At 59.6% G+C, this 40,418-nt stretch carries 38 protein-coding genes; 14 read left to right on the top strand and 24 right to left on the bottom strand.

What is annotated here, in order from left to right:
- The 19 genes from glmS to erpA form a co-directional block, all read right to left on the bottom strand.
- Positions 1-1,763 (bottom strand): glutamine--fructose-6-phosphate transaminase (isomerizing) (gene glmS / locus F568_RS0113625; RefSeq protein ID WP_019019296.1); only part of this gene is annotated, 1,763 nt, incomplete at its 3' end.
- Positions 1,764-1,768: 5 nt separating this feature from the next.
- Positions 1,769-3,148 (bottom strand): bifunctional UDP-N-acetylglucosamine diphosphorylase/glucosamine-1-phosphate N-acetyltransferase GlmU, encoded by a 1,380-nt coding sequence (glmU, locus tag F568_RS0113620; protein WP_026300544.1) that lies wholly within the window; start codon positions 3,146-3,148, stop codon positions 1,769-1,771.
- A 143-nt stretch (positions 3,149-3,291) separates the two neighbouring features.
- Positions 3,292-3,720 carry a F0F1 ATP synthase subunit epsilon gene (locus F568_RS0113615; RefSeq protein WP_019019294.1) on the bottom strand — a complete coding sequence of 143 codons (429 nt, stop codon included), beginning with the start codon at positions 3,718-3,720 and terminating at the stop codon, positions 3,292-3,294.
- Between the two features lie 26 nt (positions 3,721-3,746).
- Complete coding sequence (gene atpD, locus F568_RS0113610) at positions 3,747-5,123, bottom strand: F0F1 ATP synthase subunit beta (RefSeq protein ID WP_019019293.1); 1,377 nt, start codon at positions 5,121-5,123, stop codon at positions 3,747-3,749.
- A gap of 49 nt (positions 5,124-5,172) precedes the next feature.
- A complete protein-coding gene (gene atpG, locus F568_RS0113605) occupies positions 5,173-6,048 on the bottom strand; it encodes a F0F1 ATP synthase subunit gamma (protein WP_019019292.1) in 876 nt (291 codons plus the stop codon).
- Positions 6,049-6,112: 64 nt separating this feature from the next.
- Positions 6,113-7,657 (bottom strand): F0F1 ATP synthase subunit alpha, encoded by a 1,545-nt coding sequence (atpA, locus tag F568_RS0113600; protein ID WP_019019291.1) that lies wholly within the window; start codon positions 7,655-7,657, stop codon positions 6,113-6,115.
- A gap of 16 nt (positions 7,658-7,673) precedes the next feature.
- Complete coding sequence (locus tag F568_RS0113595) at positions 7,674-8,213, bottom strand: F0F1 ATP synthase subunit delta (RefSeq protein WP_019019290.1); 540 nt, start codon at positions 8,211-8,213, stop codon at positions 7,674-7,676.
- An 11-nt stretch (positions 8,214-8,224) separates the two neighbouring features.
- Positions 8,225-8,695, bottom strand: a complete 471-nt coding sequence (locus F568_RS0113590; protein WP_019019289.1) for a F0F1 ATP synthase subunit B — start codon at positions 8,693-8,695, stop codon at positions 8,225-8,227.
- A 66-nt stretch (positions 8,696-8,761) separates the two neighbouring features.
- Complete coding sequence (atpE, locus tag F568_RS0113585) at positions 8,762-9,010, bottom strand: F0F1 ATP synthase subunit C (RefSeq protein ID WP_011508579.1); 249 nt, start codon at positions 9,008-9,010, stop codon at positions 8,762-8,764.
- Positions 9,011-9,070: 60 nt separating this feature from the next.
- Positions 9,071-9,937 (bottom strand): F0F1 ATP synthase subunit A, encoded by an 867-nt coding sequence (gene atpB, locus F568_RS0113580; RefSeq protein ID WP_019019288.1) that lies wholly within the window; start codon positions 9,935-9,937, stop codon positions 9,071-9,073.
- A 15-nt stretch (positions 9,938-9,952) separates the two neighbouring features.
- Entirely contained in the window at positions 9,953-10,351 is a 399-nt protein-coding gene (locus tag F568_RS0113575; RefSeq protein ID WP_019019287.1) for a F0F1 ATP synthase subunit I, read from the bottom strand.
- 205 nt (positions 10,352-10,556) lie between these two features.
- Positions 10,557-11,471, bottom strand: a complete 915-nt coding sequence (locus tag F568_RS0113570) for a ParB/RepB/Spo0J family partition protein (RefSeq protein WP_019019286.1) — start codon at positions 11,469-11,471, stop codon at positions 10,557-10,559.
- A 27-nt stretch (positions 11,472-11,498) separates the two neighbouring features.
- Positions 11,499-12,266 (bottom strand): ParA family protein, encoded by a 768-nt coding sequence (locus F568_RS0113565; RefSeq protein WP_019019285.1) that lies wholly within the window; start codon positions 12,264-12,266, stop codon positions 11,499-11,501.
- Between the two features lie 25 nt (positions 12,267-12,291).
- Entirely contained in the window at positions 12,292-12,933 is a 642-nt protein-coding gene (gene rsmG, locus F568_RS0113560; RefSeq protein ID WP_019019284.1) for a 16S rRNA (guanine(527)-N(7))-methyltransferase RsmG, read from the bottom strand.
- Positions 12,930-14,825 (bottom strand): tRNA uridine-5-carboxymethylaminomethyl(34) synthesis enzyme MnmG, encoded by a 1,896-nt coding sequence (gene mnmG, locus F568_RS0113555; protein ID WP_019019283.1) that lies wholly within the window; start codon positions 14,823-14,825, stop codon positions 12,930-12,932. Before mnmG ends, rsmG begins: the two co-directional genes overlap by 4 nt.
- A gap of 573 nt (positions 14,826-15,398) precedes the next feature.
- The gene (locus F568_RS0113550) at positions 15,399-16,184 is read right to left on the bottom strand and encodes an amino acid ABC transporter ATP-binding protein (protein WP_019019282.1); all 786 of its coding nucleotides are present in this window, start codon (positions 16,182-16,184) and stop codon (positions 15,399-15,401) included.
- Positions 16,185-16,195: 11 nt separating this feature from the next.
- A complete protein-coding gene (locus tag F568_RS0113545) occupies positions 16,196-16,867 on the bottom strand; it encodes an amino acid ABC transporter permease (RefSeq protein ID WP_019019281.1) in 672 nt (223 codons plus the stop codon).
- A 109-nt stretch (positions 16,868-16,976) separates the two neighbouring features.
- Positions 16,977-17,759 (bottom strand): transporter substrate-binding domain-containing protein, encoded by a 783-nt coding sequence (locus tag F568_RS0113540; protein ID WP_026300542.1) that lies wholly within the window; start codon positions 17,757-17,759, stop codon positions 16,977-16,979.
- 123 nt (positions 17,760-17,882) lie between these two features.
- The gene (erpA, locus tag F568_RS0113535; protein ID WP_019019279.1) at positions 17,883-18,236 is read right to left on the bottom strand and encodes an iron-sulfur cluster insertion protein ErpA; all 354 of its coding nucleotides are present in this window, start codon (positions 18,234-18,236) and stop codon (positions 17,883-17,885) included.
- 209 nt (positions 18,237-18,445) lie between these two features.
- Here erpA and F568_RS0113530 point away from each other — a divergent pair, with 209 nt between their 5' ends.
- The 6 genes from F568_RS0113530 (at position 18,446) to F568_RS0113505 (ending at position 25,095) form a co-directional block, all read left to right on the top strand.
- A complete protein-coding gene (locus tag F568_RS0113530; protein ID WP_019019278.1) occupies positions 18,446-20,194 on the top strand; it encodes a chloride channel protein in 1,749 nt (582 codons plus the stop codon).
- A gap of 40 nt (positions 20,195-20,234) precedes the next feature.
- Positions 20,235-20,666: a protoporphyrinogen oxidase HemJ gene (gene hemJ, locus F568_RS0113525; protein ID WP_019019277.1), complete on the top strand. Its 432-nt coding sequence runs from the start codon at positions 20,235-20,237 to the stop codon at positions 20,664-20,666.
- A complete protein-coding gene (thiD, locus tag F568_RS0113520) occupies positions 20,666-21,463 on the top strand; it encodes a bifunctional hydroxymethylpyrimidine kinase/phosphomethylpyrimidine kinase (protein ID WP_019019276.1) in 798 nt (265 codons plus the stop codon). The genes hemJ and thiD overlap by 1 nt, the downstream gene beginning before the upstream one ends.
- Positions 21,460-22,119, top strand: coding sequence for a thiamine phosphate synthase (gene thiE / locus F568_RS0113515; RefSeq protein WP_019019275.1), 660 nt, complete (start codon positions 21,460-21,462; stop codon positions 22,117-22,119). Before thiD ends, thiE begins: the two co-directional genes overlap by 4 nt.
- A gap of 78 nt (positions 22,120-22,197) precedes the next feature.
- The gene (gene hemL, locus F568_RS0113510; protein WP_019019274.1) at positions 22,198-23,487 is read left to right on the top strand and encodes a glutamate-1-semialdehyde 2,1-aminomutase; all 1,290 of its coding nucleotides are present in this window, start codon (positions 22,198-22,200) and stop codon (positions 23,485-23,487) included.
- Between the two features lie 30 nt (positions 23,488-23,517).
- The gene (locus F568_RS0113505; RefSeq protein WP_019019273.1) at positions 23,518-25,095 is read left to right on the top strand and encodes a bifunctional aminoglycoside phosphotransferase/ATP-binding protein; all 1,578 of its coding nucleotides are present in this window, start codon (positions 23,518-23,520) and stop codon (positions 25,093-25,095) included.
- 134 nt (positions 25,096-25,229) lie between these two features.
- On the opposite strand, the gene F568_RS0113500 is transcribed toward F568_RS0113505, so the two are convergent.
- Complete coding sequence (locus F568_RS0113500) at positions 25,230-25,910, bottom strand: LuxR C-terminal-related transcriptional regulator (protein WP_019019272.1); 681 nt, start codon at positions 25,908-25,910, stop codon at positions 25,230-25,232.
- 378 nt (positions 25,911-26,288) lie between these two features.
- On the opposite strand from F568_RS0113500, the gene F568_RS0113495 reads away from it, so the two are divergent.
- The 4 genes from F568_RS0113495 (at position 26,289) to F568_RS0113480 (ending at position 29,718) form a co-directional block, all read left to right on the top strand.
- Positions 26,289-26,885, top strand: a complete 597-nt coding sequence (locus F568_RS0113495; RefSeq protein WP_019019271.1) for an XTP/dITP diphosphatase — start codon at positions 26,289-26,291, stop codon at positions 26,883-26,885.
- Complete coding sequence (gene hemW / locus F568_RS0113490; RefSeq protein WP_019019270.1) at positions 26,885-28,060, top strand: radical SAM family heme chaperone HemW; 1,176 nt, start codon at positions 26,885-26,887, stop codon at positions 28,058-28,060. The genes F568_RS0113495 and hemW overlap by 1 nt, the downstream gene beginning before the upstream one ends.
- Before the next feature lie 35 nt (positions 28,061-28,095).
- Positions 28,096-28,785 carry a YiaD family glycine zipper/OmpA-like lipoprotein gene (locus F568_RS0113485; RefSeq protein WP_019019269.1) on the top strand — a complete coding sequence of 230 codons (690 nt, stop codon included), beginning with the start codon at positions 28,096-28,098 and terminating at the stop codon, positions 28,783-28,785.
- A gap of 78 nt (positions 28,786-28,863) precedes the next feature.
- Positions 28,864-29,718, top strand: a complete 855-nt coding sequence (locus tag F568_RS0113480; RefSeq protein ID WP_019019268.1) for a 23S rRNA (adenine(2030)-N(6))-methyltransferase RlmJ — start codon at positions 28,864-28,866, stop codon at positions 29,716-29,718.
- 8 nt (positions 29,719-29,726) lie between these two features.
- On the opposite strand, the gene mnmE is transcribed toward F568_RS0113480, so the two are convergent.
- The 4 genes from mnmE to rpmH all read right to left on the bottom strand — a co-directional run bounded on the left by mnmE (position 29,727) and on the right by rpmH (position 33,505).
- A complete protein-coding gene (mnmE, locus tag F568_RS0113475; RefSeq protein ID WP_019019267.1) occupies positions 29,727-31,103 on the bottom strand; it encodes a tRNA uridine-5-carboxymethylaminomethyl(34) synthesis GTPase MnmE in 1,377 nt (458 codons plus the stop codon).
- Positions 31,104-31,195: 92 nt separating this feature from the next.
- Positions 31,196-32,878 carry a membrane protein insertase YidC gene (yidC, locus tag F568_RS0113470; RefSeq protein WP_019019266.1) on the bottom strand — a complete coding sequence of 561 codons (1,683 nt, stop codon included), beginning with the start codon at positions 32,876-32,878 and terminating at the stop codon, positions 31,196-31,198.
- A gap of 96 nt (positions 32,879-32,974) precedes the next feature.
- Positions 32,975-33,358: a ribonuclease P protein component gene (gene rnpA / locus F568_RS0113465; RefSeq protein WP_019019265.1), complete on the bottom strand. Its 384-nt coding sequence runs from the start codon at positions 33,356-33,358 to the stop codon at positions 32,975-32,977.
- A gap of 12 nt (positions 33,359-33,370) precedes the next feature.
- Positions 33,371-33,505 (bottom strand): 50S ribosomal protein L34, encoded by a 135-nt coding sequence (rpmH, locus tag F568_RS0113460; protein ID WP_019019264.1) that lies wholly within the window; start codon positions 33,503-33,505, stop codon positions 33,371-33,373.
- Between the two features lie 570 nt (positions 33,506-34,075).
- On the opposite strand from rpmH, the gene dnaA reads away from it, so the two are divergent.
- From dnaA to gyrB, 4 genes are all read left to right on the top strand, one after another.
- The gene (dnaA, locus tag F568_RS0113450; protein WP_019019262.1) at positions 34,076-35,545 is read left to right on the top strand and encodes a chromosomal replication initiator protein DnaA; all 1,470 of its coding nucleotides are present in this window, start codon (positions 34,076-34,078) and stop codon (positions 35,543-35,545) included.
- Positions 35,546-35,612: 67 nt separating this feature from the next.
- Entirely contained in the window at positions 35,613-36,716 is a 1,104-nt protein-coding gene (gene dnaN, locus F568_RS0113445) for a DNA polymerase III subunit beta (protein ID WP_019019261.1), read from the top strand.
- A gap of 47 nt (positions 36,717-36,763) precedes the next feature.
- Positions 36,764-37,873 carry a DNA replication/repair protein RecF gene (gene recF / locus F568_RS0113440; RefSeq protein WP_019019260.1) on the top strand — a complete coding sequence of 370 codons (1,110 nt, stop codon included), beginning with the start codon at positions 36,764-36,766 and terminating at the stop codon, positions 37,871-37,873.
- Positions 37,874-37,876: 3 nt separating this feature from the next.
- Positions 37,877-40,297: a DNA topoisomerase (ATP-hydrolyzing) subunit B gene (gene gyrB / locus F568_RS0113435; RefSeq protein ID WP_019019259.1), complete on the top strand. Its 2,421-nt coding sequence runs from the start codon at positions 37,877-37,879 to the stop codon at positions 40,295-40,297.
- Positions 40,298-40,418: the final 121 nt, after the last annotated feature.

Here is a 40,418-nt window from a genome sequence, read left to right as displayed (position 1 = left end):
TAGGACAGCAGCTGCAGGGGCAAGGTGTAGAGAATCGGGGCCAGCGCCTCGTCGACATGCGGCAGGCGCAGCACGCGGATGCCCTCGGCCTGGGCCAGCGTCACGTGCTCGTCGGCGAACACGAACAGCTCGCCCCCGCGGGCACGCACTTCCTGCAGGTTGGACTTGAGCTTTTCGAGCAACTCGTCGTTGGGCGCCACCGAAATCACCGGCATCTCGCTGTCGACCAGCGCCAGCGGCCCGTGCTTGAGCTCCCCGGCAGGGTAGGCCTCGGCATGGATGTAGGAGATTTCCTTGAGCTTGAGCGCGCCTTCCAGGGCGATCGGGAAATGCGCCCCGCGGCCCAGAAACAGCGCATGGTGCTTTTCCGCAAAGGCCGTCGACAGGGCCTCGATGTCGCCGTCGAGGCCGAGTACCTGCCCCATGAGCCGCGGCAGTTCCCGCAGGGCCTGGACGATCCGGGCCTCAAGCACCTCGTCCATCCCGCGCATCCGGCCGAGGCTCAGGGTGAGCAGCATCAACGCGACCAGCTGGGTGGTGAAGGCCTTGGTCGAGGCCACGCCGATCTCGGGCCCGGCCTGGGTCAGCAGGGTCAGGTCGGACTCGCGCACCAGCGAACTGCCGGGCACGTTGCAGATCGCCAGGCTGCCGACATAGCCGCGGTCCCTGGCGAAGCGCAGCGCCGCCAGGGTATCGGCGGTCTCGCCGGACTGTGACAGGGTCACGAACAGCGTGCCCTCGGGGACCACCACCTGACGGTAGCGATACTCGGAGGCCACCTCGACCTGGGTGGGGATGCCGGCGTAGCGTTCCAGCCAGTAGCGCGCCACCATGCCGGCGTGGTAGCTGGTCCCGCAGGCGACGATGTGAATCTGGCGCACCTGGGCGAACAGCGACTCGGCCTCCAGGCCGAAGCTGCGCACCAGGACGTGGCGCTCGGTCAGGCGACCTTCCAGCGTGGCGGCAATGACCTGGGGCTGCTCATGGATCTCCTTGAGCATGAAGTGCCGGTAGCCGTCCTTCGAGGCGACTCCGTCGCCGTGCTCGTAGGTCTGCACGGGACGGGCCTGGGCCTGGCCCGAGGCGTCGTGGACGGCGATGTCGCCGCCCTTGGCGAGGCGCACCACGTCGCCTTCCTGCAGGTAGATGAAGCGGTCGGTGACCTGCAGCAGGGCCAGCGGGTCCGAGGCCAGGAAGGCCTCCTCGATCCCCACCCCGACGACCAGCGGGCTGCCCTTGCGGGCGCCGACGATCACGTCCGGCTGCTGCTTGTGCACCACGCCCAGGGCATAGGCGCCCTCGAGCGTGGCCACGGCGCTCTGCACTGCCGCCAGCAGGTCATGGCTTCGATTGAATTCGCGGGCCAGCAGGTGCGCGACGACCTCGGTGTCGGTCTCGGAGGTGAAGACATAGCCCTGCCCCTCCAGCTCGGCCTTGAGGCGCTCGTGGTTCTCGATGATGCCGTTGTGCACCACCGCCAGGCTGTCGCCGGACTGGTGGGGGTGGGCATTCTGCTCATTGGGGCGCCCGTGGGTCGCCCAGCGCGTGTGAGCAATACCCACCGTACCGATCAACGGCGACTCGTCCAGACGCTCCTCCAGTGCAGCCACCTTGCCAACGGCCCGTTGGCGGTTGAGGCGTGCATCGTTCGAGAGCACGGCCATGCCGGCCGAGTCATAGCCCCGGTATTCGAGGCGCCTGAGCCCCTCGAGCAGAATGTTCTGAACGTTGCGTTCGGCCACCGCCCCCACGATTCCACACATCGTCTTTACTCCTTGGGTTCCGACTTGGGCTGTTTCCGCGGGCGCGGCCAGTCCGCCTTGGTGATCTGCCGGCCGCGGGCCACGCCCAGCGCCCCGGCCTCGACATCCCGGCTGATCGTGGAGCCGGCACCGATGGTGGCCCTCTCTCCGACCCGGACCGGCGCGACCAGCGCCGTATTGGAGCCGATGAACGCCGCGTCGCCGATCTCGGTGTGGTGCTTGTTCGCGCCGTCGTAGTTGCAGGTGATGGTACCGGCCCCGACGTTGACGTCGCGTCCCAGCCGGGCATCGCCGACATAGCTGAGATGGTTGATCTTGCTGCCCTCGCCGATCCGGGCATTCTTGGTCTCGACGAAGTTGCCGACCTTGGCCTGGCGGGCCAGGTGCGTGCCGGGGCGCAGGCGGGCGAAGGGACCGACCTGGCACTCGCCGTCGAGGATCGCGCCATCGAGCAGGCTGTGCGCCTCGATGACACAGCCAGGCCCGATGCGGCTGTCACGGATAATGCTGTAGGGCCCGACGCGCACCCCCTCGGCCAGTTCGACCTCGCCTTCGAAGACGCAGCCGACATCGATCTCGACATCCTGCCCGCAGCGCAGGCGACCGCGCACGTCGAGCCGCGCCGGATCGGCCAGCGTCACGCCCCCGGTCATCAGCCGCTCGGCCTCGGCCAGCTGATGGGCGCGCTCCAGGCGGGCCAGCTGCAGGCGGTTGTTGACGCCCTCGACCTCGGTGGCGGAGGCCGGCTGGGCGGTGGCAATGGCAGTACCTTCTTCGGCGGCCATGGCGATGACATCGGTCAGGTAGTACTCGCCTTGGGCATTGTCCGAAGAGAGGCGCGGCAGCCAACGGCGCAACTGGTCGGCGGTCATGGCCATGATCCCGGTATTGCACTCGGTGATGGCCCGCTCGGCCTCGGAGGCATCCTTGTGCTCGACGATCGCCGCCGCCTCGCCCCGGGCGTTGCGCTTGATGCGCCCGTAGCCCGTCGGATCGGCCAAGGTCACGGTCAGCAGCGCCATGTGTCGTTCATCGACCGCGTCGAGCAGGGCGCTCAGCGTGTCGTGCCGGATCAGCGGCACATCGCCGTACAGCACCAGCACCTTGCCATCGCCGAGCCCGTCCAGGGCCTGGGCCACGGCGTGGCCGGTGCCTTTCTGCTCGGCCTGCACGACGAACCGCAACGGGCACCCGGCAAGGCGCTCGCGCACCCGCTCGGCGCCGTGTCCGATCACCACATGCAAACGATCTGCCCCCAACCCCATGGCAGTATCGATTACATGGCGCACCATCGGTTTTCCGGCCACCGGGTGCAGCACCTTCGGCGTGGCCGAACGCATGCGGGTTCCCTGCCCCGCGGCGAGAATCACTACGTCGAGCGTCATGCCCTACCCTTATACAATCGTCAATGACAGGCCATTCTAAAGCCCGCCACTGCAGCATACCAATGCTGCAGTAATGCCGAAAAAGAAATACCCCGTGGATCTTAATCCACGGGGTATCCATTCATACCGCAAGGGAGCCAGATCTAGCGTCGGCCTCCTTTTTTCCGCAATTGTTCCAGCGTGCGCAATTGAGCCACCGCCTCAGCGAGTTCCGCCGTCGCCCGGGAATAATCCAGGTCCGACTTCTGCTCGTTGAGCTGACGCAAGGCCTCCTTGCGTGCCTCCTCGGCCGCAACCTCATCGAGGTCGTGCGCGCGGATGGCGGTATCGGCCAGTACCGAAACCACGTGCGGCTGTACCTCGAGGAAACCTCCCGTCACGTAGAAGAGTTCCTCTTCGGCACCTTCACGCATCACTCGCAGCGGACCCGGTTGCAGCTCGGTCAACAGCGGTGCGTGTCCGGGCATGATCCCCAGGTCGCCGATCACACCAGCGGCGACGAGTTGATTGACCTCGCCGGAGAAGATCGACTGCTCGGCGCTGACGATCTCGCATTGGAAGCTGTTCGCCATACCTTAGTCCTCTAACGTGAGCGGCCTCACTTCATGTTGTTGGCTTTCTCGACAGCCTCGTCGATGGTGCCAACCATGTAGAAAGCCTGTTCCGGCAGCTCGTCGTATTCGCCGTTCAGGATACCCTGGAAACCACGAATGGTGTCCTTCAGCGACACGTACTTGCCGGGTGAACCGGTGAAGACTTCGGCGACGAAGAACGGCTGAGACAGGAAACGCTGAATCTTACGCGCCCGGTTGACGGCCTGCTTGTCCTCGTCGGACAGCTCGTCCATCCCTAGGATGGCGATGATGTCCTTGAGATCCTTGTAGCGCTGCAGCACGTTCTGAACACCGCGTGCGGTGTTGTAGTGCTCTTCACCGACAACCAGCGGGTCGAGCTGGCGAGACGTGGAGTCCAGCGGATCGATGGCCGGATAGATACCCAGCTCGGCAATCGAACGCGCCAGTACCACGGTGGCGTCCAGGTGGGCGAAGGTGGTCGCCGGTGACGGGTCGGTCAAGTCGTCCGCCGGCACGTAGACGGCCTGGACAGAAGTGATAGAGCCAGTCTTGGTCGAGGTGATGCGCTCCTGCAGGACGCCCATTTCCTCGGCCAGTGTCGGCTGATAGCCCACTGCGGACGGCATGCGGCCCAATAGCGCCGATACCTCAGTACCCGCCAGGGTGTAACGGTAGATGTTGTCGACGAACAACAGAACGTCACGACCTTCGTCACGGAACTTCTCGGCGATGGTCAGGCCGGTCAGTGCCACACGCAGGCGGTTACCCGGCGGCTCGTTCATCTGGCCGTAGACCAGCGACACCTTGTCGAGAACGTTGGACTCCTGCATTTCGTAGTAGAAGTCGTTACCCTCACGGGTACGTTCACCGACACCGGCGAATACCGAGTAGCCGCTGTGCTCGGTAGCAATGTTGCGGATCAGCTCCATCATGTTGACGGTCTTGCCGACCCCAGCGCCGCCGAACAGGCCGACCTTGCCGCCCTTGGCAAACGGGCAAACCAGGTCGATGACCTTGATGCCGGTTTCCAACAGTTCGTTGGAAGCTGCCTGTTCCGCATAGGTCGGTGCCTTGCGGTGGATAGGCATGCGCTCTTGCTCGCCGATATCACCCGCTTCGTCGATCGGTTCGCCGAGTACGTTCATGATGCGACCCAGAGTTTCCTTGCCGACAGGCACGGAAATCGGAGCACCACTATTTTCGACCTCGAAGCCACGCTTGAGGCCTTCGGTGGAGCCCATGGCGATGGCTCGCACCACGCCGTCGCCCAGCTGCTGCTGGACTTCGAGAATGGTCCCGGATTCCGTGACCTTCAGCGCTTCGTAGACCTTGGGCACTTCGTCCCGCGGAAACTCTACGTCAATCACCGCGCCGATGATTTGTACGATACGTCCGCTCATCTTGGTTCCTCTTAACCTGCAAATGAAACCTGCTTAGCCTCACCGGCGCTTATACTGCGGCGGCACCACTGACGATCTCGGAGATTTCCTGGGTGATACTGGCCTGACGGGCCTTGTTATACACCAGTTGCAATTCGTCGATCAGGTTGCCGGCGTTATCGGTCGCGTTCTTCATCGCGATCATGCGCGCCGCCTGCTCGCAGGCTGCATTCTCCACCACCGCCTGGTAGACCTGAGATTCGACATAGCGCTTGAGTAGCTTGTCGAGCAGGGCCTTGGCGTCCGGCTCATACAGGTAGTCCCAGCTCGTGGGACGGGCTTGTTCGTCTTGATCGTCGGCCTGCTGGGCGACCAGCGGCACCAGTTGGCGAAGGGTCGGGCGCTGAGTCATGGTGTTGATGAACTCGTTATACACCACGTAGAGCCGATCCAGTTCCCCATCGTCAAAGGCATCCAGCATCACCTTGACACTACCGATCAGGTCCTTGGCTTCGGGGGCTTCACCCAGACCGCTCTTGGCGGCCATCAGGTTACCACCGTACTTGCGGAAGAAGCCGCCGGCCTTGCTGCCGATAGCGACGAAGTTGACCTCGACGCCCTTGTCCCGCCATTGCTTGACGTCCTTGACCACGGCCTTGAACAGATTAACGTTCAAGCCACCGGCCAGGCCGCGGTCGCTGGAAACAACGATATAACCGACGCGCTTGACCTCACGGTCGATCATATAGTCGTGACGGTATTCCGGGTTCGCCTTGGCGATATGGCCCACGACATTGCGGATCTGCTTGGCATAGGGCTGGCTAGCCGCCATCCGCTCCTGTGCCTTACGCATCTTCGATGCAGCAACCATTTCCATGGCGCTGGTAATCTTCTGCGTATTCTTGATGCTCCCGATCTGGGTGCGAATCTCTTTTGCAGCTGCCATAGCGATCTACCTTATTCGTGGCCCTCAGGGAAATCGTTGGCCCGGCAACGCCGGGCCAGCGGGATTACCAGGTCTGAGTGGCCTTGAATTGCTCGACGCCCGACTTGAGACCATTCTTGATCTCGTCGTTGTAGTCGCCGGACTGGTTGATCTTGTCGAGCAGCTCTCCATGCTCAGCTTTCATGTAATCGTGCAGCGCCGCTTCGAAATCCAGAACCTTGCTAACGTCGACGTCATCCAGGAAACCTTCGTTGGCTGCGAACAGCGACAACGCCATTTCAGCCACAGACATCGGCGAGTATTGCTTCTGCTTCATCAGTTCGGTGACGCGCTGGCCATGCTCGAGCTGCTTGCGAGTTGCTTCGTCCAGATCGGAGGCGAACTGCGAGAACGCCGCCAGCTCGCGATACTGAGCCAGTGCCAGACGCACACCGCCACCCAGCTTCTTGATGATCTTGGTCTGCGCCGAACCACCCACACGGGACACCGACAGGCCAGCGTTGATAGCCGGACGAATCCCCGAGTTGAACAGGCCGGTCTCGAGGAAGATCTGACCGTCCGTGATCGAGATTACGTTGGTGGGAACGAACGCGGACACGTCGCCACCCTGAGTCTCGATCATCGGCAGTGCGGTTAGTGAGCCGGTCTTACCGGTAACTTCGCCGTTAGTAAACTTCTCGACGTAGTCGGGATTGACGCGCGAGGCACGCTCGAGCAGACGCGAGTGTAGATAGAAGACGTCACCCGGGTAGGCTTCGCGGCCCGGCGGGCGACGCAGCAGCAGGGAAATCTGGCGATAGGCCCAGGCCTGCTTGGTCAGATCGTCATAGACGATCAGAGCGTCCTGACCACGATCGCGGAAGTACTCCCCCATGGTGCAACCGGAATACGGCGCCAGGAACTGCATGGCAGCCGGGTCAGCGGCACCGGCGGCAACGACGATGGTGTGGTCCATCGCGCCATGTTCCTCGAGCTTGCGTACTACACCGGCAATGGTCGACTGCTTCTGACCAACGGCGACGTAGATACAAGTGACGCCCTTGCCTTTCTGGTTGATGATCGCGTCGATGGCGATCGCCGATTTACCGATCTGGCGGTCACCGATGATCAGCTCACGCTGGCCACGGCCAATCGGCACCATGGCATCGATGGACTTGAGACCGGTCTGGATCGGCTCGTCGACGGACTGTCGGGTGATGACACCCGGCGCAACCTTCTCGACGGCGTCAGTCAACTTTGCGTTGATCTCGCCCTTGCCATCGATGGGATTGCCCAGCGCATCGACGACACGGCCGACTAGTTCGGGGCCTACCGGCACCTCAAGGATGCGCCCGGTACACTGGGCGGTCATGCCTTCTTCGAGCACCTGGTAGTCGCCGAGCACTACGGCACCGACGCTGTCACGCTCGAGGTTAAGCACCATCCCGAAGATATTGCCGGGAAACTCGATCATTTCACCGAACATCGCATCCGCCAGGCCGTGAATCTGCACGATGCCGTCGGATACGCTGACGATGGTGCCCTGGTTACGGGCTTCGGTCGCGACATCCAGCTTCTCGATACGCTGCTTGATGATGTCGCTGATCTCGGAAGGATTCAGTTGCTGCATGCCATGTCCCTCAAACTCAGACAGAGAGCGCGTCGCGCAGACGGGCCAATCGACCGCGTACCGACCCGTCTATCACGGTGTCGCCGGCATGCAGGATGACGCCGCCCAGCAGGGCGCGGTCCACCTGAGTGGTAATGGAGATTTCGCGGTTCAGGCGCTTGGCCAGGGCACTCGCGAGCTTGTCTTCCTGCTTGGCGTCCAGCGGAAAGGCGGAGACGATAGTCACGTCCATACGCTTTTCCTGCTGAGCCTTGAACAGTTCAAATTGCTCGGAAATGGCCGGCAGCGCCGCCAGGCGGTTCTGTTGACCGAGGGTCCGGAGGAAGTTCTGCCCCTCCTTGCCCATCGCATCGCCGCAGACCTCGATGATCACGTCGGCCTTTTCGGCGCCAGACAACCGAGGGTTGTCCAGTACGCGGGCTCGCATGTCAGCATCGGCGGCGGCCTTCGCCGCCAATGCCAGCATGTCGGACCAGGCCTCTAGCGCCCCCTGGGCGTGCGCGAACTCGAACGCCGCTTTGGCGTAAGGTCGGGCAACGGTAGACGTTTCAGCCATGGGTCACCTCCTCAGAGCTCGGTGGCGAGCTTGTCGACGAGCTCGCGGTGTTTGGCCTCGTCGATGGAGGATTCCAGGATTCGCTCCGCACCTTCGATGGCGAGTCGTGCGACTTGCGCACGCAGCTCTTCCTTCGCGCGGTTGATTTCCTGATCGATCTCGGCACGGGCGTTGGCGATCATACGCTCGCCTTCCAGGCGGGCGTTCTCGCGCGCCTCCTCGATCATCTGGTTCGACCGCTTATGGGCCTGTTCAAGGATTTGCGCTGCCTGTTCCTTGCTTTCACGCAGTGTCTCGTTGGCCTGTTCTTGGGCCAGTTCGAGATCGCGGTTAGCACGGCTGGCAGCGTCCAGACCATCGGCAATCTTCTTCTGGCGCTCCTGCAGGGATTGCATGACCGGCGGCCATACATACCTCATGCAGAACCAGACGAAGACCGCAAAGGCAATGGCCTGGCCGATCAGGGTAAGGTTCAGATTCACGCCAGCACCTCTCGCTTCACAGGTTTGGGGTCAAAATCACGGTAGGTCGAGACGACCGACCGCGAGTTAACCGACAAACGGGTTGGCGAAGGTGAAGAACAGCGCAATACCTACACCGATCATGGTCACGGCGTCGAGAAGACCAGCGACGATGAACATCTTGACCTGCAGCTGCGGAATCATTTCCGGCTGGCGTGCGGCGCCTTCCAGGAACTTGCCACCGAGGATACCAAAGCCGATAGCGGTACCCAGTGCACCCAGACCGATCAGCAGGGATACGGCGATGGCGGTCATGCCCAGAACTTGTGCTTCCATGGTTTACTCCAGTTTCTGTTTAAGTGGTTTAGCGGGTTAGGGGTTAACGGGTGATTGCGATCAATGCTGCTCTTCAGTCGCCATGCTCAGATAGACGATCGTCAACATCATGAAGATGAACGCCTGCAGCACGATGATCAGGATGTGGAAGACCGCCCACGGGAAGTGCAGAGGTAGCTGCCACAAGCCCAGCAGGGCGATCAGGATAAAGATCAGCTCACCGGCATACAGGTTGCCGAACAGACGAAGCGCCAGTGAGATCGGACGCGCCAGCAGCGTGACGGTCTCGAGCAGGAAGTTGACCGGAATCAGCAGGGCCTGAGCGAACTTGTTGGGCGTGCTGAACGGATGCAGCGTGAGTTCGGCAATGAAGCCCGAGAAGCCCTTGGAGCGAATCGCATAGAAGATGATCAGCGCAAAGACCGACAGCGACATGCCCAACGTGGCATTGACGTCAGTGGTCGGCACGACCTTGAAGTAAACGTGTGACGGATCGGCCCCGAACATGGCACCGATCTTCTGCGCCAACATGGGCAGCACGTCGACCGGCACCAGGTCCATTAGGTTCATCAGGAAGATCCAGCAGAAGATCGTCAGCGACAGCGGTGCGATCAGCTTGCTCTTGCCGTGGAAGGTCTCTTTGACCGAGTTGTCGACGAATTCGACCATCATCTCGACGAAGTTCTGCAGGCCGGTAGGCACACCTGTGGTCGCTGCCTTGGCCGCCTTGCGGAATACCCATAGAAACAGGACACCCAAGGCGATCGACCAGCCCATGGTATCTAGGTGAATGGCCCAAAAGCCCATTTCCGCCGCTTCGTCCGCCGAATGGGCGATAGACCAGCCACGCTCCGGGTGCAGACCGAAGGTCAGGTTCTGCAGGTGGTGCTGGATATACTCCGTCGTCGTCGGATTGTTGCCTGCCATTGCACTGCCTCGATATCAGGTGTGCGACGGTTTACGCAGCAGCCAGGGTGCCAGCCACTGGGTAAACAATGTCGCCACGTAAGCGCCAAAGAAGAAAGCGGGGTTTGAGGGAGGCACTGCAATGAACACCAATGTGAACAATGCCGCCGTCAAACCGAACTTGCCGGCCTCGGCACGGTAAAAGCTCTTGACGATGTCCCTGGCAAATTGCGCTCCCTGATAACGGAAGGCACGCCAGGCAAAATAGGCATTGGGAAGCAGGCAGATCAGGCCACCTGTCAGCGCCGACATTGCAGCCGGTCCCCCAGAAAGAACCGCTCCCAGCAACACCATGACTATGACAGTGAGGAGCTGGGCGAACATTAGGCGCTTGAATTGCGGACGCTTGAGCTGGGCCGGTACCGGGTTATGCATGATGTCCTGTCTCTTGCGATGCCGACCGCGGGTTATTGTTTCGTCCAGAAAGCTCCCAGAGCCAAGCCTCGGCGGATTATAGGGAAGCCCTGTGTCGCCTTCAACCGAACTGCACCGAAATTGCGCTAACTTTAGCGACCTTACAACCAATGGGTAACGATCTGCGTGGAAAACTTATTACCACGCTAACAATTTCACAGGCTGTTTAGCGTATGTGTGCCAGGATTCCGTCGAGCTCGTCCAGGCTGCTGTAGCGGATGGTAACCCGCCCGTTTCCCCTGCTTCCATGCTGGATGCGCACCGGCGCGCCCAATAGTTCGCCCAGTTGGCTTTCCAGCCTAGCGACATCAGCCGAGGGTTTGTCGGCCGGTTTCTCGCTGGGCTTGCCCTGCTGAAGTTGCTTTACCAAGGCTTCGGTCTGACGCACGGTGAGATCCTTGGCCACCACGTCATGTGCCGCTCTGCGCTGTTTTGCCGCAGGCAGGGTCAGCAGGGCACGCGCGTGTCCCATATCGAGATCGCCACGCTCGAGCAGCGTCTGCACTTCGGGATCGAGCGCCAGCAAGCGCAACAGGTTGGCAACCTGGGCACGCGACTTGCCTACAGCGTCGGCGACCTGTTGCTGAGTCAGGTCGAACTCGTCGAGCAGGCGTTTCAGTGCCATAGCCTCCTCGACCGGATTGAGGTTCTCGCGCTGGATGTTTTCGATCAGCGCCAACGCCAGCGCCGTCTGATCGCTGACGTCACGGACCACTGCCGGAATATCATCGAGTTCGGCGAGTTGCGCGGCACGCCAGCGGCGTTCCCCGGCGATGATCTCGTAGCGATCTTCACCGATAGGCCTTACCACGATGGGCTGCATCACGCCCTGGGCACGGATCGAATCGGTGAGTTCCTCGAGCGCTTCAGGCTGGATCTCGCGCCGCGGCTGGTACTTGCCTCGAGTCAGTTGCCCCAATGGCAGGCGTACCAAGCGCTCATTGGTATCCTCGACGACGGAAGCGTCATCGGCGAGCTCGACGCTATCGAGCGTACCATCGGCATCGAGCAATTCACGGCGGCGGGCTCCGGCGCCGATCAAGGCATCCAGACCACGTCCCAGGGCACGTTTACGAGTCATTAGCGTTCCTACGAGGCGTTTCCCGAATCATAACGACAAGCGACGGATCAGTTCCTTGGCCAGCACCCGATGGGCCTGGCTGCCACGCGAGAAGCGAGCATACTTGGTGACGGGCAGACCATGGCTGGGTGCCTCGGCCACGCGTATGTTGCGCGGGATCGTGGTCTTGAGCAGAGTGTCGCCGAAGTAGTCACGCAACTGCTTGCTGACGTCGCGTGTCAGACTGTTGCGGTTGTCGTACATGGTCCTGACGATGCCGAAGACCTGCAGTGTCGGGTTCACGCTGGCCTGGATCTGCTCGACGGTGTCGAGCAGCGCCGACAGGCCTTCGAGGGCATAGAACTCGCACTGCAGCGGGATCAGCACGCCATGCGCTGCAGTCAGGCCGTTGAGTGTCAGCATGTTGAGCGACGGCGGACAGTCGATCAGCACCACGTCGTACTCATGAGCGATCTCGGCCAGCGCGTCGTTAAGGCAGCGTTCGCGACCGTCACGGTCGAGCAGGTCGACTTCCGCCGCGGTGAGGTCGGCATTGCCCGGCAGAAGCGCATAGCCTGCCGCGGGGCAATCGAGAATCACGTCGATGGCCCGCTTGTCGCCGAGCAGGACATCGAGCACGCTGCCATCCAGCTCGTGCTTATCGACTCCACTGCCCATGGTGGCATGCCCCTGGGGATCCAGGTCGACCAACAGTACGCGGCGATCGAGCGCAGCCAGGGAGGCGGCCAAGTTGACTGCCGTGGTGGTCTTGCCGACGCCGCCCTTCTGATTGGTCAAGGCGATGATCTTGGTCACGAACGACTCCCTTCCCGACTCCCCGTCAAAATATTTTTCCGGCCCGCCGCAAACGCAGCAGCTGGCGGTTTGCCTCGTCACCGGGTACGTGCAGCTCACGGCGCTCGATCAGCGCGATGCTGTCCGGCAGCGCCTGGCTTTCCTGCTCGGCGGCGCGACTTTTCATTGCCAGCCACTCGCCATCGGCTGCGAGTAGCGGTTCGGTAAGCGCAACGAAATCGGCCAAGCTGGCAAAGGCTCGAGAGATGATCTGCTCGAACGGTATCGACACGGTGTACTCCTCGACCCGTGACTGGACTGGAGTGACATTCTCCAGACCCAGTTCGAGCACTGCCTGGCGCTGGAAGCGGACCTTCTTGCCGTTGCTGTCCAACAATGTCACGGCCAGCTGCGGTTCGAGAATTGCCAGGACCAGACCAGGCAAGCCGGGGCCCGATCCGACGTCAAGCAGCCGCGGACCACGCACGAACGGCGCCACCGAGGCACTGTCGAGGAGATGACGGGTCACCATCTCCTCGGCTGAACGTACCGCGGTGAGGTTATAGGCGCGGTTCCACTTGTGCAACAGCGCCAACAGCGCCAACAACCGATCACGCGCCTGAGCATCGATCTCGATACCCAACTGGGTGAGTCCGCTATCGAGGCGGCGTTCGCACTCCGGCGTCATGCGTTCACCGCCCTGCGATCATCGATGAGGCGACGCTTCTTGAGATGAATCAGCAGAATCGATACCGCTGCAGGGGTTACGCCGGATATCCGACCGGCCTGAGCCAGTGTTTCGGGACGCGCCGCTGCGAGTTTCTGACGAATCTCGTTGGACAGGCCTTCGACCCGGTCATAATCGAGGTCCGCCGGCAACGGCGTTGCCTCGTGACGCTTGAGCTTGTCGATCTCATCCTGCTGGCGATCGATATACCCCTGATACTTGGCCTGGATCTGAACCTGCTCGGCCACTGCTCCGTCGCTCACCGGCTCACCCTTGAGAGCGGCGACATCGGCGTAGGCGAGTTCGGGGCGCTTGAGCAGCTCGAACAGACTGTATTCTCGGTTCAACGGCTTGGGGAGCTTGTCGTTCAGACGCTCGGCCTCGCTGGAGCGGGGCTGGATCCAAGCCGTTTGCAAGCGAGCAGTCTCTCGCTCTATGGCCTCGCGCTTGGTCTCGAAGGCCGCCCAGCGCATATCATCGATCAGACCGAGTCGTCGGCCGGTCTCGGTCAGGCGCAGATCGGCGTTGTCCTCGCGCAGCAGCAGCCGATATTCGGCCCGCGAGGTGAACATGCGATATGGCTCTTGAGTGCCCATCGTGATCAAGTCATCCACCAATACGCCGAGGTAGGCCTCGTCGCGACGCGGTGACCAGCTATCCTGGCCGAGCGCGCGTCGGGCGGCGTTCAGGCCAGCGAGCAGCCCTTGGGCCCCGGCTTCTTCGTAGCCTGTGGTGCCGTTGATCTGTCCGGCGAAGAACAGGTTGTGGATAAACTTGGTTTCCAGCGAATGCCTCAAATCACGCGGGTCGAAGAAATCATATTCGATGGCGTAACCGGGGCGCGTAATGTGCGCGTTTTCGAGTCCCTTGATCGAGCGAACCACCTGCAACTGCACGTCGAACGGCAGCGAGGTGGATATCCCGTTGGGGTAAAGCTCGTGGGTATCCAGGCCCTCGGGCTCGATGAATACCTGATGGCTGGACTTGTCGGCAAAGCGATGGACCTTGTCCTCGATCGAAGGACAGTAGCGCGGCCCGACGCCTTCGATGACCCCAGAATACATCGGCGAACGATCGAGGTTAGCGAAGATGATCTCGTGAGTGCGCTCGTTGGTGTGCGCAATATGGCAGCTGACCTGTCGTGGATGCATCTCGCTCGAGCCGAGGTAGGACATTACCGGCGTTGGTGTATCGCCAGGCTGCTCCTCGAGCTCGGAGAAATCGACGCTCTTGGCATCGATGCGCGGTGGTGTTCCGGTCTTGAGACGCGCAACACGAAAAGGCAACGCACGCAGCCGCTGAGCCAGCGCATTGGCCGGTGGATCACCGGCACGGCCACCGGCATGTTTGTCCAACCCGATGTGGATAACTCCACCCAGGAAGGTGCCGGTACACAGCACCACGGTTTCGGCATGAAAGCGGATTCCAGTCTGGGTGATTGCGCCACGCACAGTGTCGTTTTCGACGATCAGATCATCCACACCCTGTTGGAATAGGGTCAAGTTGGGCTGGTTTTCCAACATGCCGCGAATGGCTGCCTTGTAACGCACACGATCGGCTTGGGCACGGGTGGCTCGCACAGCAGGCCCCTTGCGTGCGTTGAGCACGCGGAACTGGATGCCGCCGCGGTCGGTGGCTAATGCCATGGCCCCGCCGAGGGCATCAATTTCCTTGACGAGGTGGCTCTTGCCGATCCCGCCGATCGCCGGGTTGCAGGACATCTGCCCCAGCGTCTCGATGTTGTGTGTCAGTAACAGGGTCTGACAGCCCATGCGGGCAGCGGCCAGTGCGGCTTCTGTTCCCGCATGGCCACCGCCGATGACGATGACGTCAAAGCGGTTGGGGTAATCCAAGATGCACCTCGACTTGCGCCTGTCGGCGCGGCGTTTCTGCTAGGTGAGGGTAAATAGCCGCCCAGTATAACGCCCCTGTGGGTAACCGTCAGGGGTTTTCCACATGAGGTTTATCAGTCACGTGTTGTTATCTATTAATAAAAATAGAATTAAAGAGAAGAAGTTCTGTTGTGGTTGTTACTACTAGTGTGGATAGTTTTTGTGGATAACCTAAAAAAGTAAAAACTTTTCATTAGGTTGCATTGTTAACCGAACGTGGGAAAAGCGGTAAGGTAGCTGCGGAAATCATGCCGTGAGGCTGTGGATGGAATGACTCTTTATCCACACATGTATTTATGCCCCGTTTATCCACCTGTGCCTACCGTAGCTGTCATCAGGGTGATTAACAAAGTGGGTCAGGAAGGAGAAAGTCGGTCGTGGCAGGGGGAGCAGGGCGATTAGCGGCCGATAATTCGAAAAATTATCCACAGGCCAGAAAAGTGGCTGTGCATAGCAAAAAAGCCAGTGAGGCGGGAAATAAAAAAAGAACGCCCGCTTCAAGAGCGGGCGTTCGGTAGTAACAAGAGGTGCAGCTCAGTGCTTGAGCACGCGGGACAGGAACGATTGAGTTCGCTCGTGGCGAGGGTGGTCGAAGACCTCGTGGGGCGGCCCCTGTTCGACGATGCGACCACCATGTACGAAGATCACCCGATCGGCGACCTCTCGGGCAAAGCCCATCTCATGGGTGACGATCATCATGGTCATGCCATCGTTGGCGAGCTCACGCATGGCGTCGAGTACCTCACCGATCATCTCCGGATCGAGCGCCGAGGTGGGCTCGTCGAAAAGCATCAGGCGGGGTTCCATGGCCAGGGCGCGTGCCAGCGCCACACGCTGCTGTTGGCCACCGGAGAGCTGACTGGGATACTTTTCAGCCTGATCCTCGATGCCGACCCGGGCCAGCAGCTTGTGTGCAGTGTCTAGTGCCTTGTCGCGGGGCCAATTGCGGACCTTCATCGGTGCCAGGGTGACATTGTCGAGTACCGACAGGTGCGGGAACAGGTTAAATTGCTGAAAGACCATGCCAACCTCGGTGCGGATGGTCTGCAGTGTCTTGCCGCTCTTGCCGTTGGGCAGCAGTTCGTTGCCGTCTACCACGATACGACCACCTTGGAACTCTTCAAGGCCGTTGACACACCGAATCAGAGTAGACTTGCCGGAGCCGCTGGCTCCGACGATGACGACCACTTCGCCGGGGGCCACCTCGAGGTCGATATCCTGCATAACGTGCAACTTGCCGAAGTGCTTGTTGACCTTGTCGAGGCGGACGATAGGCTCATGGTCACCGGTCTTCGGCGAGGTATGGGTTACTTCATTCATGCGCTTTCTCCTCACTGTCCGACCAGGCCGCGGCGTTCGATCTGACGCAGGGCAAAGGACAGGCTCAGCGTGATTGCCAAGTACATCATGGCGACCATGAAATAAACTTCGAGGGCAGTGAAGGTGGTGGCGATGTAGATTTGCCCTTGGCGAACCAGTTCGCCGACACCGATCACCGAGAACAGTGATGTGTCCTTGATGCTGACGATGCCCTGGTTGCCGAGCGCCGGGATCATGCGCCGGAAGGCCTGCGGCCAGATGATGTAGCGAAACGCCTGGGTGCGGGAAAGGCCCAGCGACAAGCCCGCCTCGCGCTGTCCCTTCTCGATGGACTGCACGCCGCCGCGTACGATTTCCGAGATGTAGGCCCCGGCGTTGAGCGCTATAGCGGCGATGCCGGCTGTGAGAGCGTTTATCGGCCCACCAATGATCTGAGGCAATCCATAAAAAATGAACAGGACCTGAACCAGTACCGGGGTACCGCGGAAGACTTCGATGTAGGCGATTGCCGGCCAGCGCAGGATGGCAATCGGGCTGATGCGCAGCAGGCCGAAGACGATACCGATGATGAAGCCGATAGCTAATCCACCAAAAGATATCAGTAAGGTCCAGGGGATCCCTTCCAGCAGGTAAGGAATGGAGTCGATGGCCGCCTGCCAATCGAACTGAAAAGTGACGTCCACGTCGGTTCTCCGTACGGGCCCATCCAGCGGGCCCATGTCTTTGAGGGATGAAAACGCAACGGGGCCGGGCGCTTGGCCACCCGGCCCCGTTCATCACGGCGAAGTGGGGTTACTGAGAAGCGCCGTCCTTGCTGGGCGCCTCGCCGAACCACTTCTTGTAGATCTCGTCGTAGGTGCCGTCTTCCTTCATGGCAGCGAGTGCTTTGTTGGCAGGTTCAAGCCACTTGCTGCCGGACGTGAAGGCGATGCCGTACTGCTGCCCTTCGTAGAGCGGTCCGACCACCTTGGCACGGCCTTTCCCCTGGGTCTGGGCGAAATAACCGACGTTGGGAGCATCATAGAAGACCGCATCGACACTTCCCCCCATCAACGCCATGTACATGTCGGCGCTGCCTGGGTAGGGCTTGATGTCTGCCGTGTCGCCGAGGCTTTCCTGTAGAAAGTCGTAGCTGGTGGAGCCGATCTTGGTACCGATACTCATGCCTTCCAGGTCGCTGATCTCGTCGACGCTGTCATTGTTGGCAGGTACCAGAATACGCAGGCCCGAATCGTAATACGGATCGCTGAAGTCGACGATCTTTTCGCGTTCGTCAGTGATGGTTATGCCGGCAATGGCCAGTTCGGCATTCCCAGTCTGTACAGCGGGAATGATGCCGTTGAAATCCATGGTGCGCAGGTCGAGTTCGAAGCCGGCCCGATCGGCGATTTCACGCAGGATGTCCATGTCGAAACCGACCATTTCACCGGTTTCCTTATCCATCATCTCGAAGGGAACGAAACTGGGATCAGTAACGGCGCTGACGGTTTCCTGGGCGGAGGCAGTGGTAGCGATACCAAGTCCCATAGCCATGGCGGCAGCCAGAGAGACTCGCTTCAATATAGTGTTTTTCATGGAGTTCCCCACTTAGAAATTTTATTCATGGAACACGCCTTTTACCTTGGCGAGTTCGGGGGAAACCGTCAAGTAACAGAAAGGATGACGCCGGACTGACCGGCGTAAAGAAAAATAAAGAAGTCAGACCATGAACGAGGAGCCGCAACCGCAGGTCGACGTGGCGTTGGGATTCTTGATCACAAAGCGGGCGCCGGCGAGGCCTTCCTCGAAATCGACGGTCGAGCCAACCAGGTATTGGTAGGACAGAGGGTCGACAACCATGCCGACATCATCGATAGCGATTACGGTGTCATCGGTAGCGGCCTGCTCGGCAAAGTCGAACCCGTACTGGAAACCCGAACAACCTCCGCCGGTCACGAACACGCGCAACTTGAGATCAGGATTGCCCTCTTCGGTAGCCAGGGCACGCAGGCGGCGAACAGCAGCCTCGGTGAGCAACAGGGGAGTGGGAGCGAAGGATTCGGCACCGCTCATGAATGGAGCCTCCGAAAGTCGACAAACAGAATAGGACCCGACATTATCCACAAAACCTAGCAAAAGGGTCAACTTTTACCAAGGGTACCGGACCACCACGAGTCGGATTGAGACGCTGCGCTACAAATATGATAGACAAGAAGAAGTAAGTGCGTCGGGAGGGACATCGCGACGTAGCTACCTGTCGAAGTGATCGTAAGGAACATGTCTTGCCTCGCCTGCCCTTGCCCGATCTTAGTCTTGAACGTTTCCGACGCCAATTGGCAAGCGTCGATGCCCTGCCGCAGCTTTGCGTGCTTGGGGTAGCCTCGGGGCTGCTGGCCGGTGGCGTGATGGTTATCTTTCGCTCGCTTCTCAGCTTGGGTGCCTGGCTGCTGATGCCGTATGGAAACATCGAATCCTTCGAGGCGCTATCGCCCTACCTGCGTTCGCTGTTGCCGATCGTGGCAGTCAGCCTGATCGGTCTCTGGCTGTGGCGTCAGCCGGCCCAGGCACGCAAGATCGGCATTGCTCATGTCATTGAGCGGCTCAGCTACCATCAGGGGCGTTTTCCGCTACGCAACTGGATCAACCAGTGGTGGATCGGGATAGTCTCCGTTGTGGGCGGGCTTTCGGCTGGTCGAGAGGGGCCGGCGATCCATCTGGCCGCGGCTGCATCCAGTGGGCTTGGGCAACGTCTACGCCTGCCCCACAACAGCTTGCGAGTATTGGTCGGATGTGGCACTGCGGCAGGCATCTCGGCTTCGTTCAATACACCTATCGCTGGTGTCATCTTCGCTATGGAAGTGGTGTTGATGGAGTACACCACGGCCGGTTTCTTGCCGGTGATCCTGGCATCGAGTACGGGGGCAGTGATCGCACAGCTGGTCTATGGCAGCGATCCGGCATTCCAGGTCCCCCCGGTGAGTCTGGGCTCACTGGTCGATCTGCCGTGGATCATTGTCACTGGATTGATCATTGGGCTTCTTGCTGGCCTATTCGTCCACATTGCCCGTAGCGGCACGCGGCTGGAGCCTCTACCTGGGTGGTTGCGCCTAGCTATGGTTGGTGTGTCCGTTAGCGCAGTAGCCTGGTGGTATCCCCAGGTCCAAGGCATGGGTTATGACACTTTGGGTGCCACACTGACCGGCAACGTGGCAACGGACGTTCTTGTTGTCGTCGCTATCGGCAAGTTGCTGCTGACTGCCGGCGCCGTCGCCTGTGGAGTTTCGGTCAGTATCATCGGCCCGGTGCTGGTGATTGGTGCGGCTGCGGGTGCTTTATGTGGGATGGTAGGCGGCTGGCTGTGGCCGCAGGTCGCCTCCGACGCTGCCCTTTATGCCATGCTGGGCATGGCGGCGATGATGGGCGCTGTACTACAGGCGCCGTTGGCGGCATTGATGGCGCTACTCGAGCTAACCCATAACCCCAATATCATCTTGCCTGGCATGCTCTCGGTCTCTGTGGCCGTGCTCACTTCGCGTCAACTTTGTGGATGCCAGGGATTCTTTATCACCCAGACGCAACACGGCCTGCATCGCCTACAGCAGCCATTGATGCAGGCGCTTTCCCGGGTCGCGGTGCCGGCGGTCATGGAACGCAGCTTGGCCCGCACTCAGCGCAAGATCAGTCGTGAGCAGGCCCAAGCCCTGCTCGAGGACAAGCCGACCTGGCTGGTGATCATCCGCTCCAACGAAGAGAAGACGCCGATTGCGCTGAAGGCGGCTGACCTGGCACGCGTGATGCTCGATGAGCATTGGGCTGATGAGGAATCCTTCGACCTGCTGGAGATTCCGGGTCAACGCCTGGACCTGGCCCCGATTCATCTGCAGGCTACCCTCAACGAGGCCTTCGAACGCCTCAATGAGTACGGCGTGGATGCTCTATATGTGCAGCACACTACTGCGCCAATGATCCAGAAAATTTCAGGTATCATCACCCGGGATGCTATCGAGAGTTACTACCGTTACAAACGCTGATCCGGAAGCACCGGGACTGCTGACTGCATAAGGAGCTGCAATGTACCTGTGGATAAAAGCGTTTCACCTGGTCGCCATGGTCACTTGGTTTGCCGCCCTGTTCTACCTGCCGCGATTGTTCGTCTATCACGCCATGGCTCGCGACAAGGGCGATACCCTGGCGATGGAATACTTTACCGTCATGGAGCGCAAACTGTTTCGCGGCATCATGACTCCTTCGATGATTGCCGTCATCGCGCTCGGCGCCTGGCTGCTGTTCATGGCACCGGGCTTTCTGAGCCAAGGCTGGTTACACACCAAACTGCTGTTAGTTCTGCTGCTGGTGGGTTATCACCATATGTGCCTGGCCCACATGAAACGTCTGGCTGCCGGCACCTGCACCAAAACGCATACCTATTTCCGCTGGTTCAACGAGGCCCCGGTCGTTGCGTTGATACTGATCGTTATCCTGGCCATGGTTAAACCTTATTGATGCACGATGCAAAACTTCCCGTGGTACTCGTGTTGGCGGGACACGATCCGACCGGGGGTGCCGGGCTTATTGCCGATGCCGAAGCCATCACTGCCTGTGGTGGCTGGCCGGTGACTATCCCGACCAGCTTGACGGTACAGAGTACGCAAGATGTGCTTCGAGTCATGCCCTGCGAGGCTGAAGATATACGCAACATGGCCTGGGCGTTGCTCGACGAGTTCGACATAGCGGCGATCAAGGTTGGCTTGATTGCAAATGAGGCGGGTCTGGATGCCATTGAGGATGTGGTGCGCGCCTGTCCCGGAATTCCTTTGGTGGTCGATCCGGTGCTGCGCGCCGGCGGCGGAGCCAACTTGTCCACAACGGCTCTCATCGATGACTTCCGTCATCGGCTGCTACCGCTTGTGGATATTTTGACGCCTAACCGCCATGAACTGGCAAGGTTGGCCGGGAACGAGGCAAGTAACGACGTCGAGCGGGTCGTCGCCCTGCTGTCCCTAGGTTGCCAGGCGGTCCTGGTTACCGGGACTGACGATCCACCTCTGGAAGCGCCGAACGACACCGTGATGCATACGTTGCACACCCCCGAGACCAGCCGACAGTGGCATTGGCCGCGACTCCCAGGCCAGTATCACGGCTCGGGTTGCACGCTGGCGTCAGCATTGGCGGCTCGCCTGGCTGTGGGAGAGCGATTGGTAACGGCTTGCGAGCAGGCCCAGCAGTTTACCTGGGAGAGCCTGCGACACGGCTGGCAGCCGGGAGAAGGGCAGGCCTTGCCCAGGCGGTGGATACCATGACCGACAAGCGACATGACTGGACCCGTGGAGTCTATGCCATCACCGATGCCCAACTGTTGCCTAGTGACAGGCAGTTGTTGGAGGCATGCCGGTCAGCCCTGAAAGGCGGGCTGGCCCTGCTCCAGTACCGTGACAAGTCCGGTGATCTGAGCCATCGTGTGCGTCAGGCGCTGGCGCTGGCCATGATGTGCCGCGACTACGGGGTGCCGCTGATCATCAACGATGACTTGGCATTGGCGCAACGTCTGCGTGACGACGGCTTTGCCGAGGTCGGTCTGCATCTGGGGCAGCAAGATGGCTCGTTGCGCGAGGCGAGAGAGGTGCTGGGAGGCGAGGCAATCATTGGGGCTACCTGCCATGCGCGTCTCGACCTGGCCGAGCGGGCAGCCAGCGAGGGCGCCAGCTATCTGGCCTTCGGTCGCTTCTTCGTCTCGAAAACCAAGCCTGAGGCACCACCGGCAACGCTAGACTTGCTGGGCGAGGCCGGACGTTTCGATTTGCCTCGGGTAGCGATCGGCGGTATCGATATCGACAATGTCGGAATGGCGCGCGAGGCGGGAGCCGAGTTGCTGGCTACGGTCCATGGGGTGTTCGGTGATGTGAATCCCGAGGCTCGTGTCCGGGCACTCAATGCACGTCTGGCAGCGTATCCATAGTTTATCCACAGGCCGTCAACGTAAAGTTATTCGACCTGTCCAGAGACTTATCCACAAATTCGTGATTAGAGGCAGCTAATGACCACTTCCGCACAGCTCTTCGAACAGGCCTGTCGCCATATTCCCGGCGGAGTGAACTCACCGGTGCGCGCCTTCAAAGGGCTGGAGCGGCCGCCAGTCTTCATCGAACGTGCCCAAGGGGCCTATCTATACGATGTCGAAGGCAAGCGCTATATCGATTACGTGGGCTCGTGGGGACCCATGATTACCGGGCATGCCGATCCCGAGGTCCTCGCGGCGGTTCGTGAACGTCTCGACGCCGGTCTGTCCTTCGGTACGCCCACCGCCATCGAGACTACCATGGCCGATCTGATCTGCGAGATCATTCCGTCAATGGACATGGTGCGCATGGTCAACTCCGGTACCGAAGCGACCATGTCGGCGATTCGTCTGGCGCGTGGGTATACCGGCCGTGACAAGATCGTCAAGTTCGAGGGCAACTATCACGGTCATTCCGACTCGCTGCTGGTCAAGGCCGGCTCCGGGGCGTTGACTCACGGTGAACCCAGCTCGCCCGGGGTGCCCGCCTCGTTGGCCGAGCACACCATTACTCTGCCCTACAACGACAGCGATGCCGTGCGCGAGAGCTTTGCCGAGATCGGTGAGGAAGTAGCCTGCATCATCGTTGAGCCGGTGGCCGGCAACATGAATTGCATTCCACCCGCTCCGGGTTTCCTGGAAACACTGCGTACGGTTTGCGACCAGTATGGAAGTGTGCTGATCTTCGATGAGGTAATGACCGGCTTTCGTGTAGCGCTGGGAGGTGCTCAAGCACACTATTCGATCACACCGGATCTGACCTGCCTGGGCAAGATCGTCGGTGGCGGTATGCCGGTAGGCGCGTTCGGTGGTAAGCGCGACATCATGGAGAAGATCTCGCCGCTGGGACCGGTCTACCAGGCCGGCACGCTATCAGGTAACCCGCTGGCCATGGCCGCTGGTATCACGCTGCTCACCAAGGTGCGCGAGCCCGGTTTCCATGCCGCTCTCGCCGAGCGGGTAGAGACGCTGTGCAGCGGCCTCGTGGAGCGTGCCAGGGCGGCTGGCGTGGAAATGATCACGCAGCAGGCCGGTGGCATGTTCGGTGTGTTCTTTACCAGCCAGTCGCGGGTGGAGAACTTCGCTCAGGCCACCGCCTGCGATGCGTCCATGTTCCGGCAATTTTTCAGTGGCATGCTCGATCATGGCGTCTACCTGGCGCCGTCTGCCTATGAGGCCGGTTTCATGTCCAGCGCCCATAGCGATGCGGACATTACCGCGACGCTGGATGCCGCAGAGCAGGTTTTCGCCGGGCTGGCCAAGGCCTGACAGCGACGGTCATTCTAGGGAGGGAAAGCATTGAGTCAGGCACTGATCCAGGCATTGAACGACGCAGGCTGTTATGACCACCCCGTCGATTCCATCGAGATCATCGAAACGCATATCTCGTGGGTCGTGCTGACCGGCGAATACGCATATAAGCTCAAGAAACCGCTGGATTTCGGCAGCTTTCTGGACTTTTCCACCCTCGACAAGCGTCGTCGGTTGTGCGATCAGGAAGTTCAGCTCAATCGGCGGTTGGCTCCGTCGCTATATCTGGAGGTCGTGCCCATTTCAGGCAGCCCCGAGGCACCACGAATCAATGATGACTCGGCGCCGTTCGAGTACGCGGTAAAGATGCGCCAATTCAGCAACCGCCTGCTGTTCAGCAACCTGCAGGCTAGCGGCGACCTATCACTGGAACTGCTTGATGATCTAGTGGATCAGCTGGTGCTTTTCCACGAGGGCGCACAACGGCTTACCGACGGCAGCGATGACTGGGGCTCGCGCGAGGCCATGCAGCGTATCATGGACCGGGAGTTCGCTCTGATTGCGCCGCGGCTCGAGGGAGACGCCGATCAGCGCCGTCTGGATGCCCTGAAAACTTGGGTGTCGGAGGCCCTGGAGCGTTTCGACAGCGAGTTTGCGAGGCGCTGCCGTGAGGGGCATGTGCGTGAAACGCATGGCGATGTTCACCTGGGCAATGCCGTGCGTCACGAAGGGCGCGCGCTGATGTTCGACGGTATCGAGTTCAACGAGGAATTGCGCTGGAGTGATGTCGGTGCCGACCTGGCGTTCCTGCTGATGGACCTAGAGGCGCGGGACGAGGAAGCATTTGCTCACCACACCTTGAATCGCTACCTAGAATTGTCCGGCGACTACACACTGGTGCGCCTGCTGCCGTTCTACAAGCTGTATCGTGCCCTGGTGCGTGCCAAGGTGGCCATTCTGCGTTATCACCAGCCCGAGCTTCACCCTGCGGACCGCCCGGCGGTCATGGCCAATTATCGACGATACATCGATCTGGCCGAGCGTTATACGGAATTCACGTTCCCTTACCTGGTCATTGGTGTCGGTGTGTCCGGTAGTGGCAAGAGCCGGTTCACCGGCGAAATGGTGCGGCGTCTGGGAGGGGTACGTCTACGCTCCGACGTGGAGCGCAAGCGCCTGTTCGGTTTTGATCCACAGGCCCGTACCGCCGAACAGGGTGTGGATATCTATACCCCCGAGGCTACCCAACAGACCTACACGCGTCTGGCGCAGTTGACCGGTGTTTTGCTTGAGTCGGGATTCCCTGTGTGCATTGATGCGACCTGTCTGCGGCAGGACCAGCGCGATCTGCTGCGCCAGCAGGCGGTTGGGCGTGGCCTGCCGGTGCTGTTAGTCAGCTTCGAGGCCGATGAGGCCACTCTCAAAGCGCGGATAGAAAAGCGTGCCCGGCGCGGTGGGGATCCTTCCGAGGCCGGGCTGGCCGTGCTCGAGCGGCAACTGGCCTGCTTCGAGGAATTCACCGACGAAGAGCGGCTGCACCTCGTTCATCTGGATACCACTGCCGAAAATGCCAATCTGACACTGGTGGGAATGATTCAGGAACATTTGCGCCTGAATCGACCGTGAAAGAAACGCGCTCCAGGTTCAGACGACAATGAAGGCGATAGGAGGGAGCACTTGCTTTTGCAAGGTAGCCATGGGGAAGTCAGCGATGACGACATGGGGCTATCCTTGGATATGCCGTGCTCCATGGGTAATGTTTATTCGCTCTTTCTATGCCGGGAGTGAGAGTGGATGGGAGGCAAGGGGCCCAGATTCTGACGTGCCCAATTCATTGCCTGTATCCGGTTGTGTACCTTGATTTTGCGGAAGGTGTTGTAAAGGTGCGACTTGACTGTATGTTCGCTGACAAAAAGTTTGTCGGCGATTTCCGTATTTGAGGCACCGGAACCGAGCAGGCTGATGATTTCCTGTTCGCGATGGGTCAGGCTGCAGACCGGACGATAGGCGTTGAGCTGCTGGCGGCGGTAGAATTGGATCAGCCGTGTCATCAATGACCGAGACATCCATAGGTCCCCCTTGAGCAGGGCGTCAATGCCTTTGCAGATCAGCTTCAGACTATCGCGGCGATAGAACACCCCGTGCAAGTGCAAGGCGGCGAGAATTTCTGCCGCGTGGTCTTCATCCCGTAGATTGAAGGCGGCCAGAATAACGTGTTGGCATTCCACCGTCTGGTGATGCCACTGCTGCATGCTGTTTTCGTCCACATGATCAGCATCAAGCAGAACCAGCCTGTTTTCACATTCGATGTCGTCGCTGACATCGTGAGGCCCGACCGCTGATATCTGTAATCCCAGCTGTTCCGAAATGTAATCCATGAATAGCTGAGACTGGGGGTTACAATCTGTAACTAGAAGAATCTTTGCGTTCCCTTGGCTCATGGTCCTGCTCCTGAAGTGTGACCTAATCCGTGAAGTTATCGCATCCTTATTGCCATGAGGCTGCACTTTAAAGGTTGTCGCTTTCTTACATTTTGTAAAGCAATGTTACTAAAAATATCTATGAAAAAAATAACTATAAATTGGCTTTATTATGCATTTTTATCGCGTAGCCCAAGCGACATGGCATCAGGACGCTAACCCAACGGTATGACTGAACCGGCCATGATTTCTATCAGCTCTTAACGTGGTCAGAAATTAGTTATTTACCAAATACAAGCATGAGAATTTCCATCTTGTGATTATGGTTAAATGGTCAAGAGTACGTGCTCACTGCGGCGCTAGCCCGTAAAATAAGCAGATTTGCGAGGAGGAAGTTCCATGACCGTGACGCAGTCGCTCGTGCTGGCCAGTGGCAATCGCGGAAAGCTGAGAGAGTTCGACGAGCTGTTGGCCCCGTTGGGCCTTACAGTACGCCCGCAGTCGGATTTTGATGTTCCCGAGGTTGAGGAGACTGGGCTTACCTTTGTCGAGAATGCCTTGCTCAAAGCGCGTGAGGCGGCACGTATCAGTGGCTTGCCGGCCTTGGCAGATGATTCAGGATTGTCGGTCGATGCCCTTCAGGGCGCTCCTGGCATCTACTCGGCCCGTTATGCCGGGGAACCCAAGGACGACGAAGCCAACAACCGAAAGCTTCTCGAGGCATTGGCAGAGGTTCCCGAAGGCCAGCGAACCGCACATTACTGGTGCGTTCTTGTCCTGCTGCGACATGCCGAGGATCCGGTTCCCGAAATCGTCCAGATGAGCTGGGAAGGGGAAATCCTGGCATATCCGCGTGGTACTGGGGGGTTCGGTTATGACCCGCTGTTCTGGGTGCCGGAAAGCGGCTTGAGTGCTGCCGAACTCAGCGCCGAAGAGAAGAACCGCCTGAGCCATCGGGGCAGAGCGCTGCGCCAACTGGTCGATAGGTTGCGCTGATGCCAGCGCTGCCACCTCTAGCCCTATACGTGCACGTACCCTGGTGTGTGCGCAAATGCCCCTACTGCGATTTCAATTCCCACGGCGTCGGTCGTGGCGCAACGCTGCCGGAGGAGGCCTATCTCGAGGCATTGTTGGCGGATCTCGATGCCGACATCGCACTGGTAGGTGAGCGCCCAATCGGCAGCGTGTTTATCGGAGGTGGGACGCCCAGCCTGATGTCGCCAGCGTTTTACGCGCAGTTCTTCTCGGCCTTGTCGCAACGCCTGACGTTGGCCGCGGGCTGCGAGGTCACGCTGGAGGCCAATCCCGGTACTGTCGAACAGCAACGCTTCGCCGGGTATCGGGAGGCTGGGATCAATCGCCTCTCGATCGGTGTACAGAGCTTTCAGGCCCAGCAGTTGCAGGTCCTGGGGCGTATCCATAGCGGTGACGAGGCAAGACTCGCTGTCGAGAGTGCGCGCCGGGCAGGGTTCGATAACCTCAACCTGGACTTGATGCATGGCCTGCCAGGGCAGACCCTCGCGCTAGCGCTCGACGATCTGGAACAGGCGCTTGCCTTGGAACCCGAGCATCTTTCCTGGTATCAGCTCACCCTGGAACCCAACACGGAGTTTCACTCGCACCCGCCGCGCCTGCCCGAGGACGATCTCCTCTGGGACATTCAGGATGCCGGACACACACGACTCGAGAAGGCCGGCCTGACCAGGTATGAGATATCTGCGTATGCCCAGCCAGGGCGCCGCTCGCAACATAATCTCAACTATTGGAGTTTCGGTGATTACCTGGGCATCGGCGCTGGTGCACATGGCAAGTTGAGTCGCTGGGTCGATGGCGAACTGGTCATCGAACGACGCTGGAAAAGCCGCCAGCCCGAGGCGTACCTGCGACGGATGAATGACCCTCGTGGGTTTGTGGCCGGCCATCAGCAGATCGACAAAGACGAGTTACCCCTGGAGTTCGCGATGAATGCCCTCCGCCTGGTCGATGGTGTCGATATGGCAGCATGGGCGGCGTCGACCGGGCGCCCGATATCCGACATGGAATATCGTATGGCTTCACTGCGTAACCAAGGATTGTTGGTGCAAGACACCGGACGGATGCAGGCCACCCCCCATGGCCTGTTATTCTTGAACGAGCTTCTCACCCGAATCGCTGAACAGAGTGAAACGTGAGAAGAGGTTTCATGCTGAAAAGGAGTTAGCAGAGGATGACCAAAAAGTTCTGGATGGCACTACCCCTGGCTACTGTTGTTGCCATGGCTGGATGTACTACGACAGACCCATATTCGGGTGAAACTCAGCGTGCCAAGGCGACTACCGGGGCAGGGATCGGGGCGGCCGTAGGGGCCGTCGCTGGGGCACTTAGCGGGGATGGCAGCTCAAGTCGCCGAGATCGGGCCGTGATAGGCGCCGCCGTGGGGGCCGCTGCCGGAAGCGGCATCGGCTATTACATGGACCGTCAGGAAGCCCAATTGCGGGAAAGCTTGCAGGGCACCGGCATTGGAGTAGAGCGCCAGGGCGATAATATCGTGCTTAACATGCCCAGCAGCGTGACGTTTGCCTTCGACTCCAGCGATCTCACTTCCGAGGCGCGCCAAGCACTGAATGACGCCGCAGCCGTCATGCAGCAGTACCCGGAAACGCGGATCGCCATAGCGGGGCACACCGACAATAGCGGTTCTGATGCTTACAACCAGCAACTCTCGGAACGGCGTGCCCAGTCGGTTGGCAACTATCTCATCCAGAATGGTGTCTCTGCGCAGCGCCTGGCCATGACGGGCTACGGCGAAAGCCAGCCGGTGGCGAGCAATGCCAACGAGCAGGGCAGAGCGCAGAACCGCCGCGTCGAGATCACGCTCACTCCCATGCAACAGCAGATCCAGCAACAGCAGCAATAAGGGCGCCTTCACGCTACCATCAAGAAGCGCCACGGCCCGTCGATCTCGGCGGGCCTTTTTTATCGGGACGACACCACCATGCTTGCCTATCAGCACGCCTATCATGCCGGCAACTTTGCCGATGTGCATAAGCACCTTGCCCTTTACGCGACACAGTTGGCGTTATTACGTAAAGAATCTTCAGTTACGTATGTAGATACCCATGCCGGACGGGGGCGTTATCCCTTGACCGGAAAGGAGACTCAGAAGCTCAAGGAGTACGAGCAAGGGGTTCTCCCTCTTTGGTATGCAAGGCAGGCATTAAGTAATAAGCATCCACTACTCGAAACGTGGCTTATGGCGTTGGTTCGGGCCCAGGATAGCCAGGCAAAGCCTTCTCTGACCCATTATCCGGGGTCACCGTGGTGGTTGGCAGACTCCCTGCGCAAGCAGGATCGGCTTAGCCTGTTCGAGTTACACCCCGGCGAGCATGATCATCTCGAGGCACAATCGTGGCCGAGCAATGTGCGGCACATCCATGCAGATGGCCTGGCGGGGCTACGTCGTCTGTTGCCGGCAACGACGCCTCGGCTCTGTGTGCTGATCGACCCTAGCTATGAGCGCAAGGAGGACTATACAGAGGTTGCCGAGACGCTGGCCTATGTAGCCCGCAAGGCACGCCATGCGCAGGTGATGATCTGGTATCCACTGTTGCCGGCGGGACGCCATCAAACGCTGCTGGAGCGTGCACGCGACGCAGGCTTGCGCAAGCTTTGGCGTAGCGAGGTACGCCTGCATTCCCCTGGGGCCAGCCACGGCATGTACGGTAGCGGCATGCTGTTTTTCAACCCGCCCTGGGGGCTGGATGAGGTCATGAACAATGTATTCACCGACGTGGTCGGCCTCTGGGGCCAAGAGGCCACCCATCGTGGCGACTGGTGGGTAGGAGAGTGAACCCTCACTTACTTTCCAATGCAGAACTCGCCAAAGATCTTGCCCAACAGATCATCGGCGCTGAACTCGCCGGTGATCTCGCCCAGCGCCTGTTGGGCTTCGCGTAGATCCTCGGCCAGTAGTTCTCCCGCCCCAAAGCCTTGCAGCTGGGCTTCACCCTTATCCAGCGCGTCATCCGCCCGGTCCAAGGCGTCGAGATGGCGACGACGCGCAGAAAATCGGCCTTCCGTGGTCGCGCTGTAACCCATTACGCTTTTCAAGTGTTCCTTGAGATTATCCACACCCGCTCCGGTCTTTGCGGACAAGCGCAGGGTCGGTGGGGTTGTGGATAAGTCGAGCCCCGGCGTTTCTTGGCTTGCATCGATCTTGTTGCGTACCAGGGTAAGCCGCGTAGGATCAGACAGCCGTGCGACGAACTCCGGCCAGATCGACATGGGATCGGTCGCCTGGGTGAGGGCGGCGTCCACCAACAGTAGAACCCGATCGGCCTTCTCAATCTCGTTCCATGCACGAGCCACGCCGATTTGCTCTACGGCGTCAGGGGTATCGCGCAGGCCGGCGGTATCGATGATATGCAGCGGCATCCCATCAATATGGATATGCTCTCGCAGCACGTCACGGGTAGTACCTTCGATGTCGGTGACAATAGCGGTGTCCTGCTCGGTCAAGGCATTGAGCAGGCTAGACTTGCCGGCATTGGGACGCCCGGCGATCACCACACTCATGCCCTCGCGCATCAGCGAGCCCTGACCCGCTGCCGCACGCACGCTTGCGAGCTCATGACGGACCTTGTCCAGCATGGCGGCGACGCGACCGTCCGCCAGAAAGTCGATCTCCTCTTCGGGAAAATCGATGGCCGCCTCGACATACATGCGCAACTCGATGAGGCGTTCAACCAGGGTGGTGACCCGCTGCGAAAACTCGCCCTGCAGCGAGCGCAGCGCGTTCTCGGCAGCAGCCCTTGAGCTGGCATCAATCAGGTCAGCGATGGCCTCGGCCTGGGCCAGGTCGAGCTTGTCGTTGAGAAAGGCGCGCTCGGAGAACTCACCGGGCCGGGCCAGGCGTGCCCCGAGCTGAACGCAACGTTCAAGCAGCAAGTCCATGATCACCGGACCGCCATGGCCCTGTAGTTCGAGCACGTCCTCTCCGGTGAACGAATGAGGACCGGGGAAGTACAGGGCGATGCCTTCATCGATGATCTGTTCGTCATGCCCCGCAAAAGGACCGTAGAAGGCATGACGTGGCGAGGGGCAATGTCCTAGTACTTGGCTGGCGATCTCGCGGCTGAGAGGCCCCGAGACGCGAATGATGCCGACACCGCCACGTCCGGGGGGCGTGGCAAGGGCGGCAATGGTGTCCTGGGTGTAGAGCGGGCTATCGGGCATGGGCATTCTCGTGTTTGCCGATATTGTCGCGAGAGGAGGCCAGAAACGCCAGACCCCCGCACGGGGCGGGGGTCTGGGCTTGGCATCATATCCTACTTGGTCTTGCTGGCCGGCGCCGGGTCAGCCATCAGCTTACGCGTGATGAACCATTGTTGCAGGATCGAGATGGTGTTGTTGACGATCCAGTAAATGACCAGACCGGCCGGGAACCACAGGAAGAAGAACGTGAAGACGATCGGCAGCATCTTCATGATCTTGGCCTGGGTCGGGTCCGGGGGTGTCGGGTTCAGCTGCTGCTGCAGGAACATGGAAATGCCCATCAGGATAGGCAGGACGAAGTAGGGATCCTTCACCGACAGGTCATCGATCCACAGGATGAACGGCGCGTGGCGCAGTTCGACGGACTCGAGCAGCATCCAGTAGAGTGCGATGAAGACCGGCATCTGGATCAGAATCGGAAGACAGCCGCCCAGCGGATTGATCTTCTCCTTCTGATAGAACTTCATCATCTCCTGGGACATTTTCTGGCGGTCGTTGCCGTACTGCTCCTTGATGCGCTGCATCTCGGGACCGAGCTTGCGCATCTTGGCCATCGACTTGTAGGCGGTGGCGGAAAGCGGGAACAGCACCAGCTTGACGAGGACCGTCAGAACCACGATCGACCAACCCCAGTTGCCGATCACGCTATGAATCTTCTCGAGCAGCCAGAACAACGGATTGGCGATGAACCACAGCCACCCGAAGTCGACGGTCAGCTCAAGATATGGGGCGATTTCCTCCAGATGCTCCTGAACCTTCGGTCCCACATACAGCGTGGCATCCAGGGTCGCTTCGCTACCCGGCGCAATGGTGTGGGTCGGGCCGGCAAAAGCGGCGACGTTGCGATTGCGCGAATCGGTCGTTGCGTAATAAAGGTTCTGTTGATCTTGCCCAGGCACCCAGGCGGAGACGAAGTAGTGCTGGATGATCGCGACCCAGCCACCCTGGACGTCACGGTTGTTAAACCCACCTTCCTGAACATCCTCGAAGTCGACCTTCTCGTAATGACTCTCGGGTGAGGAGTAGGCGGCGCCGAGGAATGAGCTCATGCCCATGGAAACGCCACTGGACGGATCGGGACTATTGTCACGGGCCAGCTGGCCGATGAAGCGGGCCGTGACCGGTTCCTGACTCCCGTTGGCCAAATGATAGCTGACGTTTACCGCATAACTATCACGCTCGAAAGTGAATCGCTTGATGATATTCACGCCGCTGACTTCGGCCGCGAGATCGACGGTCAGTGTCTCGCTATCCTGTTCGAGGCGATAGCTGGTCTGCTCGGGGGTAAAGGCGATCCGTCCCTGGTGATTTTCCAACTGCAGGCCGGACTTGGCGACATAACTACGCACCTGATTGTCGGACAACAGAACGAAGGGATGTTCGGAGTCCTGGCTGCGCAGATGCTGAGGGAGTGCGGCATAGACGATATCGCCGCCTTGGGGGTCGATACGGACATCGAGCACGTCGGTGACGACCTGGACCAGGCTGCGACGATTGTCGGTAGCGTTCTCGCCCGGCATAGTGCTGCTGGCGGGGCTAGCCGTGGCGTCCGATGGTGCCGCCAGGCCCTCGTCATCCGTCGCGGATGCGGCATTACCGCTACGTGGCGCTTCGCTGACAGTGGGAGCGCTGGGAACATTGACGTCAGGCTGGCCGTAATCCTGATTCCATTGGATTACCAGCAGGTAGGCGAGTACCGCTAGCGGTATCACGAGAAGAAGTCGTTTTACATCCATGGGGATCTGCCCGGTGGGGTGATGGATCAATCTGGCGGCTTCGTTCAGCACCGATGACCGGAGTGGGCATGACGAGGCCGCGCTGCTGCTATCCGGTCAAGAGAGTGAGGAGGCGACCATCTGCTTGCGGACGTCCTTCTCCAAGCGACGCCACATGCCATAAAGCTGGCGATGCAGTGTCTCGTTGTCCAGATCGTTAACGCCGCGGCGTGCCAAAACGACGATATCCACAGCGGGTAGCCGATGCTGCTGCAGACGAATGGATTCGCGCACGAGGCGTTTCAGGCGGTTGCGGTCGACGGCCCGACGAACGTTCTTCTTACTGAATACCAGCCCCACCCGTGGATATCCCAGCGCATTGTCACTGGCCAGTGCCAGCAACCCTTTGCCATGTATCTTGTACGAGGCCTGGTCGAAGACTCGTCGATATTCCCCGGCGGTCAGCAGACGCAGCTGCCGGGGAAATCCCTGACAGGACATTGGCAACCGGGATCAAGCGCTCAGACGCTTGCGACCCTTGGCGCGACGACGCGCAATGACCTGGCGGCCGTTCTTGGTGGCCATGCGGGCACGAAAGCCGTGCACGCGCTTGCGCTTCAGAACGCTGGGCTGAAAAGTACGTTTCATAGCTGCTGCTTCCCACGTGGTTAAGTGAACAAGAGGTCAAACGGAGTGCCCTGGCTCCGATCGGGAACCAGGGCGGATTCGGTTCAAGGTCGGGAATTCTAGTGAATTCGCAAGCCACGTGCAATTTTTACGCGAATTTATCCACACGTGGTTTGGGAATGCCCTGCCGTGAGTGTTTTCAACCGCATGTCGAATGACTGCATCAGCAATTAACGAAATCAGAAGATGCCTATCGAACCACTATAATAACGTTTGGTTTCTTACTGATGTTGTTATTAATACTGTGGGCAATATGTGTGGATAAGTGATTAAAAGTCAGGCTTCTTAAGGGCTTATAGCAATAATATTACTGTGGAGGGCATGCTGATAGCCGGTGTGGGGCGCGGGGATAGCGATGTGGATAACTTCCATTCCATCCACAGGGTAGACTTGTCCTCTACTATATACCTCTCCTGTCCACTTGGCTGTGGGCAAGTTTTCCACAGGAAGAAATGCCTTGTCGTCGTGTGGATAACTCGCCCCGAGAGCGATACAATCCCCGATCATTCGCTAACTGGATGGTGAGGTCGCGTGTCGGTCGCTCTTTGGCAACAATGTCTTGGCTTTCTGCAGGACGAGCTGAATTCTCAGCAGTTCAATACCTGGATTCGTCCTTTGCAGGCGGAGGAAGGGGATGCCAACGAGCTATGTCTGTTGGCGCCCAATCGCTTTGTTCGGGACTGGGTCAGCGACAAGTACCTCAAGCGCATCAATGAGTTGTTGCGTGAGCTATCACCAGCCAAGCCCCCTAAGGTAACCCTGGCGGTAGGTAGCCGGCGTGCGGCGCCAAGCCCGCAGCCCCGCGATCTGGGCAGCCCGGTCTCGGCCAGTCGTTTCCCGCAGTCGGCTGCACCGGCTGTACATACCTCTCCGCGCGGTGATTACGCTGACGAGCAGGAAATAGAGCAGCTACGCGAGGAAGCGCCTCGACGTGGTGCGTCGGGCGAGCGGCAGGTGCAAGTCGAAGGTAGCCTCAAACATCAGAGCGGCCTCAACCCCAACTTCACTTTCGATACCTTCGTCGAGGGTAAGTCGAACCAGCTGGCGAGGGCCGCCTCGCGACAGGTCTCGGAGAATCCTGGTGGCGCTTACAATCCATTGTTCCTTTACGGGGGCGTCGGCCTAGGTAAGACGCACCTCATGCATGCCGTTGGCAACCAGCTCGCCAAACAACGGGAAAATGCGAAGGTAATCTACCTGCACTCAGAGCGCTTCGTGGCGGATATGGTCAAGGCGCTGCAGCTCAATGCCATTAACGATTTCAAGCGTTTCTACCGAAGTGTCGACGCGCTATTGATCGACGACATCCAGTTCTTTGCCGGCAAGGAGCGCTCCCAGGAAGAGTTTTTCCATACCTTCAATGCCCTGCTTGAGGGCGGCCAGCAGATGATCCTGACTTCCGACCGCTACCCTAAGGAAATCAGTGGAGTGGAAGAACGCCTGAAGTCACGCTTTGGCTGGGGACTGACGGTAGCGATCGAGCCTCCGGAGTTGGAAACACGCGTGGCGATCCTGATGAAGAAGGCTGACCAGGCCAAAGTCGATCTGCCCCATGACGCGGCTTTCTTCATTGCTCAGAAAATTCGTTCCAACGTTCGCGAACTGGAAGGCGCATTGAAAAAGGTGATCGCCGACTCTCACTTCATGGGCAAGCCGATCACCCAGGATTTCATTCGCGAGTCTTTGAAAGACTTGCTCGCGCTGCAGGACAAGCAGGTTGGGGTGGATAACATCCAGCGCACCGTGGCCGAGTATTACAAGATCAAGGTTGCCGATCTACTTTCCAAGCGGCGCTCGCGCTCCGTCGCACGCCCTCGCCAGGTCGCCATGGCGCTGGCGAAGGAACTGACCAACCATAGCCTGCCGGAAATCGGCGATGCCTTCGGCGGTCGCGACCACACCACCGTGCTACATGCCTGCCGAAAGATTCAATCGTTGAAGGAAGAGAGCGCGGACATCCGCGAGGATTACAAGAACCTGTTGCGATTGCTGACCAGCTGACACGGCAGACATTGCCCATGCAATGGCACAATGATGCCCAGGAACCCAGTCCAAGAGTGGAGCCTTCATGAAATTTTCCATCTCCCGCGAAGCGTTGCTGCGTCCGCTGACGCTGGTCGCCGGTGTGGTCGAGCGTCGACAGACGTTGCCAGTGCTGTCCAACGTGCTTCTCGAGGTGCAGGATAATCAGCTATCCCTGACCGGTACTGACCTCGAGGTCGAACTGATTGGACGCACCGAGCCCAACACGGTCGACGAACCCGGATCAGCGACTGTGCCGGCACGCAAGCTGATGGATATCTGCAAGTCGCTGCCGGATCAGTCCGAGATCAACTTCAGCCTGGAAGAAGGGCGGGCGGTGCTGAGGGCCGGGCGTTCTCGCTTCACCCTGTCGACGCTGCCAGTGGCCGAATTCCCCAATATCGAAGATGGCCAGAGCACACAGGAGCTCAGCCTGCCCCGCGGCACCCTCAAGCACCTTATAGACTCAACTGCCTTCGCCATGGCGCAGCAGGACGTACGCTACTATCTCAATGGCATGCTGCTGGAGTTGGGCCACCATATCGTGCGCACGGTGGCGACCGACGGGCACCGACTGGCGGTCTGCTCGCGCTCGGCAGAAGTGGATGTCGAACCTGCACAGAAGCTTATCGTGCCGCGCAAGGGCATCCTCGAACTGGCCCGCCTGCTGGACAATAGTGATAATCCGGTCAGGCTAACGCTGGGCGCCAACCATGTCCGCGCCCACACCGGAGAGTTCACTTTTACCTCCAAGCTGGTCGACGGCAAGTTTCCCGATTACGAGCGGGTTATTCCGCGCGGTGGCGACAAGGTTTTCATTGCCGAGCGTGCCGAGCTGCGCCAGGTCCTGTCGCGCACATCGATACTCTCCAACGAGAAGTACCGCGGGGTACGCCTGAACCTGGAGGAGGGAAACCTGCGCGTCATGGCCAATAATCCTGAACAGGAAGAGGCCGAAGAGAACGTCTCCATTGAGTACGATGGCGCGGCCATGGAGATTGGGTTCAATGTCGGATATCTAATCGATGTGCTCAATGCACTCGGCGAGGATCGCGTACAGATGACCCTGTCCGACCCCAACAGCAGCGCAATCATGGAAGAGCCGGGCGGCGGGGATGCCCTGTATGTCGTCATGCCTATGCGTCTCTAATCCTTTCCGATCGGCGGCGCCTCTGTGCGCCGCCGCCGAGCGTGACGATGCCTCTTGACCGTCTGAACTTGCTGGGCCTGCGTAATCTCGATTCGCTGGACATGCGTCCGGCGGCCGGGATCAATTTGATTTTCGGCGCCAACGGTAGCGGCAAGACAAGCATACTCGAAGGGGTGTACCTGCTGGGGATGGGGCGTTCCTTTCGCACGCAGAAGGTCAAGAACGCCATTGGACACGACAACGATGCCCTGGTGTTGCATGGCCGTCTGACAGGACCGCCTCCTTTGCCGCTGGGCATACGTAGGCAACGGGCCTCCAGTGAACTGGAAATGCGCATGGGTGGCGAGCGCGTTGCCCGAGTGGCGCAACTGGCCGAAGCCTTGCCGTTACAATTGATCAATCCCGATGCCTTTCGTCTACTCGAAGGATCGCCAGCCTCCCGTCGAGAGTTTCTGGACTGGGGCGTGTTTCACGTGAAACATGACTTCTTCACGGTCTGGAAAGGGTTTCGACGGGCATTGAAACATCGGAATGCCCTGCTTAGGCATGATAGAATCGACGTTCAGTCCATCAAGGTCTGGGAGCACGAACTGGTGCAGTGGAGCGAACGGCTCGACGCACTGCGCGAGGCTTACGTGGAACGCTTTCTGCCGGTGTTCGAGGAGACGCTCGAAGGCTTGCTGCCCTTGCCCGATCTGGCATTGAAATACTACCGAGGGTGGGATCGCAGTCGTCCGCTGGCTGACGTGCTGGACCATGGGCGCCTCAGCGATACCCAGATGGGATTTACCCAGCAGGGGCCACAGCGAGCCGACCTGCGCATCCGGTTGTCGCGCCGCCCGGCCGTGGAAGTGCTTTCCCGGGGTCAGCAGAAGCTGGTAGTCAGTGCCATGAAGCTGGCTCAGGGACGCCTGCTGGAAGCCATGACGGGGCGCACCTGTGTGTATCTTATCGACGACCTGCCCGCGGAGCTGGATCTCGAACATCGACAGGCATTCTGTCGCTGGCTCGAGCGCATGCAATGTCAGGTCTTCATTACCAGTGTCGAGCGCGAGGCGCTTGCCGACCTGTGGCAGCCGGAAACCTCAGTCGCAATGTTTCACGTGAAACAAGGTCGGCTCGTGGACCATGGACAGTATGACTTCACGACGGAGTAGCCAATGAGCGAACAGGCTTACGACTCATCGAGTATCAAGGTTCTCAAGGGCCTGGACGCAGTACGCAAGCGTCCAGGTATGTACATCGGCGATACCGACGATGGGACTGGCCTGCACCACATGGTGTTCGAGCTGGTGGATAATTCCATCGACGAGGCACTGGCGGGTTATTGCAGTGAGATTCGGGTAGTGATCCACCCCGATGAATCGGTTACGGTGAGTGACAACGGTCGTGGCATTCCCACCGACATTCACTCGGAAGAGGGGGTGTCGGCGGCAGAAGTGATCATGACTGTGCTGCATGCCGGCGGCAAGTTCGATGATAACTCCTACAAGGTATCGGGCGGGCTGCACGGTGTCGGTGTGTCCGTAGTCAACGCTCTCTCCGAGGAGCTCAAGCTGACCGTCTGGCGCAGCGGCGATGTCTACGAGCAGACTTACCAGCACGGGGTGCCGCAGGCGCCGCTGGCCGTGGTTGGTCAGACTGAGAAGAGCGGCACGCGGGTGCACTTTCGTCCTTCCCAGGAAACCTTCACACATATCGAGTTCCACTACGACATCCTGGCCAAGCGCTTGCGCGAACTGTCGTTCCTGAACTCCGGTGTTGCCATCCGACTGCTCGACGAGCGCAGTGGCAGGGAAGAGTTGTTTCACTATGAAGGTGGCCTCAAGGCGTTTGTCGATCACCTCAATACCAACAAGACATCGCTGAACCCGGTCTTTCACTTCAATGTCGAACGTGAAGATGGCGTGGGCGTCGAAGTTGCAATGCAGTGGAACGACACCTTTGCCGAAAACATCTTTTGCTACACCAACAACATCCCGCAACGTGATGGTGGGACACACTTGGCCGGGTTTCGTGCGGCACTGACCCGTTCATTGAACAACTACATCGAGGCCGAGGGGCTGCTCAAGAAGGCCAAGGTCAACACCACTGGTGATGATGCTCGTGAAGGCCTGACGGCGATCGTCTCGGTTAAGGTGCCAGATCCCAAGTTCTCTTCACAGACCAAGGAAAAGCTGGTCTCCTCTGAAGTCAAGACGGCTGTCGAGCAGGAAATGGGGCGGCAGTTCTCCGAGTATCTGGTCGAGCGCCCTAACGAAGCCAAGGCGATCGTCAACAAGATGCTTGATGCCGCGCGTGCCCGTGAAGCGGCCCGCAAGGCGCGCGACATGACGCGCCGAAAAGGCGCGCTGGACATTGCCGGGTTGCCCGGCAAGCTGGCCGACTGCCAAGAGAAGGATCCCAGTCTCTCCGAACTCTATCTGGTCGAGGGCGACTCGGCGGGCGGCAGCGCCAAACAGGGCCGCGATCGTCGCACGCAGGCGATCCTGCCGCTCAAGGGCAAGATCCTCAATGTTGAGAAGGCGCGCTTCGACAAGATGCTGTCGTCCGCCGAGGTGGGCACTTTGATTACCGCTCTGGGCTGCGGGATCGGGCGTGAGGAATTCAATCCCGACAAGTTGCGCTACCACTCAATCATCATCATGACCGATGCCGACGTTGACGGTTCGCATATCCGTACCCTGCTGCTGACGTTCTTTTTCCGTCAGATGCCCGAGTTGATCGAGCGCGGACACATTTTCATTGCCCAGCCGCCGCTGTACAAAATCAAGCGCGGCAAGCAGGAGATGTACCTCAAGGATGAGCAAGCCCTGCTCGATTACCTTACGTCTACTGCCCTGGATGGAGCCCGCCTGCATGTTCATGCGGATGCGCCGGGTATCGGCGGCGAGCAGCTCGAGGGGCTGGTTAGTCAGTACCGTGACGTGATGAAGCGCATTGATCGCCTGTCGCGCGTTTATCCCAACGAGGTGCTGCGCAAGATCGTTCATGCCGCCACGCTGAAAGGCGAGGAGAGCCTCAAAGATCGCGTGACCATGCAGAACTGGATCGATTTCCTGCAGGCGGAGATGGACTCGCTAGTAGCGTACGAGGGTGGTCCGCGTCATGTATTCCAGCTTAAGGAAGACGTTGAGCGTGGTATTTACCTGCCGAGCGTAGCACTGACGGCCCATGGCGTGACTACAGATTATGTCTGCGGCCTGGATTTCTTCCAGAGCGCCGATTATCGCGCCATGGCGGCATTGGGCGAGACGCTCAACGGCCTGCTGGAAGAGGGCGCCTACGTGTCGCGGGGCGAGCGCAGCAAGCCGGTGAGCAACTTCTACGAGGCGCTGGAGTGGCTGATGGCGGAAGCCCAGCGCGGGTTCTCGATCCAGCGCTATAAGGGACTGGGTGAGATGAACCCGGACCAGTTGTGGGAAACCACCATGGATCCCGATACACGTCGCATGCTGCGCGTGACCATCGAGGATGCCGTGGCAGCCGACATGATGTTCAATACGCTGATGGGTGATGAGGTCGAGCCGCGTCGTGACTTCATTGAACAGAATGCGCTGGTGGCCAATCTGGACGTGTAACCTTCTGGATCGGATCTGATTGCCGAAAAAACCCGGTCTCGCCAGAGGCCGGGTTTTGTTTTTTTCAGAATGAGAAGCTAAGTGAAAGCTATTCGGCTAGCCAATAGTAAACGATGCTGGC

This window comes from Modicisalibacter luteus DSM 23508 (genome assembly GCF_000378505.1).
Lineage (GTDB): Bacteria > Pseudomonadota > Gammaproteobacteria > Pseudomonadales > Halomonadaceae > Modicisalibacter > Modicisalibacter luteus.
Note: the sequence above shows the minus strand (reverse complement) of the source record. Positions and strands in the feature narration are given on the sequence as shown.

Bases quoted from the DNA above. Each gene is read 5' to 3' on its own strand.
- glmU (WP_026300544.1), bottom strand. From the start codon at position 3,148: ATGACGCTCGACGTAGTGATTCTCGCCGCGGGGCAGGGAACCCGCATG.
- F568_RS0113615 (WP_019019294.1), bottom strand. From the start codon at position 3,720: ATGGCGAACAGCTTCCAATGCGAGATCGTCAGCGCCGAGCAGTCGATC.
- atpD (WP_019019293.1), bottom strand. From the start codon at position 5,123: ATGAGCGGACGTATCGTACAAATCATCGGCGCGGTGATTGACGTAGAG.
- atpG (WP_019019292.1), bottom strand. From the start codon at position 6,048: ATGGCAGCTGCAAAAGAGATTCGCACCCAGATCGGGAGCATCAAGAAT.
- atpA (WP_019019291.1), bottom strand. From the start codon at position 7,657: ATGCAGCAACTGAATCCTTCCGAGATCAGCGACATCATCAAGCAGCGT.
- F568_RS0113595 (WP_019019290.1), bottom strand. From the start codon at position 8,213: ATGGCTGAAACGTCTACCGTTGCCCGACCTTACGCCAAAGCGGCGTTC.
- atpE (WP_011508579.1), bottom strand. From the start codon at position 9,010: ATGGAAGCACAAGTTCTGGGCATGACCGCCATCGCCGTATCCCTGCTG.
- atpB (WP_019019288.1), bottom strand. From the start codon at position 9,937: ATGGCAGGCAACAATCCGACGACGACGGAGTATATCCAGCACCACCTG.
- F568_RS0113575 (WP_019019287.1), bottom strand. From the start codon at position 10,351: ATGCATAACCCGGTACCGGCCCAGCTCAAGCGTCCGCAATTCAAGCGC.
- F568_RS0113570 (WP_019019286.1), bottom strand. From the start codon at position 11,471: ATGACTCGTAAACGTGCCCTGGGACGTGGTCTGGATGCCTTGATCGGC.
- rsmG (WP_019019284.1), bottom strand. From the start codon at position 12,933: ATGACGCCGGAGTGCGAACGCCGCCTCGATAGCGGACTCACCCAGTTG.
- F568_RS0113550 (WP_019019282.1), bottom strand. From the start codon at position 16,184: ATGAATGAAGTAACCCATACCTCGCCGAAGACCGGTGACCATGAGCCT.
- F568_RS0113540 (WP_026300542.1), bottom strand. From the start codon at position 17,759: ATGAAAAACACTATATTGAAGCGAGTCTCTCTGGCTGCCGCCATGGCT.
- erpA (WP_019019279.1), bottom strand. From the start codon at position 18,236: ATGAGCGGTGCCGAATCCTTCGCTCCCACTCCCCTGTTGCTCACCGAG.
- hemJ (WP_019019277.1), top strand. From the start codon at position 20,235: ATGTACCTGTGGATAAAAGCGTTTCACCTGGTCGCCATGGTCACTTGG.
- thiD (WP_019019276.1), top strand. From the start codon at position 20,666: ATGCACGATGCAAAACTTCCCGTGGTACTCGTGTTGGCGGGACACGAT.
- thiE (WP_019019275.1), top strand. From the start codon at position 21,460: ATGACCGACAAGCGACATGACTGGACCCGTGGAGTCTATGCCATCACC.
- hemL (WP_019019274.1), top strand. From the start codon at position 22,198: ATGACCACTTCCGCACAGCTCTTCGAACAGGCCTGTCGCCATATTCCC.
- F568_RS0113500 (WP_019019272.1), bottom strand. From the start codon at position 25,910: ATGAGCCAAGGGAACGCAAAGATTCTTCTAGTTACAGATTGTAACCCC.
- F568_RS0113495 (WP_019019271.1), top strand. From the start codon at position 26,289: ATGACCGTGACGCAGTCGCTCGTGCTGGCCAGTGGCAATCGCGGAAAG.
- hemW (WP_019019270.1), top strand. From the start codon at position 26,885: ATGCCAGCGCTGCCACCTCTAGCCCTATACGTGCACGTACCCTGGTGT.
- F568_RS0113485 (WP_019019269.1), top strand. From the start codon at position 28,096: ATGACCAAAAAGTTCTGGATGGCACTACCCCTGGCTACTGTTGTTGCC.
- F568_RS0113480 (WP_019019268.1), top strand. From the start codon at position 28,864: ATGCTTGCCTATCAGCACGCCTATCATGCCGGCAACTTTGCCGATGTG.
- mnmE (WP_019019267.1), bottom strand. From the start codon at position 31,103: ATGCCCGATAGCCCGCTCTACACCCAGGACACCATTGCCGCCCTTGCC.
- yidC (WP_019019266.1), bottom strand. From the start codon at position 32,878: ATGGATGTAAAACGACTTCTTCTCGTGATACCGCTAGCGGTACTCGCC.
- rnpA (WP_019019265.1), bottom strand. From the start codon at position 33,358: ATGTCCTGTCAGGGATTTCCCCGGCAGCTGCGTCTGCTGACCGCCGGG.
- rpmH (WP_019019264.1), bottom strand. From the start codon at position 33,505: ATGAAACGTACTTTTCAGCCCAGCGTTCTGAAGCGCAAGCGCGTGCAC.
- dnaN (WP_019019261.1), top strand. From the start codon at position 35,613: ATGAAATTTTCCATCTCCCGCGAAGCGTTGCTGCGTCCGCTGACGCTG.
- recF (WP_019019260.1), top strand. From the start codon at position 36,764: ATGCCTCTTGACCGTCTGAACTTGCTGGGCCTGCGTAATCTCGATTCG.
- gyrB (WP_019019259.1), top strand. From the start codon at position 37,877: ATGAGCGAACAGGCTTACGACTCATCGAGTATCAAGGTTCTCAAGGGC.